We start from the raw sequence: 57,671 nt of genomic DNA on the forward strand, positions 1-57,671 counted from the left end.
GGCTGGTGCTGGGCTCGCCTGCGCGTGGGCCTCGCTGCCGGAGGCCGGCGCTGTGCCCGTCCGCGCGTGGGCCTCGCTGCCGGAGCCTGGCGCCGTGCCCGCCCGCGCATGGGCCTCGCTGCCGGAGGCTCCCGCAGTGCCCGCACGCCCACCGGACCCACCGCCGGAGGTCCACGCACCGCCCCGGCCCCCGCCCCCACGCGCTTCGCCCTCCACCGTCGGAGGCACCCCACCGGAGCCCACCGCCCACTCGGCCTCCCTCAACCGGCGCCATCCCTGCGGAGCTCTTACGCTCGGCACATGTCAGAGGTGTACGCAGCCCGCCGGGCGCGGCTACGGGAACGTTGCAACGCGGGCGGCAGCGCGGCGGCGCTGGTGTCCCGGCCCGCCAACGTGCGCTATCTCGCGGGCACCGCCCCGCGAGACGCCGTCCTGCTACTGGGCAGAACCGAGGACCTGCTGGTGTGCGTCGGTCCGCCGGGCGACCGCCACGCGCAGGGGCGCCCCGACGAGGCGCTGCGCGTCCAGACGCTGCCCGGATCCGGCGGCGACCCGGCCGTCGCGGCCGCCGGCCTGGTCGTGACCCAGGGCGCAGACTCCCTCGCCGTCGAGGAACACCACCTCACCGTGGCCCGCCACCGAGCCATCCGCTCCGTCGCGCCCCGGCTGCGCCTCGCGGACCTCGGCGGCGCGGTCGAGCAGTTCAGGGTCGTCAAGGACGAGGAGGAGATCTCCTGCCTGCGCATCGGCGCGGAGATCGCCGACCAGGCCCTCGGTGAACTGCTGGAGTCCATCCTGGTCGGCCGTACCGAGCGGCACCTCGCCCTGGAACTGGAGCGACGGCTCGTCGACCACGGCGCCGACGGCCCCGCCTTCCCGACCTCCGTCGCCACCGGCCCGAACGCCGGCCGGCGCTGCCACCGGCCCACCGACCGGCGCGTCGAGGAGGGCGACTTCCTCTCCGTCTGCCTGGGGGCCACCTACCGCGGGTACCGCTGTGAGATCGGCCGTACGTTCGTCATCGGCACCTCTCCCGCCGACTGGCAGATCGAGCTGTACGACCTCGTCTTCGCCGCCCAGCGTGCCGGCCGCGAGAGCCTCGCACCAGGCGCCGCCTGCCGCGATGTGGACCGCGCCGCACGCCAGGTGCTGGGCTCCGCGGGGTACACCGAAGGCCTCCCGGCCCTCACCGGTCACGGCGTGGGGCTCGAAATCGACGAGGACCCTCAGTTGTCCCCGGCGGCCATGGGTAAACTGGACGCTTGCGTGCCGGTCACCGTCGAACCGGGGGTCCACCTCCCGGGCCGGGGCGGTGTCCGGATCGATGACACGCTCGTCGTACGCCCCGAGGCGGACGGCGGACCCGAGCTACTCACCATCACGACCAAGGAGCTGCTCGCGCTCTAGCTCCGCGCTGTGCGCTCGCCCCGGGGTCGTCCCACGTCAGTCCAGGAGATTCCGCAACCGTGGCTTCCACGAACGACCTCAAGAACGGCATGGTGCTCAAGCTCGAAGGCGGCCAGCTCTGGTCCGTCGTCGAGTTCCAGCACGTCAAGCCCGGCAAGGGCCCGGCCTTCGTGCGCACCAAGCTCAAGAACGTGCTCTCCGGCAAGGTCGTCGACAAGACCTTCAACGCCGGCGTCAAGGTCGAAACGGCCACCGTCGACAAGCGCGACATGCAGTTCTCGTACATGGACGGCGACTACTTCGTCTTCATGGACCTGGAGACCTACGACCAGCTGCACATCGACCGCAAGGTCGTCGGTGACGCCGCCAACTTCCTCATCGAGGGCTTCGAGGCCACCGTCGCCCAGCACGAGGGCGAGGTGCTCTTCGTCGAGCTCCCGGCCGCCGTCGAGCTGACCATCCAGGAGACCGAGCCGGGCGTCCAGGGCGACCGCTCCACCGGCGGCACCAAGCCCGCCACGCTGGAGACCGGCCACCAGATCCAGGTCCCGCTCTTCATCACCACCGGTGAGAAGATCAAGGTCGACACCCGTACGAGCGACTACCTCGGCCGGGTGAACAGCTAACCGTGGCAGCCCGCAACACGGCCCGCAAGCGCGCCTTCCAGATCCTCTTCGAGGGCGACCAGCGCGGCGCCGACGTCCTGACGGTGCTCGCGGACTGGATCCGGCTCTCCCGGAGCGACACCCGGCAGCCGCCGGTGAGCGAGTACACGATGGAGCTGGTCGAGGGCTACGCGAAGCACGCGAAGCGCATCGACGAGCTGATCGCCCAGTACTCGGTCGGCTGGACGCTGGACCGGATGCCGGTCGTCGACCGCAACATCCTGCGTCTCGGCGCCTACGAGCTGGTCTGGGTCGACGAGACCCCGGACGCCGTCGTGCTGGACGAGATGGTGCAGCTGGCGAAGGAGTTCTCCACGGACGAGTCGCCCGCGTTCGTCAACGGCCTGCTGGGCCGTCTGAAGGAGCTGAAGCCCTCGCTGCGCCGCGACGAGGCGTGAGAGGCGACGGAGCAGGCGTCAGAGGCGACGGACGAGGCCTGAGAGGCCCCCGAGGCCTCACAGGCCTCACATGCACGCCTAGGCAGGAAACGCCGAGCAGGAAACACCGGAGGGCCCGCAGCGAGACTGCTGCGGGCCCTCGGTCATTCCCGTACCTCAGAGGCCCGTGCGGCCCGCAGAACGCCGCCGGGGTGGCCGGAACCGTGAAGTTCCGGCCACCCCGGCGGTACGTTTCTGCTCGGTCCGCTGGACCGGCGCGTGGCGCTCAGCTCTCCTCGTGGGTCGCGACCGCCCGGCGCGCGTCCGCGTCCAGCACACCCCAGCTGATCAGCTGCTCGGTGAGGACCGAGGGCGACTGGTCGTAGATGACGGCGAGTGTGCGCAGGTCGTCCTGGCGGATCGAGAGCACCTTGCCGTTGTAGTCACCGCGCTGCGACTGGATGGTGGCCGCGTACCGCTGCAGGGGACCCGCCTTCTCGGCCGGCACGGTGGCCAGCCGCTCCAGGTCCAGCACCAGCTTCGGCGGCGGTTCGGCGGCGCCGCCCGGGGTCGTGCCCGGAAGCAGCTCCTGCACGGGAACGCCGTAGAAATCCGCCAGCTCGGCAAGGCGCTGCACGGTCACGGCACGGTCGCCGCGCTCGTACGAACCAACCACGACCGCCTTCCAGCGTCCCTGGGACTTCTCCTCGACACCGTGGAGGGAAAGGCCCTGCTGGGTGCGGATCGCCCGGAGCTTGGCCCCGAGCTGTTTGGCGTATTCGCTGGACATATGGCTCCCCGGACACTGTGTCGACGCGACTGGTGTTGGTTCCATGCCGCGCGGCTGGTAACTCACTGTGAGGTTACGCAGAGTTACTCTGCCGCGTCAAGCCGAATGGTCCGCCCCGACTCTTCCGTGGTATCGGCGATCCATTGCGCCAAGCGGGTGACAACCGGGGTGGCAGAGGAGTGACAGGGGGGTGAGCAGGGGCGTCGACGGGGCCTGCTACGGTTGATGGCGCAATTCCGACGTCCTTTAAGGTCCGTCCCGTGAGGCGGAGAAGGAGGTCCGTTTCGTATGGACACGCAGTCCGATGCGAGGCCCGTGCTCGAAGGGCCCGACATCGCACGGGTACTGACCCGTATCGCCCACGAGATCGTCGAGCGCGCCAAGGGCGCCGACGACGTGGTGCTCCTCGGCATTCCCACCAGAGGCGTCTTCCTCGCCCGCCGGCTCGCCGCCAAGCTGGAGCAGATCACCGAGCGCGCGGTCCCGTGCGGCTCGCTCGACATCACCATGTACCGCGACGACCTGCGCATGCACCCGCCGCGTGCGCTGGCCCGCACCGAGATCCCCGGTGACGGCGTCGACGGCCGGCTGGTCGTCCTCGTCGACGACGTGCTCTTCTCCGGCCGCACCATCCGCGCCGCCCTCGACGCCCTGAACGACATCGGGCGCCCGCGCGCGGTCCAGCTCGCGGTCCTCGTCGACCGCGGCCACCGCGAACTGCCCATCCGCGCCGACTACGTCGGCAAGAACCTCCCCACGTCGCTGAGGGAGACGGTCAAGGTCCAGCTCGCCGAGGAGGACGGTCGCGACACCGTGCTGCTCGGTGCGAAGCGGTCCGCTCCAGGCGTGCAGCACTAGCACGCGCGCGTACGTCACTGCCGTACGTCTGCTCACGTGCGCCCCCGCATGCCCGAATTCTTTTGAATGAACTTCCTTACGGAGCCTGTCAGATGCAGCGCCATCTCATCTCGGCCGCCGACCTCACCCGCGACGACGCAGTCCTGATCCTCGACACCGCCGAGGAGATGGCCCGGGTCGCCGACCGGCCGATCAAGAAGCTGCCGACCCTGCGCGGCCGCACGATCGTCAACCTCTTCTTCGAGGACTCCACCCGCACCCGGATCTCCTTCGAGGCCGCCGAGAAGCGCCTGTCGGCGGATGTCATCAACTTCTCCGCCAAGGGGTCGAGCGTCTCCAAGGGCGAGTCCCTGAAGGACACCGCCCAGACCCTGGAGGCCATGGGCGTCGACGCCGTCGTGATACGGCACGGCGCTTCCGGAGCCCCGTACCGGCTGGCCAACTCCGGCTGGATCGACGCCGCCGTCATCAACGCCGGTGACGGCACCCACCAGCACCCCACCCAGGCCCTCCTGGACGCCTTCACCATGCGCCGCCGGCTCGTCGGCCGGGACGCCGGCATCGGCCACGACCTCGCGGGCAGGCGCATCACGATCGTCGGTGACGTCCTGCACAGCCGGGTCGCCCGCTCCAACGTCGATCTGCTGCACACCCTCGGCGCCGAGGTCACCCTCGTCGCCCCGCCGACCCTGCTGCCGGTCGGCGTCGGGACCTGGCCCTGCGAGGTCTCCTACGACCTCGACAGCACCCTGACCAAGTCCGACGCGGTGATGATGCTGCGCGTCCAGCGCGAGCGCATGAACGCCGCCTTCTTCCCGACCGAGCGCGAGTACTCGCGGCGCTACGGCCTCGACGGCGACCGCATGGCACGCATGCCGGAGCACGCCATCGTGATGCACCCCGGCCCCATGGTCCGCGGTATGGAGATCACCGCCGAGGTCGCCGACTCCGACCGCTGCACCGTCGTCGAGCAGGTCGCCAACGGCGTCTCCATCCGGATGGCCGTGCTGTACCTGCTGCTCGGCGGCAACGAACCCGCCGTCACCAACACCCGTACCGAGGAGAAGTAAGAGATGAGCAAGATCCTGATCCGTGGTGCGAAGGTGCTCGGCGGCGCGCCGCAGGACGTGCTGATCGACGGCGGGACGATCGCAGAGGTGGGCAGCGGGCTGTCCGCCGAGGGCGCCGAGGTCGTCGAGGCCGGCGGCAAGGTGCTGCTGCCGGGCCTGGTCGACCTGCACACCCACCTGCGCGAGCCCGGCCGCGAGGACTCCGAGACCGTCCTCACCGGCACGCGCGCGGCGGCCTCCGGCGGCTACACGGCCGTGTTCGCCATGGCCAACACCTTCCCGGTGGCCGACACCGCCGGTGTCGTCGAGCAGGTCTGGCGGCTGGGCAAGGAGCACGGCTACTGCGACGTACGGCCCGTCGGCGCCGTCACCGTCGGCCTGGAGGGCAGCAAGCTCGCCGAGCTGGGCGCCATGCACGAGTCGGCCGCCGGGGTCACCGTCTTCTCCGACGACGGCAAGTGCGTCCACGACGCCGTGATCATGCGCCGCGCCCTGGAGTACGTGAAGGCCTTCGGCGGCGTCATCGCCCAGCACGCGCAGGAGCCGCGGCTGACCGAGGGCGCCCAGATGAACGAGGGCATCGTCTCCGCCGAGCTGGGGCTCGGAGGCTGGCCCGCGGTGGCCGAAGAATCGATCATCGCCCGGGATGTCCTGCTCGCCGACCACGTCGGCTCCCGCGTCCACATCTGCCACCTGTCGACCGCCGGCTCCGTCGAGATCGTCCGCTGGGCCAAGTCCCGCGGCATCCAGGTCACCGCCGAGGTCACCCCGCACCACCTCCTCCTCACCGACGAGCTGGTACGGACCTACAACCCGGTCTACAAGGTGAACCCGCCGCTGCGCACCGAGCGGGACGTGCTGGCACTGCGCGAGGCGCTCGCCGACGGCACGATCGACATCGTCGCCACCGACCACGCCCCGCACCCGCACGAGGACAAGGACTGCGAGTGGGCCGCGGCCGCCATGGGCATGGTGGGCCTGGAGACCGCGTTGTCGGTGGTCCAGGAGACCATGGTCGACACGGGCCTGCTGGACTGGGCCGGCGTCGCCGACCGCATGTCCTTCAAGCCCGCGCAGATCGGACAGGCCACGGGCCACGGCTGTCCCGTCTCGGCAGGTGAGCCCGCCAACCTCACCCTCGTCGACACGGCATACCGTGGGCCCGTGGAACCCGCGGGCTTCGCCTCGCGCAGCCGCAACACCCCCTACGAGGGGCGTGAGCTGCCGGGCCGTGTCACGCACACGTGGCTGCGGGGCAAGGCCACGCTCGTCGACGGGAAGCTCACGTGACACCTGTACTCCTGCTCGCCGCCGAGAAGGAATCGGCGCAAGTGACCGACTGGGCCGCCCGCATCGGCTGGGTCGTCGGCCTCGCCCTCTTCGTCGCGCTCGTCTACTGGCTGATGCGCGAGGGCTGGAAGTGGCGCGGCACCCTCCAGGGCGACCTGCCCGAGCTGCCGGCCGCGCCGGACGACCCGGGCCCGGCGCACCTCACGACGAGCGGCCGCTACCACGGCTCCACCACCGCCGGGCAGTGGCTCGACCGCATCGTGGCGCACGGCCTGGGCACCCGCAGCCGCGCCGAGCTCACCCTGACGGACGCGGGCCTGGACGTCGTACGCCCGGGTGCGACCGACTTCTTCGTCCCGGCCGCGCAGCTCCGCGAGGCCCGCCTCGACAAGGGCATCGCCGGCAAGGTCCTCACCGAGGGCGGGCTGCTCGTCGTGACCTGGGCGCACGGCGACCGGCTGATCGACTCCGGCTTCCGCTCCGACCACGCGGCCGAGCACCACGCGTGGGTCGAGGCGATCAACTCCATGACCACAACCACGACCAGGGAAGGCGCCGAACGATGACGACCTCCACCAGGGGAGCTGCCAAGACTCCCGCCGTACTCGTCCTGGAGGACGGCCGGATCTTCCGCGGCCGTGCCTACGGGGCCGTGGGGGTGACCTTCGGCGAGGCCGTGTTCTCCACCGGCATGACCGGCTACCAGGAGACCCTCACGGACCCCTCGTACCACCGCCAGGTGGTCGTGATGACGGCCCCGCACGTCGGCAACACGGGCGTGAACGACGAGGACCCCGAGTCGAGGAAGATCTGGGTCGCGGGCTATGTCGTGCGGGACCCCGCGCGCGTGCCCTCCAACTGGCGTGCCCGGCGCTCGCTGGACGAGGAGCTGGCCGCGCAGGGCGTCGTCGGCATCAGCGGCATCGACACCCGCGCCCTGACCCGGCACCTGCGCGAGCGCGGTGCCATGCGCGTCGGCATCTTCTCCGGCGAGGCGCTGCCCGACGAGGGCACCATGCTCGCCGAGGTCCGCCAGGCCCCCGAGATGAAGGGCGCCGACCTCTCCGCCGAGGTCGCCACCACCGAGCCGTACGTCGTCCCGGCGATCGGCGAGAAGAAGTTCACCGTCGCCGCGGTCGACCTCGGCATCAAGGGCATGACCCCGCACCGCATGGCCGAGCGCGGCATCGAGGTGCACGTGCTCCCGGCGACGGCGACCGTCGAGGACGTCTACGCCGTCAACCCCGACGGCGTGTTCTTCTCCAACGGCCCCGGCGACCCGGCCACCGCCGACCACCCCGTCTCCGTCATGCGGGGCGTCCTGGAGCGCGGCACGCCGCTGTTCGGTATCTGCTTCGGCAACCAGATCCTGGGCCGCGCGCTCGGCTTCGGCACCTACAAGCTGAAGTACGGCCACCGAGGCATCAACCAGCCGGTGCAGGACCGTACGACCGGCAAGGTCGAGGTCACCGCGCACAACCACGGCTTCGCCGTCGACGCCCCGCTCGACCAGGCCACCGACACCCCCTACGGCCGGGTCGAGGTCTCCCACGTCTGCCTCAACGACAACGTGGTGGAAGGCCTCCAGCTCCTCGACAAGCCGGCCTTCAGCGTCCAGTACCACCCCGAAGCGGCAGCCGGACCGCACGACGCCGCCTACCTGTTCGACCGCTTCGTCAACCTGATGGAGGGCCAGCGTGCCTAAGCGCACCGATATCCAGTCCGTCCTGGTCATCGGCTCCGGCCCGATCGTCATCGGCCAGGCCGCCGAGTTCGACTACTCCGGCACGCAGGCGTGCCGGGTCCTGAAGGCCGAAGGCCTGCGGGTGATCCTCGTCAACTCCAACCCGGCGACGATCATGACCGACCCGGAGATCGCCGACGCCACCTACGTCGAGCCGATCACCCCGGAGTTCGTCGAGAAGATCATCGCCAAGGAGCGGCCGGACGCCCTGCTTCCCACCCTGGGCGGCCAGACGGCCCTCAACACGGCCATCTCCCTGCACGAGAACGGGGTCCTCGACAAGTACGGCGTCGAGCTGATCGGCGCCAACGTCGAGGCCATCCACAAGGGCGAGGACCGCGACCAGTTCAAGGAGGTCGTGGAGGAGGTCCGCAAGAAGATCGGCCACGGCGAGTCCGCCCGGTCCTACATCTGCCACTCCATGGACGACGTCCTCAAGGGCGTCGAGGAACTCGGCGGCTACCCGGTGGTCGTCCGCCCGTCCTTCACCATGGGCGGCGCCGGCTCCGGCTTCGCCCACGACGAGGAGGAGCTGCGCCGCATCGCCGGCCAGGGCCTCACGCTCTCGCCGACCACCGAGGTGCTCCTGGAGGAGTCCATCCTCGGCTGGAAGGAGTACGAGCTGGAGCTGATGCGCGACAAGCACGACAACGTCGTGGTCGTCTGCTCCATCGAGAACTTCGACCCCATGGGCGTGCACACGGGTGACTCGATCACGGTCGCCCCGGCCATGACCCTCACCGACCGCGAGTACCAGATCCTGCGTGACATCGGCATCGCCGTGATCCGCGAGGTCGGCGTCGACACCGGTGGCTGCAACATCCAGTTCGCGGTCAACCCGGCCGACGGCCGCGTGATCGTCATCGAGATGAACCCGCGCGTGTCGCGGTCCTCGGCCCTCGCCTCCAAGGCGACCGGCTTCCCGATCGCGAAGATCGCCGCCAAGCTGGCCGTCGGCTACACCCTCGACGAGATCCCGAACGACATCACGCAGGAGACCCCGGCCTCCTTCGAGCCGACCCTCGACTATGTCGTGGTCAAGGCGCCGCGGTTCGCGTTCGAGAAGTTCCCGTCCGCCGACAACACGCTCACCACCACCATGAAGTCGGTCGGTGAGGCGATGGCGATCGGCCGTAACTTCACCGAGGCGTTCCAGAAGGCGCTGCGCTCGCTGGAGAAGAAGGGCAGCCAGTTCACGTTCGTGGGAGAGCCCGGCGACAAGGAGGAGCTGCTGCGGGAGGCCGTCCGTCCCACCGACGGCCGGATCAACTCCGTCATGCAGGCCATCCGCGCGGGCGCCACGCCGGAGGAAGTCTTCGAGGCGACCAAGATCGACCCGTGGTTCGTCGACCAGCTGTTCCTGATCAAGGAGATCGCGGACGAGCTGGCCGACGCGCCGGAGCTCACCGCGGACCTGCTGGCCGAGGCGAAGCGGCACGGTTTCTCCGACCAGCAGATCGGCGAGATCCGGGGCCTGCGCGAGGACGTGGTGCGCGAGGTCCGGCATGCGCTGGGCGTGCGCCCGGTGTACAAGACGGTCGACACCTGCGCCGCCGAGTTCGCCGCCAAGACGCCGTACTTCTACTCCTCCTACGACGAGGAGACCGAGGTCGCCCCGCGCGAGAAGCCGGCCGTCATCATCCTGGGCTCCGGTCCCAACCGGATCGGGCAGGGCATCGAGTTCGACTACTCCTGCGTGCACGCCTCCTTCGCCCTGAGCGACGCCGGGTACGAGACGGTGATGGTCAACTGCAACCCGGAGACGGTCTCCACCGACTACGACACCTCCGACCGGCTGTACTTCGAGCCGCTGACGCTGGAGGACGTGCTGGAGATCGTCCACGCGGAGCGGCAGGCGGGCCCGATCGCGGGCGTGGTCGTGCAGCTCGGTGGCCAGACCCCGCTGGGCCTGGCGCAGGCGCTGAAGGACAACGGCGTGCCCATCGTCGGTACGCCCCCGGAGGCGATCCACGCCGCCGAGGACCGGGGCGCCTTCGGCCGGGTGCTGAAGGAAGCCGGTCTCCCGGCCCCGAAGCACGGCACCGCCACGACCTTCGCCGAGGCCAAGGCCATCGCCGACGAGATCGGCTACCCGGTCCTCGTCCGGCCGTCGTACGTCCTCGGCGGGCGCGGTATGGAGATCGTGTACGACGAGGCCCGGCTGGAGGCGTACATCGCCGAGTCGACCGAGATCAGCCCCTCCCGGCCGGTGCTGGTCGACCGGTTCCTCGACGACGCCATCGAGATCGACGTCGACGCGCTGTACGACGGTGAGGAGCTGTACCTCGGCGGCGTCATGGAGCACATCGAGGAGGCCGGCATCCACTCCGGCGACTCGGCGTGCGCCCTGCCGCCGATCACGCTGGGCGGCTTCGACATCAAGCGGCTGCGGGCCTCCACGGAGGGCATCGCCGCCGGTGTCGGCGTGCGCGGCCTGATCAACATCCAGTTCGCGCTGGCCGGGGACATCCTGTACGTCCTGGAGGCCAACCCGCGCGCCTCCCGGACCGTCCCCTTCACCTCCAAGGCCACCGCGGTGCCGCTCGCCAAGGCCGCCGCCCGGATCTCGCTGGGCGCGACCATCGCCGAACTCCGCGCGGAGGGGCTGCTCCCGGCGAACGGCGACGGCGGCGAGCTGCCGCTGGACGCGCCGATCTCCGTCAAGGAGGCCGTGATGCCGTGGTCGCGCTTCCGCGACATCCACGGCCGGGGCGTCGACACCGTCCTCGGCCCGGAGATGCGCTCCACCGGCGAGGTCATGGGCATCGACTCCGTCTTCGGCACGGCGTACGCCAAGTCCCAGGCGGGTGCCTACGGTCCCCTGCCCACCAAGGGACGGGCGTTCATCTCGGTCGCCAACCGCGACAAGCGTTCGATGATCTTCCCGGCGCGCGAGCTGGTCGCGCACGGCTTCGAGCTGCTGGCCACGTCCGGCACGGCCGAGGTGCTCAAGCGCAACGGCATCAACGCCACCGTCGTGCGCAAGCAGTCCGAGGGCACCGGTCCGAACGGCGAGAAGACCATCGTCCAGCTCATCCACGACGGCGAGGTCGACCTCATCGTCAACACCCCGTACGGCACCGGCGGCCGCCTCGACGGCTACGACATCCGTACGGCGGCCGTGGCCCGGTCCGTGCCGTGCCTGACGACCGTCCAGGCGCTCGCCGCGGCCGTCCAGGGCATCGACGCCCTCAACCACGGCGACGTCGGAGTCCGGTCGCTCCAGGAACACGCCGAGTTCCTGACCGCGGCCCGCGACTGACAGCCCCGAGGGGGACACCGGAAACGGTGTCCCCCTCTTCATGAGGACACACAGCAGACATGTACAAGCTCTTCTTCCGTCTGGTTTTCCAACGGATGGACCCGGAACAGGCCCACCACCTGGCCTTCCGCTGGATCCGCCTCGCCGCCCGCATCCCCGTCCTGCGCACCTTCCTCGCCGCCGCGCTCGCGCCCCGCTACAAGGAACTGCGCACCGAGGCGTTCGGGCTGCGCATGCACGGCCCGTTCGGGCTCGCCGCCGGTTTCGACAAGAACGCCGTCGGCATCGACGGCATGGCGATGCTCGGCTTCGACCACGTCGAGATCGGCACGGTGACCGGGGAGGCGCAGCCGGGCAACCCCAGGAAGCGGCTGTTCCGGCTCGTCGCCGACCGGGCGCTGATCAACCGCATGGGCTTCAACAACGAGGGTTCGCTGGCCGTCGCCGCCCGTCTGGCGTCCCGTACGCCCGCCTTCAGGACCGTCGTCGGCGTCAACATCGGCAAGACCAAGGTCGTTCCGGAGGCCGAGGCCGTCGGCGACTACGTGAAGTCGGCCGAGCGGCTGGCGCCGTACGCCGACTACCTGGTCGTGAACGTCTCCTCGCCGAACACGCCGGGGCTGCGCAACCTGCAGGCCACCGAGGCACTGCGGCCGCTGCTGAGGGCCGTCCGCGAGGCCGCCGACCGTTCGGTCCCCGGCCGGCGTGTCCCCCTGCTGGTGAAGATCGCTCCGGATCTCGCCGACGAGGACATCGACGCCGTCGCCGACCTGGCCGTCGAGCTGGGCCTGGACGGGATCATCGCCACCAACACCACCATCGCGCGCGAGGGGCTCGGTTTGAAAACCCAACCCGCCGTGGTCAAGGAGGTCGGCGGCCTCTCCGGGGCGCCCCTGAAAGCACGCTCCCTGGAGGTCCTGCGCCGCCTCTACGCGCGCGTGGGCGACCGGATCACCCTCGTGGGCGTCGGCGGCATCGAGACCGCCGAGGACGCCTGGCAGCGCATCCTGGCCGGCGCCACGCTGGTCCAGGGCTACAGCGCGTTCGTCTACGAGGGGCCCTTCTGGAGCCGCGCCGTCCACAAGGGGCTCGCCGCACGCCTGCGCACCAGTCCCTACGCCACGCTCGCCGACGCGGTCGGCGCCGACGCAAGGAAGAACGTATGACGGCCCCTGAGCCCTTCGGCGCCCGCCTGCGCCGCGTGATGGACGAGCGCGGCCCGCTGTGCGTCGGCATCGACCCGCACGCCTCCCTGCTCGCCGAGTGGGGCCTGGACGACGATGTGGCGGGCCTGGAGCGGTTCAGCCGCACGGTCGTCGAGGCGGTGGCCGACCGGGTCGCCGTGCTCAAGCCGCAGAGCGCGTTCTTCGAGCGCTTCGGCTCCCGCGGCGTCGCCGTCCTGGAGACGTCGGTGCGCGAGGCGCGGGAGGCGGGCGCGCTGGTGGTGATGGACGCCAAGCGCGGCGACATCGGCTCGACCATGGCCGCGTACGCCGAGTCCTTCCTGCGGGCCGGCGCCCCGCTGTTCTCGGACGCGCTGACCGTCTCGCCGTACCTCGGCTACGGCTCGCTGAAACCGGCCGTCGAGCTGGCGCGGGAGAGCGGCGCGGGGCTGTTCGTGCTGGCGCTGACCTCCAACCCGGAGGGCGGCGAGGTCCAGCACGCGGTGCGGGCCGACGGGCGGACCGTCGGTGCGACGATGCTCGCCCACCTGGCGGCCGAGAACGCGGGGGAGGAGCCCCTGGGCTCCTTCGGCGCGGTGGTCGGTGCCACACTCGGCGACCTGTCGTCGTACGACCTCGACATCAACGGCCCGCTCCTGGCGCCCGGCATCGGCGCCCAGGGGGCCACCCCGGCCGACCTTCCCGGGGTCTTCGGGGCGGCGGTGCGCAACGTCGTGCCGAACGTCAGCAGGGGGGTGCTGCGGCACGGTCCCGACGTCGTCGCGCTGCGGGCGGCCGCCGACCGTTTCGCGGAGGAGATCCGGGTCGCGGTGGCAGGCGTCTGAGGCGCTCGTGTCGTCGGTGGAAGTCCTCCGATGAGTGGCCGGAGGCCCACTTGAGTCTGGATACATCCTCAAATCCGGGGCAAGATGTCCTAAATGCCCGTCCTGGCAAAGGCTGACCAGGACTTTTCCGCTGTTCTCGCTGACTCTGGCGGACTTGCCCGCTAGTCTCCGACGAGAGTGAACGGGCAAGCGTGTTGCTCGTAGCTCCCCAGGTGTGGGGCGACTAGGTTCCTCACCGGTCCGTATCCGATCAGTTCGACATCCGAGGTGACGTAGGCGTGGCTCTTCCGCCCCTTACCCCTGAACAGCGCGCAGCCGCGCTCGAAAAGGCCGCCGCGGCTCGCCGGGAGCGGGCCGAGGTCAAGAATCGACTCAAGCACTCCGGCGCCTCCCTCCACGAGGTCATCAAGCAGGGCCAGGAGAACGACGTCATCGGCAAGATGAAGGTCTCCGCCCTTCTTGAGTCCCTGCCGGGCGTGGGCAAGGTCCGCGCCAAGCAGATCATGGAGCGACTCGGTATCTCCGAGAGCCGTCGCGTGCGCGGCCTCGGTTCCAACCAGATCGCCTCCCTGGAGCGCGAGTTCGGGAGCACCGGCTCCTGAGTCCCGGGCACTCCGGGATTGCTGGAATAATCGCTGCATGAGTGAACGTCCGCGGCTGACCGTGCTCTCCGGCCCCTCCGGGGTCGGCAAGAGCACGGTCGTCGCCCATATGCGCAAGGAACACCCCGAGGTCTGGCTCTCGGTGTCGGCGACGACGCGCAAGCCCCGCCCCGGTGAGCAGCACGGAGTCCACTACTTCTTCGTCACCGACGAGGAGATGGACAAGCTGATCGCCAACGGCGAACTGCTGGAGTGGGCCGAGTTCGCCGGCAACCGCTACGGCACGCCGCGTGCGGCCGTGACGGACCGCCTGGAGCGGGGTGAGCCGGTCCTGCTGGAGATCGACCTCCAGGGCGCGCGGCAGGTCCGCGAGTCCATGCCGGAGGCCCAGCTGGTGTTCCTGGCTCCTCCCTCCTGGGAGGAGCTGGTGCGCAGACTCACCGGACGCGGCACCGAGCCGCCCGAGGTGATCGAACGCCGTCTTGAGGCGGCCAAGATCGAGCTGGCGGCCGAGCCGGAGTTCGATGTGACCTTGGTCAACACCTCCGTCGAGGACGTGGCGCGCGAGCTGCTAGCCTTGATGGACGTCGTGTGATCGACCCTGACCATCCAGGCTTGATCAACTGAATCTTTCCCATCCATCGGAAGGTAGAGCGTGTCCTCTTCCATCTCCGCGCCCGAGGGCATCATCAACCCGCCGATCGACGAGCTCCTCGAGGCCACCGACTCGAAGTACAGCCTCGTGATCTACGCGGCCAAGCGTGCCCGCCAGATCAACGCGTACTACTCGCAGCTCGGCGAGGGTCTCCTTGAGTACGTCGGTCCCCTCGTCGACACCCACGTCCACGAGAAGCCGCTCTCGATCGCCCTGCGCGAGATCAACGCGGGGCTGCTGACCTCCGAGGCCGTCGAGGGTCCGGGTCAGTAGTATTTTCAGCCTGCAGCTGACTTTTCCACAGGCCCGACAGCGCGACTGTCGGGCCTGTGGTGTGTCATGGAGTGCGTAGGTAGCCGAGGTCCGGGGAGAGACGGTGGACAAGCCGAAGGTCGTTCTGGGGGTCAGCGGCGGCATCGCCGCGTACAAGGCGTGTGAGCTGCTGCGCAGACTGACGGAATCGGGACACGACGTCCGCGTCGTCCCCACCGCCTCCGCGCTGCACTTCGTCGGCGCCGCCACCTGGTCCGCGCTCTCCGGCAACCCGGTCTCGACCGAGGTCTGGGACAACGTCCACGAGGTCCCGCACGTCCGCATCGGACAGCATGCCGACCTGGTCGTCGTCGCCCCGGCCACGGCGGACACGCTCGCCAGGGCGGCCCACGGCCTCGCCGACGACCTCCTCACCAACACCCTGCTCACCGCCCGCTGCCCGGTCGTCTTCGCCCCCGCCATGCACACCGAGATGTGGGAGCACCCCGCCACCCAGGAGAACGTGGCGACGCTGCGCCGCCGGGGCGCCCTCGTCATCGAACCCGCCGTCGGCCGCCTCACGGGCGTCGACACGGGCAAGGGCCGGCTGCCCGATCCGGCGGAGATCTTCGAGGTCTGCCGCCGCGTACTCGCACGGGGCGTGACCGAGCCGGACCTGAAGGGGCGGCATGTCGTCGTCAGCGCCGGCGGCACCCGCGAGCCCCTCGACCCGGTCCGCTTCCTCGGCAACCGTTCCTCGGGCAAGCAGGGCTACGCCCTCGCCCGCACCGCCGCCGCGCGGGGCGCCCGCGTCACGCTGATCGCGGCGAACACGGCCCTGCCGGACCCGGCGGGTGTGGACGTCGTTCCGGTGGAGACGGCCGTGCAGTTGCGTGAGGCGGTGCTGAAGGCGGCCGCCGACGCCGACGCGGTGGTCATGGCCGCGGCGGTCGCGGACTTCCGCCCGGCGGCCTACGCGGCCGGGAAGATAAAGAAGCGGGACAACCAGGACCCCGAGCCCGTCGCCCTGGTGCGGAATCCGGACATCCTCGCGGAGATCTCGGCCGACCGCGTCCGCCCCGGCCAGGTGATCGTCGGCTTCGCCGCCGAGACGGACGACGTGCTGGCCAACGGCCGTGCCAAGCTGAAGCGCAAGGGGTGCGACTTCCTCGTGGTCAACGAGGTGGGGGAGCGAAAGACGTTCGGTTCCGAGGAGAACGAGGCCCTGGTGCTGGGCGCCGACGGCAGCGAGATCCCGGTCCCGCACGGCCCGAAGGAGGCCCTGGCCGAAACTGTCTGGGACCTGGTGGCGGGACGGCTCGGCTGAGGTCTCATTCCTTTCACGGAACGCTCCTGTCCCGCACATTCAGGCGTGGCGCCCCTGGCCAATGCTGCTCGACATTGGGCAGAATGCCTGTGCCGCAGGTCACAGCGCTTCCGAGAGGCGAGACGGGTGGGGCCGTGACCAAGGTCGACCGATAAACTGTTCTCGGACGACGCCGGGTGCAGCTCCCCGTGTCGTCCACCAATGATCAGCCAGCAGCCGCTGCAACCCCAGGGAGCGTTGTGTCCCGTCGTCTGTTCACCTCGGAGTCCGTGACCGAAGGTCACCCCGACAAGATCGCTGACCAGATCAGTGACACCATTCTCGACGCGCTGCTCCGCGAGGACCCGAGCTCCCGCGTCGCCGTCGAAACGCTGATCACGACCGGCCTCGTGCATGTGGCCGGTGAGGTCACCACCAAGACCTACGCGGACATCGCGACGCTGGTCCGCAGCAAGATCCTGGAGATCGGTTACGACTCCTCCAAGAAGGGCTTCGACGGCGCCTCCTGCGGCGTGTCGGTGTCGATCGGCTCGCAGTCCCCGGACATCGCGCAGGGCGTCGACACGGCGTACGAGTCCCGCGTCGAGGGCGACGACGACGAACTGGACAAGCAGGGTGCCGGCGACCAGGGCCTGATGTTCGGCTACGCGACGGACGAGACGCCGACGCTGATGCCGCTGCCGATCTTCCTGGCCCACCGTCTGTCGAAGCGCCTGTCGGACGTGCGCAAGAACGGCACGATCCCCTACCTGCGCCCCGACGGCAAGACGCAGGTCACCATCGAGTACGACGGCGACAAGGCGGTCCGCCTGGACACGGTCGTCGTCTCCTCCCAGCACGCGAGCGACATCGACCTGGACTCGCTTCTGGCCCCCGACATCCGCGAGTTCGTCGTGGAGGCGGAGCTGAAGGCGCTTCTGGACGAAGGCATCAAGCTCGACACCGAGGGCTACCGCCTGCTGGTCAACCCGACCGGCCGCTTCGAGATCGGCGGCCCGATGGGCGACGCCGGCCTGACCGGCCGCAAGATCATCATCGACACTTACGGCGGCATGGCCCGCCACGGTGGTGGCGCCTTCTCCGGCAAGGACCCGTCCAAGGTGGACCGCTCGGCGGCGTACGCGATGCGCTGGGTCGCCAAGAACGTCGTCGCCGCGGGTCTCGCCTCCCGCTGCGAGGTCCAGGTCGCCTACGCCATCGGCAAGGCCGAGCCGGTCGGTCTCTTCGTGGAGACCTTCGGCACCGCCAAGATCGACACCGAGAAGATCGAGAAGGCGATCGACGAGGTCTTCGACCTCCGTCCGGCCGCCATCATCCGCGACCTCGACCTGCTCCGTCCGATCTACTCCCAGACCGCGGCGTACGGCCACTTCGGCCGCGAGCTTCCCGAGTTCACCTGGGAGCGTACGGACCGCGTGGACGCGCTGCGGCAGGCCGCGGGGCTGTAAGCCGTACGTGACCGCGCGAGGCCCGGCACCCTTCGGGGGCGCCGGGTCTCGGTGAGTCCGGCGCCCCCTGGAAAACGGCTCGCGGGCCGTACGACGGGGTCCGTACGCTGGTGATCTCCCGGTGCGCAGGCCGCGGATACTTCAGTGGAGCGCGCCTCGTGCGTGCGGTGAATCTGGGATCGCGTAACCGCTGCCGCCTCGATCTCGGGAGAGCAGCGCCGGGGCGTCCGGTGCGAAGGCGACGGATACTTCGGGGCCTGCGAAGCCCCCGCGGGTTCGAATCCCGCCGCCGGCCGGGTACGACCGGCCGGTGTGGCCGAGTGGTCCAAGGCAGAGTCGAGCCGTCGCCGGCAGGGAACTCGGACGCCGTCGGTTGTCAGTGGCGTTTGGTAAGAATGCAAGCGTGAGCAGCGAGAACGAACAGACGGGCGGCGGCGCGGAGGGTGCGCCGCCCGAGCAGCTCGCGTTCATCCGGGAGAGCGTGCGGAAGGCGAAGACGCCGCGGGCCAAGCCACGGACCTGGCGGGGCGCCGCCCTCGCCAAGGAACGGCCCGTCGCACGGGTGCTCGTCGACAAGGGCGTGCTCCACCTCGACCGGTATTTCGACTACGCCGTCCCCGAGGAGCTGGACGCCGACGCACAGCCGGGCGTGCGGGTGCGGGTGCGGTTCGGGGCCGGACGTCATCGCGTGCGGGAAGGGCGGCGCGAGGGCGGGGGACTGATCGACGGGTTCCTCGTCGAGCGGCTCGCCGAGTCCGACTACTCCGGGCCCCTGGCCGCGCTGGCCCAGGTCGTCTCGCCGGAGCGGGTGCTGAGCGAGGAACTGCTGGGACTGGCCCGAGCCGTCGCCGACCGGTACGCGGGCAGCCTCGCCGATGTGCTGCAACTCGCCGTGCCGCCGCGCAACGCGCGGGCCGAGCAGCGGCCGTCCCCCGCGCCACTGCCGCCGCCGGCGGTTCCCGAGGCGGGGAGCTGGGGGCGGTACGAGCGGGGTGCCGCGTTCATCGAGTCGCTCGCTTCGGGGGGTGCGCCGCGGGCCGTGTGGAACGCCCTGCCCGGGCCCGAGTGGAGTGAGGAACTGGCGCGGGCCGTGGCGGCGACGCTGGCCTCCGGGCGCGGTGCGCTCGTCGTGCTGCCCGACGGGCGGGCGGCCGCGCGGGTCGACGCCGCCCTGACCTCCCTGCTGGGCGAGGGGCGGCATGCGGTGCTCACCGCCGACGCCGGGCCCGAGAGGCGGTACGCGCAGTGGCTGGCGGTGCGGCGGGGGTCCGTACGGGCCGTCATCGGGACGCGGGCCGTGATGTTCGCCCCCGTCCAGGATCTGGGGCTGGTCGCCCTCTGGGACGACGGCGACGACAGTCACAGCGAGCAGCATGCGCCCCAACCGCATGCGCGCGAGGTGCTGCTGCTGCGGGCGGCCCAGGACAAGTGCGGCTTCCTGCTGGGGGGTTGGAGCTGCACCGTGGAGGCGGCGCAGCTGGTGGAGAGCGGCTGGGCCCGGCCGCTCGTCGCCGCGCGTGAGCGGGTGCGGGCCGCCGCGCCTCTCGTACGGACCGTCGGCGACGGGGAACTGGCACGGGACGAGGCCGCCCGTGCCGCCCGGCTGCCGACCCTCGCCTGGCAGGTCGTCAGGGACGGGCTGCGGCACGGGCCGGTGCTCGTGCAGGTGCCCCGGCGGGGGTACGTGCCGCGGATGGCGTGCGCCGACTGCCGGGCGCCCGCGCGGTGTCGGCACTGCTCAGGGCCCCTGGAGGCGCAGGAGTCCCAGGCCGCGTTGCGGTGCGCGTGGTGCGGGCGTGAGGAAGGTGGCCGGCACTGCCCGGAGTGCGGATCGTTCCGGTTGCGGGCGCAGGTCGTGGGGGCGCGGCGGACGGCCGAGGAGCTGGGGCGCGCGTTCCCCGCCGTCCCGGTGCGGACCTCGGGGCGTGAGCATGTGCTCGACACGGTGCCGGGGGCGCCCGCGCTGGTGGTGAGCACACCGGGGGCCGAGCCTGTCGCCGAGGGCGGCTATGCGGCGGCGTTGCTGCTGGACGGCTGGGCCATGCTCGGGCGGCCCGATCTGCGCGCCGGTGAGGACGCGTTGCGGCGCTGGATCGCGGCCTGCGCGCTGGTACGGCCGCAGAGCGCGGGGGGCACGGTCGTCGTGGTCGCCGAGCCGACCCTGCGGCCCGTGCAGGCGCTCGTGCGGTGGGACCCCGTCGGCCATGCCGTGCGGGAACTCACCGAGCGCGCCGAGCTGGGGTTTCCGCCGGTGTCGCGGATGGCGGCCGTGTCGGGGCCGGCGGAGTCGGTGGCCGACTTCCTCCGTACGGTCGACCTGCCGCGGGACGCCGAGGTGCTGGGGCCCGTGCCGTTGCCCGTCACGGTCGCGGGGCGCCCGAGACGCCCGGGGGCGCCGCCACCCGGGGAACACTGGGAGCGGGCGCTGCTCCGGGTCCCGCCGGGCGGCGGGGCCGCACTGGCCGCCGCGCTGAAGGCCGCGCAGGCGGCGCGGATGGCGCGGGGGAGTGGCGAGGTGGTGCGGGTGCGGATCGATCCGCCGGACATCGGGTGAGGCTGTGTGCCGCGGTGAGCGGGGCGGCGGGGCGTGTGTCTGTGCGCCGGGTTGCGGGCCGAGCCGGCTGTTGCGCCGAAGGGCCGCGCAGGCGGTGCGGATCGCCCCGCGTTCATCGAGTGAGACAGCCCGTCGCGGTGAGCGGGGCGGGGTGTGCGGGTGTCCGCCCTCCCGGGTGCGTGCCGGGAGGGCAGGGCGGGACGAGGTCAGCCGTTGCGAGGGCTGGGGAAGGCCGTCGGCCTGACCTCCTCGCGCAGGGCCGGGCTGCCCGCTGTCGGCTGGGTCGGCATGGAGCGTGCCGCGGGAACCGTCGGTACCGTGGGGATGCCGGTGCCCACGTTGACCGTGCGGCTGCTGCCCGTGGGCTCCGCGCTGCGCTCGGCCTCGGTGGCTGCCTGGGCGGCGGCGCGGCGGGCGCCGTAACGGCGGTGCACCGCCTGCTTGGTGACTCCCAGTGCGGAGCCCACCGCGTCCCACGAGAAGCCGAGTGAGCGGTCGAAGTCCACGGCCGCCGTGACCAGGGTCTCGACACTGTCCCGCAGCTCCTGGGCGAGACGGACCGTCGGGGCGGGAGCGCGTCCGTAGACGACGAAGCCCGTGGAGGGGCCGGAGCGGCGCGGGCGGTAGACGTTGCCCAACTGGGCGGTGAGCGTGCGCAGTGCGTCCACCTGCCGGCGGACCCGCTCGATGTCCCGCACCAGCAAGTGCAGGCTGGCCCGAGCCTGGGCGTCGTGGGTTGCGTGGTCGGCCATGAACAAGCCTCTCGAACCGGCGTGAAAGGAATGGGCCGCGTGTGCGGCCCGTTGTGGTCAACTCTGTCTTGACCAACGCCGATTGGCTCCGTGGGTCACGCATCGGGGGCGTGAGGATATTTTCGTACGCCCCTGGGTGGGGTTCGCGCCTGGGCCCGCCCTCGGCCCCGGGCCGGCTCTCCGCCCGTGGGCCATGGGATCCTGCGGGCCTCGCCCCCATAGACTTGTGCGTTGCCCGCACAACCCCGCCCGAGAGGCCCGTGCCCACCCATGAAGCTCGTCTTCGCCGGTACCCCCGAGGTCGCCGTTCCCGCTCTGGACGCTCTGATCGCCTCCGGGCGGCACGAGGTGGCCGCCGTCGTCACGCGGCCGGACGCGCCGGCCGGGCGCGGGCGCAGGCTGGTCGCGTCTCCCGTGGCGGAGCGGGCCGAGGAGGCCGGGATCGAGGTGCTGAAGCCCGTCAAGCCGAGGGACCCGGAGTTCTTGGAGCGGCTCAGGGCGATCGCCCCCGACTGCTGCCCCGTCGTCGCCTACGGCGCCCTGCTGCCCAGGGTGGCCCTCGACATCCCCGCCCACGGCTGGGTGAACCTGCACTTCTCGCTGCTGCCGGCCTGGCGCGGGGCCGCGCCCGTGCAGCACTCCATCCTGGCGGGCGACGAGATCACGGGCGCCTCGACCTTCCTCATCGAGGAAGGGCTCGACTCCGGTCCCGTCTACGGCACCGTCACCGAGACCATCCGGCCCACCGACACCAGCGGCGACCTGCTGACCCGGCTCGCGTTCGCCGGCGCCGGGCTGCTCGCCGCGACCATGGACGGCATCGAGGACGGCACCCTGAAGGCCGTACCGCAGCCGAGCGAGGGCGTCACCGTCGCCCCGAAGATCACCGTCGAGGACGCCCGGGTCGACTGGGCCGCCCCGGCTCTGCGCGTCGACCGGGTCGTGCGCGGGTGCACACCGGCGCCCGGCGCCTGGACCACGTTCCGCGGCGAACGGCTCAAGCTCATCCAGGTCAAGCCCGTCCCCGAGCGCACCGACCTGGCGCCGGGACAGCTGTCCGTCGGCAAGAACAGCGTCCACGTCGGCACCGGTTCGTACGCCGTCGAGCTGCTGTGGGTGCAGGCCCAGGGCAAGAAGCCGATGCGGGCGGCGGACTGGGCGCGCGGGGTGCGTATCGCCGCCGCGGAGACCCTCGGGGCCTGACCACGGTGCCTGAGCGGGCGACGTAGGCTGGGAGGCGCACTTCACGCGCACTTCACCACACCCGGAGCACCTTTTTCGTGAGCGACACCTCCCGTCGGCCCCGCAAACCCGGCAAGCCCTACCGTCGGCCCAAGAAGGACCCCGTCCGCATCCTCGCCTTCGACGCGCTGCGGGCGGTGGACGAGCGGGACGCGTACGCCAACCTCGTGCTGCCCCCGCTGCTGCGCAAGGCGCGGGAGAAGGAGGGACCCGAGAAGTTCGACGCCCGGGACGCGGCGCTCGCGACGGAGCTGGTGTACGGGACGCTGCGGCGGCAGGGGACGTACGACGCGATCATCGCGTCCTGCGTGGACCGGCCGCTGCGCGAGGTCGACCCGCCCGTCCTGGACGTACTGAGCCTCGGGGCGCACCAGCTGCTCGGGACGCGGATCCCGTCCCACGCCGCCGTGTCCGCCACCGTCGAGCTGGCGCGTGTCGTGCTCGGCGACGGACGGGCCAAGTTCGTCAACGCCGTGCTGCGGAAGGTCGCGCAGGACGATCTGGACGGATGGCTGGAGCGGGTCGCGCCGCCCTACGACGACGATCCCGAGGACCATCTCGCCGTCGTGCACTCGCATCCGCGCTGGGTCGTCTCCGCCCTGTGGGACTCGCTCGGCGGCGGACGTGCCGGGATCGAGGAACTGCTGCGGGCCGACAACGAGCGGCCCGAGGTGACGCTGGTCGCGCGTCCCGGGCGGGCCACGACCGAGGAACTCCTCGGCGAGGAGGCCGCCGTGCCGGGACGCTGGTCGCCGTATGCCGTGCGGTTGACCGAGGGGGGCGAGCCGGGTGCCATCGGGGCCGTACGGGAGGGCCGTGCGGGTGTGCAGGACGAGGGCAGTCAGCTCGTCGCCCTCGCTCTCGCCAACGCGCCGCTGGACGGGCCCGACCGGCGGTGGCTGGACGGGTGCGCGGGGCCCGGCGGCAAGGCCGCGCTGCTCGGGGCGCTCGCCGCGCAGCGGGGGGCCGCGCTGGTCGCCGCCGAGAAGCAGCCGCACCGGGCCGGGCTCGTGGCCAGGGCGCTGGACGGCAACCCCGGGCCGTATCAGGTGATCACCGCCGACGGGACGCGCCCGGCATGGCGTCCCGGCAGCTTCGACCGGGTCCTGGTGGACGTGCCCTGCACCGGGCTCGGGGCCCTGCGCCGCCGCCCCGAGGCGCGCTGGCGGCGCCGCCCCGACGACCTGGACTCCTTCGCCCCGCTGCAGCGCGGCCTGCTGGCCAGCGCCCTGAAGTCCGTACGGGTCGGCGGAGTCGTGGGCTACGCGACCTGCTCGCCGCACCTCGCCGAGACCCGGGCCGTGGTGGCCGACGTCATCAAGCAGCACCCCGAGGCCGACCTCATCGACGTACGGCCGCTGCTGCCCGGTGTGCCGGATCTGGGGGAGGGGCCGGACGTGCAGCTGTGGCCGCATCTGCACGGCACGGACGCGATGTATCTGGCGCTCCTTCGCAGGACCGCCTGAGCGAGGTGCCGCGAGTACGGCGCAGATCGATAGGACCAAGCGACGGCATGTGCCAGCAATTCCGCGCAGCAGAAACATCTATTCCGGGACTGTGCCCATACCAGGAGTCTGTCCAAGTAAATCGAGGAACGCTCCAGCGGTACGATCCGCGGCGACGCGCTGGCCCTGTTCGCCCGCACCACCGGCCGCAGGGCGCCGCGGACGGCCGTCCTGGCCTCGGTGGTCTTCGGCTTCGTCGCGTCGCGATGATCACGTTCGTGCCGTGTTACATGCTCGCCGACACCGCGGACGGCGGCGGCCGCGACCAGGTGGTCCTGTCCACCCTGGTGGCCGCGGGCGTCGCCCTGCCGCCGTCACCCCCTCCCGAGGGCCTCTGACGGTTGAACCGCCGCCCGGCCGCCGGGCTCGCTGGTGACCCGGGGACGGTCGTGATCGACTGGGGCCGACAGACCGTGAACCCGAGGAGGTGCCGTGACGACGGCGTCCACCAACGGCCCGGGACCCGCCGGCGCACCGCACGCCGCGGGTCGCGGTGGCTGGGGCATCAGTCGACGTTCACCGCCCGCCACAGCTGGCTGTCGGCGTTCGTGTCCGTCGTCTGTACGAGCTGCGTGCCCGCCGTCGAGTTGGACACCGTGAGCAGCTTGCCGCTGTTCACATTCTTGATCTTGTAGTAGCCGTTTCCGTCGGCGACCAGCGTCCAGTGCTGGCTCGCACCGTTGTCGTCGGCCCGCTGGACGATGGTCGCGCCGTCCGCCCCCGATCCGTCGGTGACGTCCAGCAGCAGACCGCTGTTCTGGTTGACGATTTCGTAGCTGCCGTCACCCACCGCGACCCACCGCCAGCGCTGGTTCTGTGCCCCGGTGTCGTTCCACTGGATGACGTTCGCCCCGGCGGAGGTCGATCCGCCCGAGACGTCGATCGCCTTGCCGCTGTTCTTGTTGAGCACCTTGTAGAACGCGTTCTTCGCGGGGAAGGCGATGGAAGCGAACGCGTCCAGTGCGCAGACCGTGCTGGAGGCCGACGCGTTCTTCGTGCCGGTGCACACGACCTTGATCGTGTGGGGTCCCGCGGCGAGGTCCGTCTTCTCGAACAGCACCACCTGCTTCGTCACGGTCGGGGCGTACGCGTCGATGCCCGCCTGTGCCAGGGTGCCGTCGATGTAGACGTCGACCTTGCCCATGTTCGGCTGCTTCATGCCGATATACCGAATGGCCGACCCGGTGAACGAGTACTGGGCGTAGTCGCCCGCCCTGCTGGTGAACCTCTCGGACCCCTTGAAGTCCTGCGAGTCGTTCCAGTTCGACCAGCCTGAGGAGTAGGTGACGAGGGAGTCCTTGTCGTCGACGTAGGCCCAGCGCTGCCGTACGAGCGACTTCGACGCGGGCGAGGCGTTCCCCTGGGCGTCCACGACGTAGAGGCGGTAGTCGCCGACCGTCGGCGGGACCGTGATGGTCGTCGCGGTGCCGGCTGCCTTCGTCATGGTGGGGCCGACGGCGAACGTCGTCGTACCGGAGGGAGCCAGCCAGAGAGTCCTGGTCGCGTCACCGATGCTGCGGACGGGGAGGGACGACACGCCCTTGCCGGTGAACGTGCTCGCGGGCAGGGCGTAGTCCTGGAGCGCGACCCGGTTCTGCGGGACGATGTCCTTGTAGGCGTCCTGCGGGCCGGAGCCCACGGCGACGGCGTACGCCGGTGACGGCCACACGTTGTCCGCATACGCGCGCACGTCCTGGATGGTGCTGCCCGGGACGCTCTTGCTGAAGATCTTGTTGACGGTGCCGTAGGTGTCGGTGATGTTCAGGTCGTGCTGGCGGCCCCACGTGCCGGAGTGGATGGTGGACGTGAGGTCCTTGTCCACGTCGAACACGTTGTCGTGATAGGTGATGTAGGCGGAGCCCTCGTCGGGGTGCAGACCGTACTTGTGGCCGGCCGGAACGCCCTGGACGTAGTTGTCGCTGATCTCGGTTCCCGGCTGACTACCCAGGGTGTAGATGGGGGCGGAGTCGCCGAGGACCTGCATCGTGTCGACGATCTGGTTGTAGCGGATGGTGTTGTTCTTCGCCGTGGTGGTCGGCACTCCCGGGCGGATCGAGTTCGTCGAACCGTCGAAGTTCCACCAACCCCAGCCGAGGGTGATGCCCGCCCACGGGGACTTCTCGATCCGGTTGTGCTCAACGGACAGGGAGTCCACGAAGTACGCCGACACGGGGCTGGAGCCCTGGAACAACACCGCGCTGTCGTACAGGTAGTTGTTCGTGATCGAGATGTTCTTGCAGACCCCCTCGACGTTCACCGGGTACTTCTCGTTGTTGGTCGAGGTGTGGTCCCCGATGTACACGTGCTGGGGGTGCCCCACGGTGATCGCGGAGCCGGCTATGTCATTCGTGACGTTGCCGGTCAGCTCCGAGTCCTGCACGTCGTTGACCATGTTGATTCCGTCGGCGCCCGTGTGCTGCACCGTGTTGCGCCGCAGGACGATACCGTCGGCGTTCTCGATCTGGATGATGCCCGGCGGCAGGTCGACGTTGCGGTAGGTGTAGGCGTGGAAGTTCTTCCTCGCGTACACGTTCGAGCTGGCGTTGCCCTGCGTTCCCTGCCGGAAGACGGAGCCCGCGACATTGACCAGGCCCCAGTCGGAGTGCTCGACCGTGAGCCCGGAGAACGTGATGTTCCGCGCGTGGTCGGTGGTCGACGTGCCGGCGATCTTGAGGAGGGTGGACACGTTGTTCGGCGCGACGACCTTCGCCGTGGTCATGTCCTCGGAGCTGGACTTGTAGTAGTACAGCGCGTGATTCGTCTTGTCGAAGTAGAACTCGCCCGGCTGGTCAAGGAACTCGTACGCGTTCATGAACGTATGACTGCCGCCGGCTTTGAACGGGCCGTACGGCGGTGCCTGGGCGATGGCCGCACCCGGCTGCTGGAACAGGGCCACGCGGTTGGCACCGTCCGAGCTCGTGGTGATCTGCCGGACGCCCACGATGGCCGTGGTCCAGGTCGTGGCCGACCTGATCTCGACGTCGTCCTGGTTGGCGGCGACGGCAGGCAGGTCGGAGAGGCTGTACTTGGATCCGTCGCACTGCGACCCCGACTCCCAGGCCCAGGGAGCCTGGCCGGCCGTGACGGTGTAGGTCCCGTAGCATCCGGCCGAGTTGATCGTCTTCGAGGCCATCTCGGCGCGCTTGCCGTTGACGTAGAGCGCGCGGAGCTTGTCGTCGCGGTCCAGCGACGCCTTCCAGATGTTCCCGCTGTGCTGTGTCCAGCCGGTCACCGGGACCCCACCGTTCAGCACCGGCTTCTCGCCGGGGTAGGCGGCGTAGACGACACGGTGGCCGTTCGTCCCGGAGTCGGCCGACGTGAAGTCGATGGTGCTGCTCACGGGGTAGTTGCCGCCGCGCAGATAGACGTTGATGTCGCCGGTCATGTCGTCATTGACGGTGCGTACGACGTCCCGCGCGTGCCGCAGGGTCTTGAACGGCGCGGAGATGGTCCCGGCGTTGGCGTCGTTGCCGTCGGGGGCGACGTAGTACGTCGCCTGGGTCGCGGCCGAGGCCGGGGTCGACAGCGTGAGGGAGATCAGCGGCGTCGCGGAGAGGGCCATCGCCAGCACGGCCGACAGCATGCGGACGGTGGAGGGGAAGGGCTTCATCGTCTGCCCCTCCTGCTGGATCGGTCGGTCGGGAAAGCGTTCATGCGGCGGCTCCGGCGGTGTTGTCGGTGCGATTTCGCGGGCGGGGAGACATTTCAGTGGCGGCAGGGGTACGTGCTTCCCTCACGACGGACGCGGCGTGGCCCGGGTAATCGGTCGGGTCGGTCGAGGGGCGACTGGACGTGGGGCGCGCGTGCCCCTCAGCGGCATCAGGGGACACCACCGGCGGTGGTGGGGACGTCCTGCCTGATCAGCCCCCGGTCGCGGAGGTCGTCCCAGAGCGCCCGGGGTACGGCGCTCCGCTGGAGTGCCACGTTCTGCGTCACCTGTGCGCGGTCGCGCATGCCCAGCGTGACGTTGACGGTGCTGGGATGGGTGGTCGGGAAGGCGATGGCGGCGGCGGGAAGGCTGGTGCCGTGCTCCTCGCAGACCTCCGCGATCGCCCGTGCGCGGGCGACCAGCTCCCGGGGAGCGTCCTGGTAGTCGTACTTCATGTCTTCGGCGGGCCGTGGACGCGAGAGCAGCCCGGAGTTGAAGACACCGACCGCGACGACGCTCTTGCCCGCTTCCCGCGCTGCGGGCAGCACGTCGTCCAGCGCCGACTGGTCGAGGAGGGTGTAGCGCCCGGCGAGCATGACGACGTCGGCGGCCGTCTCCCGCAGGAAACGGGCGAGCATGGCCGACTGGTTCATGCCGGCGCCGATGGCCCCCACGACCCCTTGGTCGCGCAGCTCCGCCAGAGCGGGCAGGGCCTCGTCGGCGGCCTGCCGCCAGTGGTCGTCGGGGTCGTGCACGTAGACGATGTCGAGCCGGTCGAGGCGGGTACGGCGCAGGGAGTCCTCGATCGAGCGGAGCACGCCGTCCCGGCTGAAGTCCCACTGCCGGCGCAGGTCGTCCCGGACGACGAAGCCCTCACTGTCGACGCCCTGGGGACGCTCGTTGGGGACGAGGAGCCGGCCCACCTTGGAGGAGACGACGTACTCGTCCCGAGGACGCTGCCGCAGGGCCGCCCCGAGGCGCTGTTCGGAGAGCCCGAGGCCGTAGTGCGGCGCGGTGTCGAAGTACCGGATGCCCGCGTCCCAGGCCGCGTCCACGGCGGCCGACGCGTCGGCCGCCGAGGTGGTGCGGTACAGGTTGCCGATCACGGACGCGCCGAACCCGAGGGCGGTGAGTTCGACGGACGTGCGGGCGACGCTCCGGCGTCGCATGACGTCCCCCTCGTGGACGTGGACCGGCGCGGAGCCGAGGCCGGCGCTCATCGGCCGAGCCATCCGCCGTCTACGGGCAGGGTGGTGCCGTGGATGTAGGCGGCGGCGTCGGAGGCGAGGAAGACGGTGGCGCCCGCGAGGTCGTCGGGGTCGCCCCAGCGTCCGGCGGGGATGCGGTCGAGGATGGCGTTGTTGCGGGCGGGGTCCTCGCGCAGGGCCCGGGTGTTGTCGGTGGCGATGTAGCCGGGGGCGATGGCGTTGACGTTGACGCCGTGTGGTGCCCATGCGTTGGCGAGGCCTTTGGTGAGTCCGGTGATGCCGTGTTCGGCGGCGGTGTGGCCGGGGACGGTGATGCCGCCCTGGTGGCTGAGCAGGGAGGCGGTGAAGATGCCCTTGCCGTGGCCGCGGGCCACCATGGTGGTGCCGACGGCGCGGGTGAGGGTGAACTGGGCGTTGAGGTTGACCTGGAGCACCAACTCCCAGTCGGCGTCGCTGTGCCGGGCGGCCGGGGCACGGCGGATGGTGCCCGCGTTGTTGACGAGGAGGTCCACGGGGCGTTCGCGTCCGGCGAGGTCGGCGCCGAGGGCGCGGACGGCGTCGGGGTCGGCGAAGTCGGCGCGGATGGCTTCGAAGGTGCGGCCCACGTCGCTGCCGGACTCCTCCAGGGAGGCGCTCACTCCGATGATGTCGGCTCCGGCGGCGGCGAGGGCGCGGGCCATGGCCCGGCCGATACCGCGGCGGGCCCCGGTGACGACGGCGAGTTTCCCGGTGAGGTCGAAGGGGGTCATGCGGTGTCTCCGTGGGCGTGGTCGCTGTCGTCGTGGCCGGTGGTGTTGTCGGTGCAGTCGAGGAGGATCTTCATCACGTCGCCGCCGCCCTCCAGCGCCTCGAACGCGGCGGGTGCCTGGGTGAGGGAACCGACCTTGCTGATCAGCCGGTCGGCGGGGATGGTGCCGTCGGCGACCAGGGCGACGGCCTTCTCGACGTCGGAGCGGTCGTACAGGCGGGCGCCGACGAGGGTGAGCTCGCGCCAGAAGAAGCGGTGCAGGTTCACCTCGCGGGGCCGGGGGTGGATGGCGACCAGGCACAGCCGCCCCCGCACCCTGAGGCACGGTCACCGCGTCCCCGACCTGCCAGCCTTCCACTTCGGGGCCGACCCCGACGATCCGGCCGGACATCTCGTGCCCGAGGACGGCGGGCGCGGCCACCCGGGCGTCCATGTCGCCGTGGAAGATGTGCAGGTCGGTGCCGCAGATACCGACGTAGGCGGGGGCCAGCTCCACCTCGCCGGGGCCCGGCTCCACGCTCGGTGCGGGAGCGGTGTCCAGGGTGCGGGCGGCCGTGTAGTGGACGGCGAGTGTCATCGTGTTCTCCAAAGTCCTCTCGGCACGAGCGCCGTACGTCAGCCGCGGGCGGAGAGGCGGTAGAAGGCGGTCGCGGTGCCGGCGAGGAGCGCGTGGATCTCGCTCTCCGCGCAGTCGGTGAGCAGTTCGTCCACGGTGGCGGCCCAGCGGTTCCAGCCGCCCGCGAGGTTGGCGACCGGCCAGTCGGAGCCGAACATCAGCCGGTCCGGGCCGAAGGACGTGAGCAGGACGTCCCAGACCGGGCGGATGTCGGAGGTGGTCCAACTGTCGTGGTCGGCCTCGGTGATGAGTCCCGACAGCTTGCAGACCACGTGCTCGTGCGCGGCCAGCCGGCGCACCTGCTCTCGCCACTTGGCGAGTTCGCGCCCGGCGATGTCCGGCTTGCCCGCGTGGTTCAGCACCTGGGGCAGGTCGGGGAAGCGTTCGGCCAGCCGGATCGCCTGGTCGAACTGGTGGCTTCGGACCAGGACGTCGTAGGAGAGCCCGCGGTCCCTGGCCGCCGCCAACCCTCGTTCGACATCGGGGCGTTGCAGCCAGGCCGGGTCCGTCTCGCCCTGGACGAGGTGGCGCAGGGAACGCAGATGGGTGCCGCCCGGTCCGGCGAGCAGTCGGTCGAGCGTCTCGCCGATCGCAGGCGATGTGAGGTCCGCCCAGCCGACCACCGCCTCGATCAGCGGCTCCCGCTCCGCGAGGGCGAGCAGGTCCTCCGTCTCGGGCACCTCCGGCACGCACTGCACGGCCACCGTGCCGTTCAGGTGACGGCCCGCGACGGGGCGGGTCGCGGTGGAGCGCAGGTCGTCGGGGGTGAAGGTGCGGCGGATCGACGTCAGGTCGGGGTCGTCGAGCCAGGGCTGCGGACGCTGGTCGAGGTCCCACAGATGGTGGTGCGCGTCGATGAGAACGGGGGCGGGGGCGGAGGTCATGGCGGGTTCCAAGTCGGGTCGGTCCGGCGCGGTCCGCGTCAGACGGTGGCGTCCTCGCCGGGCGGGCCGAGGTGCCAGATCTCGGTCAGTTCCGTCCACTGGCGGGAGTCGCCCCGGTCGGGCCAGGGCTCCTGGCAGGGGTCGGTGAGCTTCCACCACTCCCGGGTCTCGGCGTCGGCTTCCAGGACGGCCATGTCGGCCTCGAAGTCGTCGCCGTGGTACTCGAGGAAGGCGAACAGCACGTCGCCGTGGAGGAAGATGCTGTAGTTGCGGATGTGCGCCCGGTGCAGGGCGGCTTCCACGCCGGGCCAGACCGCCGCGTGGAGTCGCAGGTACTCCTCCCGGTGCTCGGGGCGGAGCCTGATGGTCTGCGCGATGCGCTTCATGCGCGTTCTCCTTCCGTGCCCTGGGAGGGAGGGCCCGCCGGGGTGTCGAACGGGGTGCGGTAGCTGGGGGTGCGGGAGCGCAGCTGGAGGCGCAGGGTGAGCCGGATACGGGTGGACGCGGGCAGCCGTACGGTCAGGAAGGCGCCGGCGCAGTCCTGCTCCGCCTCGGTGACGACCGGCTCGGTGTGGCCGTAGTCGTACATGTCGCCGATCCAGCCGTCGTCCCGGCAGGTCGTGTACCGGACGGCCGTGATGGTGTGCTCGGCGAAGGCGCCGGCCTGGACGATCACCGTGCGCTCGGTCTCGGGGGAGAGGTTCACCAGTTCGACGGTGGTCGCCTCCGGGTCGATGGAGGTGACCAGCGCGGCGACCTCCGGCGGCAGACCGGCGCGGCGGGCCTCGGCGTCGTGGTAGCGCAGCCGGGCCTGCTGCAGGCCGCCGTTGTAGAGCACCTGGGGGCCGCCCCAGGTCAGCTGGACGAGGGCTTCGGTGACGACGGGGTTGGACTGCTGCCAGACGTGGATGTCGGCCTCGGGCACGTCCAGGTCGCGGTAGCGGTCGATGCGCCGCAGGCGGTGGCGGACCTGGGCCTGGGCGGTGGCGAGGATGCGCTCGGGGTAGCCGGGGTCGTCGCCGGCGAGGAACGCGAACCACGCCTTCTCGTGCCCGGACTCCTCCTTGGCCCGGAACGGCCGCACGGTACGCCAGTCGATGCCGTCGGCCTCGCGCAGCCGCTCCAGCCGGGTGCGGTCTGCGTCGGAGGCCGTGTGGTGCCACAGGGCCACCGGCACGGGCGGGGTGAGCGGGTTGTAGTCGAACCAGCCCGAGTCGTTGTGCCGGAACGGAAGGTGCGGTGTCGGGGTGTGGATGTCGGGGCCGAGTTCGACCACCCACTTCGAGGGGAGGCTGGAGTCCGCCTCGGTGTGGGGCATCACCTTGGCGTGACCGATGAGGGTGTCGAGCGAGGTCGCGACCATGGAGAGGTAGTCGTCGTCCCCGGTGACCGTCGCCGCCGCGAGCGCCGCCACACAGGCCGCGTGACCCACACTGTGCCAGCCGTGCGGCCAGGACCAGCCGTAGTGGCCGCCGTACCAGCGGCCCTCCAGCAGGCTGCCCACGACACCGTCCGGCCCCGCGTTGTCCGGGACGAGGCCACCGTTGGCACGGGTGCGCTCGCGCCACGCGCCCACGTACTCGACGATCCAGTCGCGGTAGCGGTCCTCGCCCGACAGGATCCACGCGTTGAGGACCAGCCCAGCCGCGGCCAGGTTGACCGCGGTGTCGCCGACACCCATCCGGTCCCGCATCTGCGCGCCGAGCCGCGGATCCGCGGAGAGCGGGTACGGGCCGCCCTCCGCCTCGGGGATCCACTCCAGCGGGAAGCCGTACGTCTCCGCTTCCTTCGGCAGCCAGGGGTACACGTCGCCGTCGAACAGGCCCGTGCGGTCGGGGTCGCTGCCGTTGTGCGGGCGGGTGATGACACGGTGCTCGGGGTCGTAGTTGCCCTTGGCCGGGTCGACGTACAGCTCGGCGAAACGCAGGGCGCGCTCGGACCAGCGGCCGGGGGCGGCCATGCACAGGAAGTAGAGCAGCAGCAGGCTCTCGCCCTGGTGGAACCAGTCGTAGCCGCGCTCGAACTCGTCGTGCAGCATGCCGAGTTCGGTGAGCTGCCGGGTCACGCCCTCCCAGTGCTTCTCGCCGGCGGGCAGCAGATCGTCCGCGCCGCCGAGGAGGTACAGCTGGGGCCAGTTGAAGAACACCTCGTAGAAGTCGTCCGCACCGTCGCGGGTGGTCAGCCGGCCGGTGTAGTTCAGCCGTCCGTCGGGGCCGGTGAAGTCGCGGGCGAAGCGCCGCCAGGCGTGGTCGAGCAGGTCGAACAGCGCACGCTGCGACACGGCCCAGCCGGGCGGTTCGAGCACCGGCACCCCCGCCTCGATCTCGGGTGGCGTGGCCGGCTGCCCGGAGACCGGGGTGTCCCCACCCGAGGTGGGGCCGGAAGAAGTGAAGGGCATGGGACGGAGCTCCGTTCGGGGGTGGCGGGGTGCGCCCGCCGGGGACGACGGTCGGGCGGACGACGCCCGATCGGGCATCAGGGTCGGGAGCGCAGGCCGGGGCCTACTCCTTGGTGGCGCCGGCGAGCATCCCGCTGACCAGGAAACGCTGGGCGAAGAGGAAGACGATCAGTACTGGTGTGATGGCCACGAGCGTCGCCAGGGCCAGCTGCGGCCGCTCGATCGCGAGGGTGCCGACGGCCGGATTGAAGGACGGCACATTGCTGAGCAGGGTCCCGACCCCCACCTGGATGGGCATCTGATCGTTCTCGGGGAGCATCACGTACGGCAGGAAGTAGTTGGTCCAGTTGGCGACGAAGCTGAAGAAGCCGACGAGCGCGACGACCGGGGTCGCCAGCGGCAGCGCGATGTGCCGGAAGACGCCGAACTCCGAGCAGCCGTCGATCCGTGCCGCGGCAAGGAGATCCTTGGGCACGGCGGTGGTGAAGTAGATGTACGTCAGGTACACGCCGAATGGGTAGAACGCGTACGGCAGGATGATCGACCACATCGTGCCGATCAGCTGCACCGCGTTGATCTCCAGGAACAGCGGCACCACCAGCGTGGCGGTCGGCATGAGCATCACGACCAGGGTCGAGACGAGCAGGGTGTGCCGTCCGCGGAACTCGGTCATGGCCAGGGCGTATCCCGCCGGGATGGCCACGCAGAGCGTGATGACCAGCGAGATCAGGGCGTACAACGTCGAGTTGCCGAGCCACTGCAGGACGGCGTTGTCCTGGAAAGCGGTGAGGGCGTCCCAGTTGGCCCTGAGGGTGTGCCAGGAGCCGAAGGAGAGCGGGCTGCCGTGGACGAGTTGCTGATCGGTCTTGGTCGCCGCGAGGACGAGCCACAGCACCGGCAGCACGAAGAACACCAGGAAGACGAGCAGGACGGAGCCGGTCAGCAGACGGGGCACGAGGCGGCGCGGGGAACTAGTCGGCATCGAAGAACCCCGATCGTGCGACGAAGAGGGCGGCTGCCGACACGCTGACGACCAGGAGTTCCACCGAGACGGCGGCGGCGCCGTTGATGTTGTTCAGCTGGAAGGCGAAGTCGTACGTCAGCTGGTTCAGCGAATAGTCGCGGCCTGCCGTGCCCACGCTCGCGAGGGAGAGCAGCTGCGGTTCGACGAAGAGCTGGGCGCCGCCCGCGAAGGCCAGGATCACCATGTACACGATCCACTTGCGCAGCATCGGGATCTGGATGTGCCAGGCGGTCTGCCAGGCGCCCGCGCCATCGATACGAGCGGCCTCCATCACGTCCGTGGGGATGTTGTTGAGTGCCCCGTACATGACGACGATCCAGCCGCCGGCGCCGGTCCAGAACGCGATGATCGTGAACAGGACCGGCAGATGGCCCGGCGCGATCACCTCACCGAATGTGTCGAACCCCAGCATGCCGAGCAGTGAACTGACCGGGCTCACGGTCGGGTCGAGCATGAACAGCCACACCAGCACGCTCGCGGCGCCGGCGAGCGCTCCGGGGATGTAGAAGAGGAAGCGCAGGGACTTGCTGAGGGCGCCCGAGGCGAGGCGGTGCAGCAGCAGCGCCAGGACCACCACGAACACCACGAGGGAGACCAGCCAGAACAGCAGGTACAGCGCGACATGGCCCACGGCGTCCATGAAGCGGAAGTCCTGGGCCGTGGTGACGAAGTTGGAGAAGCCGGTGAACGACCCTCCCGCGTCGGTGAACGCGAAGTAGATCGCGTATCCGGTCGGCAGGATGCCGAAGGCGACAAGCAGGAGCACATAGCCGGAGACGAAGGCGATGCCGGCCCGGCTCTGCCGGCCGGTGCCGCGAGAGGGCCGGCCGGCGGATCCGGAGGAGAAGTGGCCGAGGGCGGTCACTGGGAGACCTTGTATCCGTTGGCCTGGGCGTGCTTGACGATCGCGTCCTGCCAGGCCGGCAGCATCGAGACGATGGACTTGCCCTCGGTCAGGCCGGGCTTGACGGTGGCGGCCCAGATCGCCTCCTGGCTGAACTTGCCCGAGCCCCAGCCGGGCCAGACCTGGGAGGAGGCGTCCTTGAGCACGGTCAGGTCACTGGCGAAGTAGCCCGAAGCGTCCTGTCCCTTGAGCCACGCCTCGGCCGCCGGCGCGTAGGCCGGGAAGCCCGGTGCCTTCTCGCCCTGATAGGCGTTGTCGGTGGTGACCCACTTCAGGAAGTCGGTCGCGGCCTCGAGGTGGGCGGAGTGCTGGGACACCAGCCAGGTACCGCCGCCGACGTTGCCGGTGGCGGGTGCGGTCTCGCCCTCCCACTGAGGGATGGGCGCCGCCGCGATCTGCCCGGCCGGGGTCTTGAGGGTGTCCTTGAACACCGCTCCGCCGAACCAGGCCGGGCCCGGCATGAGCAGGATCCTGTCCGCGTTGTTCTTGGCGAAGTCGGTGCTGAAGACCCCGCTGATGGACATGGACTTGTTCTTGATCAGTACGTCCATGAGCTCGGCCATCTTCGTGCAGGCCTCGCTGGTGGTGTTCACCGACACGGCCTTCGGGCCTGTGATGTCATTGGCGCCACACTTGCTCGCCCACAGATAGATCTCGGGGGTGAAGGAGTCACCCGCGTCGCCCACGAGATAGCCCGGATGCTCCTCGGCCACCTTCTCGCCGAGCTTCTGGTACTCCTCCCACGTCTTCGGCACCGCGTAGCCGAACTTCTTCAACAGCGGCGCGTTGTACCACAGCACCACCTGGGAGAGATCGTTGCGCAGACAGTAGACGGTGCCGTCGACCGTGCAGACATCGTTGGCCCCGCTCGCGAACTTCCCCAGCAAGTCCGAGGGGATCAGACCCTTGTTGAGCGGCGCGGCGAAGCCCGCGTCCACCGCCCAGGTCACCTCGTTGTTCTGCGAACTGAAGACGACGTCCGGCCAGCCCTTCTTGGTCCGGTTGAACAACTGCACCTTGGTCTGCAGGTAGTTCGAGCCGTTGGCGTTGCCGTCGTAGCTGACGATGTCCATCTCCACGTCCGGATGCTGCTCCTTGTACAGCTTCGCGGCCTCCAAGCGGGTCGCATCCACCCAGACGGTCAACGTGCCCTCCTTCTGCGGCACTTGGGCGAAGCCGTCCTTCGTGGTCGTACCGGCGGTGCCGCCGCCACAGGCCGTCACGGTCAGCAGCACCGTGACCGCGCACCCGGCCAGCGATGCCGCTCGCTTCCTGCCGAGGGCTCTCTTCGGGCTGGACGAGGACTGGTCGACGGTCATGAGTGACTCCACTGGGTGTGCGGGTGCCCTGAGCAGATGGGGCAGGCGGCGCGAGCGGGTGGGCGAGTGGCGCGAGCCGGGACGACGCTGGGTCAGCCCGGAAGGGCGACGGAGAGGGAAGAGGCGGCTGTGCTGCGATCGGCGTGGAAGAAATTAGCCGCCTTATCAAGTGGTACGTCAAGGGTGCGTGCAACGTTCCCTCGCTTGATTTCCTGCGGCGAGCGAGCAGTTGCGCCAGCTATGCCCGATAAGGTCTCTTTAGGCACTCGGATGGCCATGGTCCTCACCGTGGATCTTGGTGAGAATGAGTACGACTTATATCTCCTGTGCGCTACGATGATGTCGGCTCCACCGTGATCAGTCGCGCGAGCTGAAGTCACCCGGAAGGCGGCGCAGATGGATGACACGCCAGCGAGCGAAGTGGCCCTGCCGGTCCAGGCATCTCCTGCCGCGCCTGCGGGGGTGGGCGGCTCGGACGGGCGGCGTGACTACCGTCCCGGGTACGAGATCGTGGCGGAGCGGATCCTCGCGTACATCGCCGAGGAGCGACTGGCGCCGGGTGACCGGCTGCCCACGGAGATCGACCTCGCCCAGACGCTGGACACCAGCAGGGCGGTGGTGCGGGAAGCCGTCAAGATCCTTTCGGCGCTGGGTCGGGTACGGGCGCACAAGGGGCGGGGTCTGTTCGTCGCGGACGACGAAGGCATGCTCATCACCAGCCGGTGGGGAGGCTTCTTCCGCCCCGTCGACATCGATCACGTACTGATGCTGTTCGAGTTCCGCAGGGTCCAGGAGATGGCCGCCAGTAGTCTGGCGGCCACCCGCGCCACCCCCTCGGAGCTGCGCACCATCGAAGTCGCCATGGAGCAGTGCCGGCACGGGTTCGTCCACGGCCGGATCGACGTGTTCAACCAGGCGGACGAGGACTTCCATGCGGCCGTGTCGGCGGCCTCGCACAACACGTTCCTCGTCAGCGCCGTGCGGGACGCGCGACGCCTGCAGCGCCAGTCCAGCGCCATCGGTATCCACGACTCGTTCGGGGAGAACACCGAGGCGGCCATCGAGGAGCACGAGGCGATCTACCGGGCCATCCGTGACGGCCGCCCCGAGGAAGCGGCGCAGGCCGCCGCGGCACACCTCGACCGAACCCTGGAGGACTACCGGCGCGAGATCCAGCGCCGTCTGTTCGGCTGACGCCTCCCGTCGGCGCGCCGTGCGCGGCCTGTCCCGGCCGCCGCACGTCTCGGAAAGACGCGGACGATCCGTTGACTTCTGTGCGGCAGGGACTCTAACTTCGGCGTCGATCGGTTCGACAAGCCGCAAGCTGTTCGATATATCGACCAATCGTCGTTCCGCCTCGGTCGTCGCGTGTCCCAAAGGACCGTTGCCCGGGCGTCCGGGGGTCTGCCTTCGTCATGCCGCCACCCCCGCACAGCGCGGGTGAGGGGCGTCCCCCGCTGGGACGCGGCGCGCACGACGCGAAGGCCGTGTCCCTTCCATGTTCTCCCTCCCGCGTTCTCCCCGCGGTGTCCACCCACCGCTCCCGCACGTGATGACCTCCAGCCAAGGACTGCATCGTGGACCTCACCAGAAGACAACTCGGCCGGCTCGCCGCGGTCGGTACCGGCGCCCTCCTCCTCCCGGGCCTGCTCCCGTCGAGCACGGCGGCGGCAGACTCGTTTCCGGCCACAAAGTGGGGTGACCAGGGCGACGGCACGTACGCCAACCCGATCGTCCCGGCCGACCTGAGTGACTGGGACTGCATCCGGGTCGGCTCCGACTACTACGGCATCACCAGCACGTTCGGGTACTCGCCCGGCATGGCCGTCCTGCACTCGAAGGACCTGGTCAACTGGCGCACGCTCGGCGGCTCGGTCGACGACGTCACCCGTATCGGACCGGAGCTGAACTGGGACCGGATGAACCGCTACGGCCGCGGTGTGTGGGCCGGGGCCATCCGCTACCACGCGGGGCGGTACTGGGTGTATTTCAACACCCCGGACGAGGGCTTCTTCATGACGTCGGCCCCGTCGCCGACCGGGCCCTGGGAGCCGTTGCACTCGATGTGGCGGACCTCCGGCTGGAACGACGTGTGCCCGTTCTGGGACGACGACGGCCAGGGCTACCTGGTCACCACGCACTACTCGGACAGCTACAAGATCCACCTGTACAAGCTGTCCGAGGACGGCAAGTCGCTGATCGGCCCGGCCCCGGTGATCCACCAGTCGAACCGCAGCGAGGCCAGCAAGCTGTACAAGATCGACGGTGTCTACTACCACCTGTTCAGCGAGGTGAAGCCCGAGGGCCGGGTCCTCATGATGAACCGCGGCTCCAGCCTCTACGGCCCCTTCGAGACCCGGCAGCTGCTGCACGTCAACACCTCGGTCGACCGCGAGCCCAACCAGGGCGGGCTGGTGCAGACCCCGGGCGGCGACTGGTACTTCGTGACCCACCACGGCCACGGCGGCTGGGAGGGGCGCGTGCTGTCCCTGCTGCCGGTGACCTGGGTGGACGGCTGGCCGATCATCGGCACGGTCGGCTCGGACGGCATCGGCAATATGGCGTGGACGGGCCAGTTGCCCGACACCGGCACCCCCGGCCTCCCCGTCGACGCGCTGCCCGCCGTCGTGACCAGCGACTCGTTCACCGACACCCGCCTCAAGCCCCAGTGGGAGTGGTACTACCAACCCCGCGCGGACTACTGGTCGTTGACCGAACGCCCCGGCTACCTGCGGCTGAAGGCGTTCGCGCCGCTGGCCGGGGACAACCTGATGAAGGTGGGCAACACCCTCACCCAACGAGTGCTGCGCACCGCGGGCGGCGCCACGGTGACCGTCCGCCTCGAACTCGCCGGCCTCGCCGACGGCCAGCACGCCGGGCTGTGCCACTACGCCGCCACCTACGCCGGACTGGGTGTCCGACGCAGTGGGACCACCACCACGATCGAGCACAACGCCGGCTCCACCCTGACCAGCGGCGCGGCCATCACGCAGAACGCCGTGTGGCTGCGCACCACGTGGGACGTGAACGGGGTCAGCCGCTTCTCCTACAGCCTCGACGGGAGCACGTACACCCAGGTCGGTGGCACCTACCAGCTCACCTGGGGCGGCTACCGCGGCGACCGGATCGGCCTCTACACCTACAACCCGGGCGGCACCGGTTACATCGACGTGGACTCGGTGCAGTACACCATCGCACCCACCCGGGTCTACACGTGCGTCAGCGTGCGCAGCGGCAAGGTGGCCGAAGTCTCCGGTGGGTCCGGCGCGGACGGCGCCGCCGTGATCCAGTGGACCGACAACGGCGCGACGAACCAGCAGTGGGCCTTCCAGTCCACGGCCGACGGCTACCACACCATCACCTGCGTCCGCAGCGGCAAGGTGCTCGACGTGGCCGGATCCTCCACGGCGGACGGCGCGCGGGTCGTACAGGCGACCCCCGACGGCAGGGCCAGCCAGCAGTGGCAGCTGCGCCCGCTGTCCGGAGGTGTGTTCCAGGTGGTCAACCGCAACAGCGGCAAGGTGCTCGACGTCAGCTCCGGCAGCACGGCCGACGGCGCCGCGCTGATCCAGTACGCCGACAGGGGCAGCACCAACCAGCAGTGGACGTTCCGCCGGGTCACCGGCTAGACGCACATCGATCCCGCCTGCCGACTGATACGAGCCGGCGCGGCCACGGCCCGGCCCGGCGGCTCCTTCGCCGTGGGGCCGGGCCGTCACGCAGGGACACGGTGTCCGGTGGTCCCGAGGGCACCGTCCCCGCGACGTCTGATCGGGGGCCCGTCTCTATTGCCGCCGGCATGCAGTTGGCAGTTGCACATCGCGTGTCTCCACCTGGAGTTGCCGGCCCACGGGGGTGTTCCTGGGAGCGTCCGCCATCGTCGACCTGCCTGTTCAGGTGCGTCCGGGTGACGCTGAGTCCCATGACGGAGGACCGTCAAGACCACCTGCCTTTCCTCGGTGGTGCCCGCTTTTGTGTTATCGCCCGCTCCGTATCACGTCTCCCTACGTAGGCGCTGTTCCCACAAGAGCCCAAGGAACGACACAGTGACACTTCAGATCAGCCGACGCACCATGCTCAAGGCCGCGGGAGCGGCAACCGGCGCGGTCGGTATCGGTATCGGCACGGGCGTGGCCGCCTCCCCGGCGACGGCGGCGCGCACATCCTTCGCGCACCCCGGGATGCTCCACACCCGGGCCGATCTCGAGCGCATGGCCGCCAAGGTGAAGGCGGGCGCCGCCCCCTACAAGGCGGGTTTCGCCAGGCTCACCGCCAACCGTCACTCGCAGAGCACATGGCGGCCCAACCCGCTGGCGACCGCGATCCGGGGAGGGAGCGGCGTCCAGAACTACTGGGTTCTCTACAACGACATCCACGCCGCCTACCAGAACGCGCTGCGCTGGAAGATCACCGGCGACACCGCACACGCCGACACCGCACGGGACATCTGCAACGCCTGGTCGGGGACGCTGAAGGGCATCGGCGGAGGCTCCGAAGTCGTGCTCATGGCGGGCATCCAGGGGTACCAGTTCGCCAACGTCGGCGAGCTCATGCGCGGCTACCCCGGCTTCGACCTGGCCCGTTTCCAGGACATGATGGTCAGCCAACTTCTATCCGACGAACCGCGACTTCATATACCGCAAGACCAATTGCATCGGCCACTACTGGGCGAACTGGGACCTGTGCTCGATGGCCTCGATCATGGCCATCGGGATCCTCTGCGACGACCGGGCCAAGTTCAACGAGACGGTCGACTACTTCTACTACGGCGCAGGCAACGGCGCGCTGGACAAGGCGATCCCCCACGTCTACGAGAACGACCTGGCCCAGTGGCAGGAGAGCGGGCGCGACCAGGGCCACAGCCTGTTGGGCATCGGCCTGATGGGCACCATCTGCGAGATGGCCTGGAACCAGGGCGTGGACCTCTACGGCGCGGAGGACTCCAAGTTCCGCAAGGCGTGCGAGTACGTCGCCCGGTACAACCTCGGCTACGAGGTGCCCTACACCACCTACACCTGGACAAACGGCGTGCACTGCTTGAACACGGAGCAGACCGTCATCTCCGAAGGCGGCCGTGGCGGTGGGCGCCCGGTCTGGGCGCGGGTCTACAACCACTACGCCAACAGGCGCGGCATGGCCATGCCGAATACCCGCGAGATGGTGGCCCGCAGCGGGCCCGAGGGAGGCGGCGGCGACTACGGCCCGAACAGCGGCGGATTCGACGAACTCGGCTTCGGCACACTGGCGTACACCCGGGACAAGGCCACCGCGGCCGAGGCGGCAGCCTCACCGTCTCCGTCGAAGCCGGCGGCCGCCAGGTCCGGTACCTCCGGAACGTCCGGTTCATCCAAGTCCTCGGCCGGGCAGTCCTCCGGAGACGTCAGCGCCCAGGGCGGAAAGAGCGACAAGGACCTGGCCGCCACCGGTGCCTCGGACCTCGCTCTGTGGACGGCCGCGACCGGCGTCACCACGGTAGCCGGCGGCCTCCTGCTGCTCCGCCGCCGCGGCCAGGCCCGCCGCGACGCGGAGTGACACGCGGTGACACAAAAAATCCGGTGACTGACCACAGTCGGGCTCCCCGCACGCGCTGTGCGCTACCGCACGCGGTTCGGGTTGGGCTCCTCTCGCCCAGCCGGAGACGGACACCTTCACCAAAGAGCCGAGCAGGGCGCGGCGGGACTCGGGCAGCTCGGCGACGCGCCAGGCGGCCGCGCCCAGCAGCAGCGCGGTGCGCGGGTCGGTGGTGCGCAGCGCGTCTGCCACGTCGGCGACCTGACGGGCCGCTTCCTGGGTGCGCCGGCGCGCGTTGTCGGCATAGGCCCTGCCAGACGGCGAGGGCCGTCAGCAGCGCCACCGCCAGGACGGCGGACAGCGACACGGTCAGGCCAGTGACATCACCGCGCTGTGGCATGCGAAGACCGCCCGGTCCAGCGGCTCAACCAGCTGTCGTACTACCCGCAACTGGTCGACCGCATCCGTGAACTCGCAGGCCAAGGCGTCGGCGCCAGCGGATCGCCGACGCATCGAAGCCGAGGGCCACCGGCCGGCCAAGGGCGGCAAGCGGATCACCTCGAACACCAGCCGCAACCTCATGCGCCAACTCGGCTGCCCCGCTGACCGAGTCCACCGCCACCGCCCCGCACCTGACGGAGAGCCGGCGTAGCCGCCATCGGCCCAGACGAGACTGATCGTGGAGAACCGTTCGCGCAGCAGCGCCGGCAGTCGGTGAGCGCCGTCGCGGTCCTGCATGCCAGCGGCGGTGACAGTCACTCAGCCCAGCGCAATTGCGGTCCACGACACCGGCGGCAGCTCTATGCTGAGCAGCCCGTCGGACAGGATCGCGCTCGGGTTCGCGTGCGGGGTCACGCGGTTCTGCTCGGTGAGTGTGTTCTTCGCATACGGATCCGGGTCGGCGAGTGTGACCGCCTCCAGAATCCGCGAGGAGCCAAGGCTGCGCACATCGACCGTGACCTGAGTGGTCTGCGAAAGCCCGCGGTTGACGAGGAAGACCGCGGCCCGGTCCTCGTCGACGGTCGCGACGGCGTCGACGACAGACGCCTCGCCATGGCGTGCCGTCGTGTAGGTCGGCGCCTCGACAACGGGCCGGATCACCTCACCGGCGGCAAGCCGGCTGGTGATCGAGAACGGGTAGAAGGTCGTCTGCCGCCAGGCAGGGCCGCCGGGCTCGGTCATGATCGGCGCGATCACGTTGACGAGTTGCGCGAGCGAGGCCGAGGTGACGCGGTCACTGTGCTTGAGCAGCGTCATCAGCAGGTTGCCGACGACGACGGCGTCCGCCACCGAGTAGACGTCCTCCAGCTGCCGGGGGGCGTGCCGCCACTCGTCGTTGACCTCGTCGGACTCGTGGAACTCCTTCTGATACCAGACGTTCCACTCGTCGAACGAGATGTTGATCTTCTTCTTGGAGCGTTTCTTGTAGCCCACGTGGTCGGCGGTCGCGACGACGGTGTCGATGAAGTAGTCCATGTCGGTCGCCGAGGCGAGGAAGGAGCCGAGGTCGCCGTCGAGCTCCTGGTAGTAGGCGTGGCAGGAGACGTGGTCGACGTGGTCGTAGGTGTGCTCGAGCACCGTGCGCTCCCAGTCGCCGAAGGTCGGCATCCAGGAGCCGGAGGAGCCGCAGACCACGAGTTCGAGGTCCTTGTCGGCCATCTTCATCGCGCCGGCGGTACGGGCGGCGAGCTTGCCGTAGTCGTCGGCTGACAGGAAGCCGGTCTGCCACGGCCCGTCCATCTCGTTGCCGAGGCACCACATGCGCACGTTGTGCGGCTCCGGCGTGCCGTTGGCGATCCGCAGGTCCGACAGCGCCGTACCGGCGGGGTGGTTGGCGTACTCGAGCAGGTCCAGGGCGGGCTGGATGCCCCGCGTACCGAGGTTCACCGCGAGCATCAGCTCGGAGTCGGTGAGCTTGAGCCAGCGGGCGAACTCGTCCAGGCCGACCTGGTTCGACTCCAGCGAGTGCCAGGCGAGGTCGCGGCGCACCGGGCGCTTGTCGCGCGGGCCGATCGAGTCCTCCCAGCGGAAGCCGGAGACGAAGTTGCCGCCCGGGTAGCGGATGGTCGTGCTGCCGAGCTCCCTGACGAGCGCGACGACGTCCATACGGAACCCTTCTTCGTTCGCGCTCGGGTGTTCCGGCTCGTAGATCCCGGTGTACACGCAGCGGCCGAGGTGTTCGACGAACGAGCCGAAGGTGCGGCGCCGGACGGGAGCGATGACGGCCCGCCTGTCGAGTTCGATGTGGGCGCGGGGCAATGCAGTGGTCCTTTGCGTTTCGGGATGGAGGTGGGGCGGCGAACGCGCTACTTGACGGCGCCTGCGGTCAGGCCCCTGCGCCAGAACCGCTGGAGGCTGACGAAGGCGACGAGCAGAGGGATCAGAGACAGGAACGCACCGGTGATCGGCAGCAGCAGCGGCACTCCGCTGGCGAACTCCGAGCGCCACTGCACCAGGCCCACCGTGACGGGCTGCAGTGAGGGGGTGTTGAGCATGAGCGAGGGCAGCAGGTAGTTGTTCCAGATGGCGACGAACTGGAACAGGAAGACGGTCACCAGTGCCGGGGACATCAGCGGCAGGGCGATCCGGAAGAAGGTGCGCTGTTCGCCTGCTCCGTCGAGCCGTGCGGCCTCAAGGAGTTCGTCCGGGACGGACGCCGCGGCGAAGATCCGGCACAGGTAGACGCCGAACGGGCTGACACAGCTGGGCAGCAGCACCGACCAGTAGGAGTTGGTGATGTCCAGCTTGGCCATGAGCAGGAACAACGGCAGGGCGAACATCGGTGCCGGGATGAGAACCGAGGCGAGGATGACGTTGAACACGCTTTCGCGGCCGCGGAAGCTGAACTTGGACAGCGCGTAGCCGGCCATCGCGGACAGCAGGGTGCCGACGGCGGCGCCGACGAGGCTGTACAGCGCGCTGTTGGCGAGCCAGGTGGAGAAGATGCCGCCCTCGAAGCTGAACACGTCTCTGATGTTGGTGACCAGGTCGAAGTGGGAGAACCACAGCGGCGTACCGGTGTAGAGGTAGCCCGATTCCTTGGTCGAGGAGACGAACAGCCACCACAGCGGGATCAGCGTGTACAGGGCCATCAGGCCCAGCACGCCGTTGACGACGACCTTGCTCGCGATGTCGCTGCCGCGGCGGGGCGGTCGGGTCGGTCGGCCGGCCGGAATCACGCTCATGCCATCGCTCCCTTGCGCTGGTTGTACTTGAGGAATCCGAACGAGAGCACGAGGGTGATCAGCGCGAGCACGACGGACTCGGCGGCGGCCAGGTTCTGGCCGCCCACGTCCATGCCCAGGGTTGTGTTCATGATCGGGGAGAACTTCGGGTCGACGCCCGGGATGCGCGCGCTGACCAGCACTGCCGGCTCGGTGTACAGCTGCGCTGTCCCGATGATGGAGAAGACCGTGGTCAGCACCAGCGCGGGGCGCACCAGAGGGATCTTCACCGCCCACGCCAGGCGCCATCCGGTGCAGCCGTCGAGCGCGGCGGCCTCTGTCACCTCGGCGGGGATCGTCTGCAGCGCGGAGTAGATGATCAGCATGTTGTAGCCGGTCCAGCCCCACGTGAGCATGTTCCCGATCGAGGCCGGAACCCACGACGGCGACAGGAAGTCGACGTGGATCCCGATGTGGGACAGCGGTCCGGTGAACGGCGAGAGGTCTTTCACCAGGAGGAAGGACCACATCACCGCGGCGATCGCACCTGGCAGCGCGTAGGGCAGGAAGAACGTGAGCCGGTAGGTCTTCCGCAGCCGGGCCGAGCGGGAGTCCAGTAGGAGCGCGAGCAGGAGGGCGAGGCCGAGCATGACCGGGACCTGGACGCAGCCAAGGAGCACGACCCGGACGATCGACGCGATGAAGTCGTGGTCGCTGAAGGCGTCGGCGTAGTTGGACAGTCCCGCGAACTCCGTGGTCTGCGCACCGCCGAACAGCCCGGCGCGGCGGACGGTGAAGAAGCTCTGGTAGATCGCGTAACAGATCGGCGCGACCATCATGGTCAGGAAGAGCACCGCGAACGGTGCCAGGAACCCCGACGCGGTCAACGCGGCACGGCGGCCGGTGCGCCGAGGCCGACCGGCGGGGGAGACACGGGGGGTGGCCGCGGGCACCGGCCGCGGCGGTGACGCCGTCCGGGTGCTGCTGGGACTGCTCATGGAAACCTCGCTGGGCGGTTCGTCGACAGGGGAGCGGGCCCCCGCGGCGCCGGGTACGGGCGGCCGCGGGAACCCTTCGGGGCGGCTGGAGTCCCGCCTCAGCCGTTGGTCACCGACAGGCCGAGCTTCTTGATCGCGGCGACCGTCGAGGCCTGGACCTTGGTGACCGCGTCCGGCAGGGTGCCCTTACCGATGGCACCGGTGAAGTCCGACTCGACCTGCTGGAAGGTCGGGCCGTTGGTCCAGGTGCTGGGCACCTGCGCGGCGGAGGCCTTGTACACGTCACCGACCTTCTGGCCGCCGAAGTACGGGTCGCCCCCTGTGAGTGACGGGTCTTCCTGTCCGGCCTTCGACGCCGGGTACAGCCCGCTTTCGATGCCCGTCTTCACGGCCTGCGGGTCACTGGACAGAAAATCGGCGAACTGCACTGCTTCGCGGGGCGTCTTGCACCCGGTCATCACCGAGGTGGCCGAGCCGCCGCTGCTGGCGCTCTTGCCGTCGCCGGCCTTCCAGGTCGGCATCGGGGCGACCCTCCACTTGCCGGCCAGGTCCTTCAGGTCCGACTTCAGACCGCCGGCGGCCCAGGCCGCGTTGACGAACGTCAGCACCTTGCCGGCTTCGGAGGCCTTGTTGAACTGCGGGTCCCAGGCGTTGCCGGTCTTCGCCACCAGACCCTTGTCCTTGAGGTCCTGCCAGTAGGAGGCGACCTTGCGGGTGCCGGGGTTGTCGATGCTGACGGTCCAGCTGTCTCCCTTGGTCGAGTACCAGGACTTGCCGGTCTGCAGGGTGAAGGCCGCCATACCGTTGGCGTCGCCGAGCATGGTGCCGAACTTCACACCGGGGTCGGCGGCGGTGACCTTCTCGGCGTCGGCCTTGTACTCGGCCCAGGTGGCCGGCGGCTTGCTGATGCCGTACTTGGCGAACAGGTCCTTGCGGTAGAAGAGGACCATCGGGCCGACGTCCACCGGAACCCCGTAGATCTTGCCGCCGACGCTGGAGGCGGAGACGGCCGACGGGACGTACTTGTCCATGCTGTCGCTCGCGTACTGCGTGATGTCCATGACCGAGTTCTTCACGAGCATCGACGGGATGGTCTGGTACTCGATCTGGGCCAGACACGGGCCCTTGCCGGCGGTGAGCGCGTTGCTGATCTGGGTGTAGCCGCCCTTGGGGCCCGACGGGATCTTCTTGAAGGTGACCTTGATGTCCGGGTGGGAGGCGTTCCACTGGTCGACGATCTTCTCGTAGCCGGCCCAGCCCCAGAACTCCATGTTCACCGGCCCGCTGTGGCCCGATTCCCCGGCGGAGTCGTTCTTGTCACTGCTGCACGCGCCGACGCCGAACGCGATGACCGTCGCGGTGGCGAGCGCCAGGAGTCTGCGGGTGCGTATGGTGGTGCTGTCCATGTGAGGGAAACCCTTCGTGACGGGGACTGACTTGCTGGACTGTCGGTGGGCGGGCGGCCAGGCCCGCCTACCGGCCGGTGCTGAACTCCACGCCGAACACCGTCGGGACCGCGGCAAGGACGTCCGATGCCGACGGGCCCGGGCCGCAGGCCGCGCTGCCGAGGCCGTGGTGCGCGTGGTCGAGGTACAGATGGAGCCTGCCGTCGCCGACCAGGTCGTGCTGGTGGGCCGCGGCAGCCAGGGCTGCGGTGCTCCAAGGACGCACGGTCAGGTCGATGACCGGGTCGCCCGTGATGCGCAGGGTGCCGTCCGCGGTAGTGATCCGGGTGCGGCGGACTTGGTGGCGGTTGCCGTTCTCCTGCGGGCGGACATAGGGGGTCTGCATCGCCGAGACAGTCGACCGGTGGCGGCCGACGCGAGCGGCGGTACGGGAGTCGCGGTACGCCTCGCCGGGGCCGAGGCCGAACCACTCGACCTCGGCGTCGGTGCCGGGCAGCGACATCGCGATCCCCAGCCGGGGCAGCGGCACCGACCATGCGCCGTCAGGGGTGACGGCGCATTCCAGCCGGAGCCGGGTCTGGCCCGCTTCCGGTCCGTCGCAGGCCGTCCAGCGGTAGACCACGCCGAGCGCGGAGGAGGATCCGGCGGCGGCGAGCCGGGCGGTGACCGTGAGCCCTTGTGCGTCGGGCTCGACGCTCAGGACCTCATGGCGCATCCGGTTCAGTCCGGCGGCGAGCCAGGAGGTGATCTGCGGCTCGCCGAAGGCGTTGAGCAGGTCGTTGTCGATCGGGGCACGCCAGATGTCCAGCCTGGGCCCGTCGAGCTCCAGGTCGCCGAGCCGGATCAGCACCCCGCTGCGGGCGTCGAACCGCGCGGGACCCAGTGCGATGTACCCGTCGTGGGCGATCGCCGGCGCCGACGTGAAGGGGACCGGCGAGGCGGCGGGAGCCACGACCAGCCCCTGCGCCCAGGCGATCTCGTGGCCGGCCCGGGCCCAGGTCTCGTCGGCGGCGAGCACCGCGGTCACGGTCAGCCACACCTCGTGGCCGGAGTCGTTCTTGCGCGCCGCATCGAGCGCGGCGGTGACGTCGGCGGGCCATTCGACGGTTGTCGTCGCGCCCGGAGCGGTCGCGGGCACGGAGAGGCCGCCGGAGCCCACCGGCTCGCCGCCGTCCTCGACGGTCCACTGGAAGTCCAGGTAGCCGGTGTCGCGGACGTGGTGCAGGTTGTGCACGGCGATCCGCCGCGCCGCCGGGGCGACGTGGATCCGGACCGGTTCGATGACCTTCTTGTACTCGACCAGGCCCGGCGACGGCGTGCGGTAGGGGAAGAGCAGCCCGTCGGCGACGAAATTGCCGTCGTGGACCTCCTCGCCGAAGTCGCCGCCGTAGGCGTAGTACGAGTGGGGGTCCTGCTGCCCCGTGAGCCGGGCGATCCCGTGGTCGATCCACTCCCAGATGAATCCACCGGCCAGGCGCGGATGTGCCTCGATGACCTGCTGGTACTCGGACAGCCCGCCGGGTCCGGTGCCCATGGCGTGCCCGTACTCGCACAGCACGAACGGCAGGGCGCGGCGGTGGGCGTCGTCGGCCGGATCAGCCGTCGGCGCCTCCTGGCCGCGTCCCACGGCGGCCAGCTCGTCCACCCCGATGTACATGCGGGAGTACAGGTCGACGTACGCGCAGCTCTCGTGGTCGCCCTCGTAGTGGATCAGGCGGCTGCCGTCGCGCTGCCGGATCCACGCGGCTGCGGCGGCCAGGTTGGCTCCGGTGCCGGACTCGTTCCCCAGCGACCAGACGATGACCGAGGGGTGGTTCTTGTCGCGTTCCACCAGCCGCGCGGTCCGGTCCAGGTACGCCTCGCGCCACGCGGGGTCGTCGCTGGGATTGCGCCGCCAGCCGCCCGGCTCGAAGCCGTGCGTCTCGAGGTCGCCCTCGCAGAACACCCACAGGCCGTGCTCGTCGCACAGGTCCAGGAAACGGTGGTCGGGCGGGTAGTGGCTGGTGCGCACCGCGTTGATGTTGTGCTGCTTCATGAGCAGCACGTCGGTCACCATGGTGTCCTCGGTCAGGGTACGTCCCGTCAGAGGGTGCCATTCGTGGCGGTTGACGCCCCGTAGCGAGAGCGGCCGGCCGTTGGCGGTCAGCACGCCGTCCACGACGGCCACCGTGCGGAAGCCGATGCGCAGCGGAATCCGCTCCCCGGCTTCGGAAACCAGTTCCCCCGAGTACAGGCGCGGCCGCTCGTCCGACCAGGGCTCGATGCGGTCGATCACGTGCGGGCCGGCCGGATCGGCGGCGGATATGCCGAGCTCGGGCACCGACAGGGACACGCGGGTCGGGGCGTCGACGTCGACGGACAGGGTGCCCCGGCCCGTCATGTGGTCGTAGGCGGCGTGGACGAAGAAGTCCTCGACACCGCGGGCTGCCACGGACACCGACCGGAAGATCCCGGACAGCCACCACATGTCCTGGTCTTCCAGGTAGCTGCCGGACGACCACTGGTGCACGCGGACCGCGAGCACGTTCCGGCCGGGCCGCAGAACGGCGGAGACGTCGAACTCGGTCGTCAGCCGGCTGCCCTTGCCGTCGCCGAGCCGGATCCCGTTGAGCCACACCGCGAACGCGGAGTCGACGCCCTCGAACCGGAGCACGGAGGCCGCTGCCGGGAACCCGTCCGGAACGTCGAACTCGCGGCGGTACTCGCCGGTCGGGTTCTGCCGGGGCACCCGCGGCGGGTCGACCGGGAACGGGTAGAGGATGTTGGTATAGGCCGGGGCACCATAGCGCGGCTCACCGGGCAGGCCGGTCATCTGCCAGCAGGACGGCACGGCGAGCAGGTCCCAGGAGGTGTCGTCGAAGTCCGGCGCGGCGAAGTCCCCGGTGAGGTCGTCCAGCCCCGACGCCAGTCGGAATCTCCAGTCGCCGTCGAGCGCGATCGTGGGCAGGTCGGAAGCGAACGCGGCGCGCGGCCGCAGTCGTCCGGTGCCCGGCGACCGGTCTTCGACGTAGGCGTGTGGGTCGAGGTCTTTCATCAGTGGACGTGCCTTCTGTCGCAACTCGTAGCGGTGGCGGGAAGCCGGCCAGGCGGGAGCGTGCCGACGACTCATGGGGTGAGGTGCAGGTCGAGCGGTGCAAGGTGCTATCCGGTCGCCCGGGGCGGGGCGCTGCTGTCCCGGATGGTCAGGGTCGGGCGCAGCAGCGTGAGAACGTTGGTCGGCGGCCGGCCGGAGTCGACGGCGCGCAGCAGCAGCTCGACGGCCTGCTGGGCCATCTCCCGCTTCGGGACGGTGACCGTGGTCAGGGCTGGTTGGATCTGTCCGACCTGGGCGATGTCGTCGAAGCCGACGACGCTGACGTCGCTGGGGACCCGCCGCCCGGACCGGACCACCGCCTCGACGGCACCGAGGGCCAGGACGTCGTGGGTGGCGAAGATCGCCGTCAGTTCCGGATCCGCCTTAAGTGCCGCACGGCCCGCGTCGAACCCGCCGACGGCGTCGTCCCTGGTGCAGGCGAACACCTTGCGGTCGTCGATGGCCAGCCCGTGGTCGGCGAACGCCCGGCGCAACCCGGCCACGCGCGGCTCGTGCGCGGGGAGATCGGCGATCACCGCGACGTTCCGGTGGCCGAGATCCCTCAGGTAGCGCCCGGCCAGGAACCCGGCGTGCTCGTAGTCGATGGACACCACCGGCAGCATGGTCGGCGGGTCCCCCTCCCAGGCGAACAGCGCGACCGGGAAGGCGGCCTCGACGAGCATCGGCAGCTGCTGTGCGACGCCGTTGTCGCAGGCGACCAGCAGTGCGTCCACCGAGCGCGCGGCGAGGTTCTCCAGATGGGCCCGCGTGTAGTCGGGATCGTCGCGCGTCGTGGCGAGCAGCAGGTTGTATCCGCGGCCGACCAGGAGGTTCTCCACCTCCTCGACCACCTCCGAATAGAACGGGTTGGCCACCGACGGCACGAACAGCCCCACCGTCGACGTGCTGCCGGTGCGCAGCGAGCGCGCCACCAGGTTCGGCTTGTAGCCGAGTTCGGCGATCGCCTTGTTCACCTTCGCCAGGGTCTCCGGCCGCACCTTCTTGCCGGACACCACGTTGGAGACGGTCTGCTTGGTGACTCCCGCCCGAGCTGCCACCTCCGCCATTGTCACCACGTACGCCCCCGAAACATTTATCGATCCACGAAAGTGGCGTCAGCGTAGGGCGACTGCCGCAACAGGGCAAGGCTTCGTGCGGCGGCCGTGATTCAGCCGTTACGGAGCACGGTGAAGGCGCCGCAGGCAGGTCACGGCTGTTTCCGCGACTTTGAAGTGCACGGAGCATTGACGGTCCCGGAAATACGGCAGTAACGTCCCCGCCACGCCCGGTCCCGTGGATCGGTCAACGCAGTGGAGTCACCCTCGCCCACCGCGCGAATCAACACTCGACCTCACCGCGCCACCCCGCTCGGTGCGTCGGGGTGGTCCCCTCGGCCCCGATGGCCCCGACGGCCCCGACGGCCCCGACGGCCCCGACGGCCCCGACGGCCGCGGTCCGGCCGCGGCATCGCGAATGCTCCGCGCCGTCTCCAGCAGACGGCGAGTGCCTGAACAGACCTGCAACGGTCTCGTCCTGAGGAGAGAAAGGCATGATCAGACCGGCCGGCGACGCCGCCGACCCGAACACCGCCCCAGCGCGACGCAGCTCGCGCGTGAAGCGCTTCATCGCGGCCGCTGCCGGCGCCACCATCGCGGTGGCAAGCCTCATGCTCACCGGCGCCGTCCCCGCACACGCCGCCACCACCGTCCACACGTACGCACCGACGGGAGTGGGAGGCGGTACGACGACGTCCCCGGACGTGGCGTCCACCAAGTACCAGGTGCAAGTCGCCGGCACGCCCGTCCAGACTGTCCAGTACAACGCGAACCGCAACAACTTCGACATCGCGCGCTTCGCGTCGGACTCCCGGACACCGACGATCACGGTCACGCTGCCCAGCACCACGATCGACACGGTGAACATCTACCCGGCGCGCTACTACCCGTCCAGCAGCGTCTCGGTGAGCGCGGACAAGCACACCCTGACGTTCCAGATGTCAGCCGCGGCCGGGTTGAACCAAGCGATCGTGATGGTCAACGGCGACTCGACCAACGCCACGGGACAGCCCTACCTGGCGGTCATCAACGACCCTCTGGAAGACCCGGCGCGGCGCCCGAACACCACGAGCGCACCGGACGGCTCCGGCGTCAACCTGCAGACCGGTGTCCTCAACTTCCAGCAGTTCGCCGCGAAGTACCTCGCGGCGCACCCGAACAGCACGGCTCAGAAGGCTCCCGCCGCGACGACGAGCTCCATGGCCGGCAAGACCGTCAACGGCACCGCCATCCCCGCCGGTCAGAAAACCTCGGCCGGGACCCTGGTGAGCGCGAGCAGCACCAATGTGCGGTACCCGAATGTGCGGGTGATGGCCGCGGGCGACGTCACGTACGCCCTGCAGGCCGCCATCGACACCATCAAGGCCAACCCCACGGCGCTCAACACGCTCTACTTCCCGAACGGCACGTACGTGTGGTCCGGTCTCTTGGTCAACGGTGTGGACGGCAGCAAGCTCAAGGGCGGCAAGCTGAAGATCTACACCGACGAAGGGGCCCTGCTGAAGAACCGCATCCAGGCGTACATGGAGGCGTTCGAGCCGGCGGTCGGGATCATCAACTCGAGCAACATCGAGATCGACGGCCGCGGCATGTTCGACAACAACGGCGTGGCGAACTACCGCGCTGACTCGCACGACGCCTACCGCAGCCAGCACCAGGGCGGCGTCATGGTCATGCACTCGTCGGACATCACGTTCAACGACACCTATGTGCGCGACGCGAAGCAGTGGAACTACGAGACCCACAGCGCCAACAGGGTGACGTTCAACAACATCAAGGCCCTCACCCCGTACGGCCAGCCGTGGATCGACGGGACGGACTTCGCGAGCGGCCAGGACATCACCGCCAACGGCGTCTTCACCCTCGGCAACGACGACGCGTTCGCCTCCGGCCACTACAACCCCAGCGACGGATTCACCCCGCTGGCCCCCGGCGTGTGGAACAACTTCCAGCTCGGCACCTCCACCCCCGACATCCAGGGCTATGTCAACGCGGTAGGCGCCCACGACACCGTCGCCGACGACCTCGGGTTCGACAACTACCACTGGGACAACGCGGACTCGAAGAACATCTCGGTCAGCAACACGCTGAACTGGTCCGTCGGTGCCGGCAACTCGATCCGCATCGGATGGAATTCGTACGGATACAAGCTCAACAACTACACGTTCGACAACTTCAACTCCGTGTCGGCGCCGGCCGGCGGCATCTTCACGCAGAACAGCCCCAAGCCGTACCCGCGCATCTCGAGCATCGTGATCAAGAACAGCTCGTTCGACACCTCCCGGTACACGTCGGGACCGATCAGGCTCAACGGCGGCAACGGATCCACCCAGACCATCACCGCCGACGAGCAGGCGACCTACGGGCTCGCCCCCAACCCCGACGGGTCGGGCGCCACGTACACCTACACCAAGACCCCGATCAGCACCTTCCAGCTCGACAACGTGTGGTTCTCGCAGCAGAAGACGAACAGCAGCCCGTTGAACGGCGCCACGAACGTGACGCTGAACAACCTCCGCGTCGCCGACCAGCTCGTCAGATACACCAGCCAGTTCCCGCTGACGACGAGCGGGATCGGCACGCTGACCACCACCTACACGGACGCGAACGGCCAGACCCAGAACGTCAGGGCCGGCGCCCTCACCAACGGCGACACCTGGGTGGGTGCGTGGTGGGGCGACCAGACCAAGAACAACTCCTCGGACCTGACCCTCATCACTCGCAACACCGGGGTCGGCCTGATGGGCGAGCAGTACACCACAGGATCCGGAGACGGAAAGCTCTCCTACATCCAGTTCCCCCTCAACAGCCTCACCAAGGCACCGAGCCAGGCGACACTCCATCTCACCTACGTCGGCCACCGCTATTCGTCGGTCCCGTCGACCGACACCGACCAACTCCTCGTGCAACCCGTCAGCGACACCACGTGCACCGGCGGCGGCACGTCCTGTCCGATCAACACGATGACCTGGCAGAACCGGCCGAGCTTCACCGCCACGAGCTCCTCCGTCGCGAAGTCGGCCACCTTCACCCTCGGTTCGACCATCATCCCCGAGGGCGGTGGGACCCACCAGGGCAACGCCATCGACGGCCGCGACATCACCGTCGACATCACCTCCTTCGTCCAGAAGGCCTATGCGGCCGGTCAGCCCACGCTCCTGCTCGCCGTCTGCAACGCGGGGGGCACCAACCACGAGCTGCGCTTCGTCAGCTCCGAAGGCGCCACCGGCTCCGGGAAGCTCACCAACGGGACCGCCGAGATGGCGCCCGCGCTGACCGTGACCCCGTAGACACTCGAGGCCGGTCCGCCCCCGCGGGGCGGGCCGGCCTCAGCCGTCCGGTTCTGCCGTCGACGGCTGATGCAGCCACCGCATGTCTGGCAAAGCGCTGTTGTTTACCACCACACCCCCACCGGTGGCACCTCTGTGCCCAGTTGTACTCACCGTCCGACAACGGAGTCGACCCATGCCACTGCCCGACCTGCCCCTCAACCGACGGCGTTTGCTCACCACGGCCGCCCTCGCCGCCGGCGCCGCGGCCCTGCCCGGCTTCGTCTTCGCCTCCCAGGCCTCCGCGGCCGTACCGCCCCAGGTCACCCTGCCCGACCGCGGCATCTGGGACAACGCCACCGCCTCCGCCTGGACCGACGGGTTCCTGAGCGGAAACGGCGAGTACGGGACCGTCTACTACGGGGCGCCGACGCTCGAGAAGATGATCTTCAATCATCACCGGTTCGTGCTGCCCAACGGCAGCCGGAGCGTCATGCCCCCCGTGATCTCGCCGTATCTCGAGACCGCCCGGGACCAGGCGCTGGCCGGCAACTACTCCGGTGCCTCCTCCACCTTCGCCCACGGCTGGAGCCTGCGCTGGACCCAGACCTTCCACCCCGGCTACGAACTCCAGCTCAGCACCCCGGGCATGACCACCGTCAACGACTTCGCCCGCATCACCGACTTCCGCACCGGCGAGATCACCCACACCTGGACCGACCAGTACGGCACCTGGAAGCGCCACGTCTTCGTCTCCCGCGCCGACCAGGTCATCGTCCACGAACTGCTGCCCGCCACCGGCCGCACCGTGGACACCACCATCAGCGTCAACACCGCTCTTACGGGCGTGCCGACCAGCGTGTCCTTCTCCACCACCGCCACCGTCACCGGCGGCGACGGTTATCTGAACCTGCGCGGCACCTACCCCTCCGGCGGTGCCTACGGCTACGAAGGCGTCACCCGCGTCGTGGTCTCCGGCAGCGGCTCCTCCGTCACCGCCGGCGGGCAGACCCTGGTGGTCGCCAAGGCCACCAAGGTGCTGCTGCTGACCAAGCTCGGCCGGTACGAGACCTCCACCGGCTGGAACAGCCAGCCCCTGCAGACCGCCCTCGCCGCGCTGACGGCCGACTACGCCACCCTCCTGGGCCGCCACGCCCCGAAGCACCAGGCCATGTACGACCGCTCCAGCATCGACCTCAACGTCTCCGCCGCCGACCGCCGGCTGGCCACCAGCGAGCTCATAGCCCGCCAGAACAGCAACGCGTCCGCCATCGACCTCGCGCTGCTGGAGCGGATGTACGACTCCGGCCGCTATCTCTTCATCAGTTCCAGTGGCGTCCTGCCACCCCGCCTGACCGGCATCTGGACCGGCACCTGGAACGGCTCCTGGGCCGACGACTTCACCACCGACGCCAACATCAACCTGCAGGTCGCCGGCGGCAACATCCTCGACCTCACCGATGCCATGCAGGGCTACTTCGACCTCATCCTCGGCCAGCTCGCCGACTGGCGCGACAACGCCACCAACCTCTACGGCGCCCGCGGCTTCCTCGCCCCGTCCCGGACCGACGGCGAGTACGGGCACATGCTGCACTTCAACAGCGGCAGCTTCCCCGGCGAGGCCTGGACCGGCGGCGCCGACTGGCTGCTCTACCCCCTTCTGGAGTACTACCAGGTCACCGGCGACAGTGCCTTCCTGAAGAACAAGCTCGGTCCGGCCCTGATGGAACTGGCCCTGTTCTACGAGGACTTCCTCACCCGCACCGACTCCAGCGGCAAGGCGGTCTTCGTCCCCTCCTTCTCCATGGAGAACTCCCCGACCAGCACCGGCCAGGCGTTTTCCATCAACGCCACCGGCGACATCATGGCCGGCCGGCACGCGCTCCAGGCCGCGATCGACGCGGCCAACACCCTCGGCCTGGAGCAGGGCAGCGGCCAGGGCGTGCAACGCTGGACCGCCCTGCTCGCCAAGCTGCCCGACTACACCGTCAACAGCGACGGGGCGCTCGCCGAGTGGTCCTGGCCGGGCCTGACCGACCGCTACAACCACCGGCACGTCCAGCACCTGTACGGTGCCTGGCCGCTGCACGAGATCAACCCCGAGGACAAGCCCGACCTGGTCCAGTACGCCCGCACGGCCCTGGACAAGCGAGGCGACCAGAACTATTCCGCCCACGGCAGCCTCCACCGGGCGCTGGCCCGCGCCCGCCTGAAGGACGGCCCCGGCGTCTACAGCAACCTGCTGAAGATCTACGGCAGGAACATGGTGTGGCGGTCCCTGATGACCTCCCACAACCCCAACCTGGACATCTACAACTGCGACGCCGCCAACACCATCCCCGCCGTCCTCGGCGAAGCACTCGTCTACACCCGCCCCGGTGTCCTTGAGATCCTCCCCGCCCTCCCCGACCAGCTCACCAAGGGCACCATCAACGGTGTTCGCGGCCGCAACCGCATCACCATCCAGTCGCTGTCCTGGGACACGGCGGCCCGCACGGCCACCGTCAAGCTCACCTCCGACATCGACCAGAACGTCACCTTCATCTGCCGGCGCGGCATCACATCCATCAGCACCGGCGCGACGGTCACCACGTCGTCGCCGCTGGGCAACCACGCCCGCATCGTGTCGCTGACCGC

Annotated in this window: 43 protein-coding genes and 2 pseudogenes (1 of these 45 running past the window's edge); 25 read left to right on the top strand and 20 right to left on the bottom strand. The window is 69.9% G+C overall.

The window, feature by feature from the left end; genetic code table 11:
- Nucleotides 1–300 precede the first annotated feature (300 nt).
- The 3 genes from NW895_RS14310 to nusB are packed head-to-tail and all read left to right on the top strand — an operon-like array spanning nucleotide 301 to nucleotide 2,470.
- Nucleotides 301–1,407: an aminopeptidase P family protein gene (locus tag NW895_RS14310; protein ID WP_289935872.1), complete on the top strand. Its 1,107-nt coding sequence runs from the start codon at nucleotides 301–303 to the stop codon at nucleotides 1,405–1,407.
- A gap of 59 nt (nucleotides 1,408–1,466) precedes the next feature.
- A complete protein-coding gene (gene efp, locus NW895_RS14315) occupies nucleotides 1,467–2,033 on the top strand; it encodes an elongation factor P (RefSeq protein ID WP_289935873.1) in 567 nt (188 codons plus the stop codon).
- Between the two features lie 2 nt (nucleotides 2,034–2,035).
- Nucleotides 2,036–2,470: a transcription antitermination factor NusB gene (gene nusB / locus NW895_RS14320; RefSeq protein WP_289935874.1), complete on the top strand. Its 435-nt coding sequence runs from the start codon at nucleotides 2,036–2,038 to the stop codon at nucleotides 2,468–2,470.
- 265 nt (nucleotides 2,471–2,735) lie between these two features.
- On the opposite strand, the gene bldD is transcribed toward nusB, so the two are convergent.
- Complete coding sequence (gene bldD / locus NW895_RS14325; RefSeq protein WP_086170636.1) at nucleotides 2,736–3,239, bottom strand: transcriptional regulator BldD; 504 nt, start codon at nucleotides 3,237–3,239, stop codon at nucleotides 2,736–2,738.
- Nucleotides 3,240–3,527: 288 nt separating this feature from the next.
- Between bldD and pyrR the strand changes: the two genes are divergently transcribed.
- From pyrR to NW895_RS14395, 14 genes are all read left to right on the top strand, one after another.
- On the top strand, nucleotides 3,528–4,097 hold the full coding sequence (pyrR, locus tag NW895_RS14330; protein ID WP_289935877.1) for a bifunctional pyr operon transcriptional regulator/uracil phosphoribosyltransferase PyrR: 570 nt from the start codon (nucleotides 3,528–3,530) through the stop codon (nucleotides 4,095–4,097).
- A gap of 92 nt (nucleotides 4,098–4,189) precedes the next feature.
- Nucleotides 4,190–5,167: an aspartate carbamoyltransferase catalytic subunit gene (locus NW895_RS14335; RefSeq protein ID WP_289935878.1), complete on the top strand. Its 978-nt coding sequence runs from the start codon at nucleotides 4,190–4,192 to the stop codon at nucleotides 5,165–5,167.
- A gap of 3 nt (nucleotides 5,168–5,170) precedes the next feature.
- Complete coding sequence (locus NW895_RS14340) at nucleotides 5,171–6,457, top strand: dihydroorotase (protein WP_289935879.1); 1,287 nt, start codon at nucleotides 5,171–5,173, stop codon at nucleotides 6,455–6,457.
- Entirely contained in the window at nucleotides 6,454–7,023 is a 570-nt protein-coding gene (locus NW895_RS14345) for a hypothetical protein (protein ID WP_289935880.1), read from the top strand. Before NW895_RS14340 ends, NW895_RS14345 begins: the two co-directional genes overlap by 4 nt.
- Entirely contained in the window at nucleotides 7,020–8,162 is a 1,143-nt protein-coding gene (gene carA / locus NW895_RS14350; protein WP_289935881.1) for a glutamine-hydrolyzing carbamoyl-phosphate synthase small subunit, read from the top strand. The genes NW895_RS14345 and carA overlap by 4 nt, the downstream gene beginning before the upstream one ends.
- A complete protein-coding gene (carB, locus tag NW895_RS14355; RefSeq protein ID WP_289935882.1) occupies nucleotides 8,155–11,463 on the top strand; it encodes a carbamoyl-phosphate synthase large subunit in 3,309 nt (1,102 codons plus the stop codon). Before carA ends, carB begins: the two co-directional genes overlap by 8 nt.
- Before the next feature lie 59 nt (nucleotides 11,464–11,522).
- Entirely contained in the window at nucleotides 11,523–12,629 is a 1,107-nt protein-coding gene (locus tag NW895_RS14360) for a quinone-dependent dihydroorotate dehydrogenase (RefSeq protein WP_289935883.1), read from the top strand.
- A complete protein-coding gene (pyrF, locus tag NW895_RS14365) occupies nucleotides 12,626–13,471 on the top strand; it encodes an orotidine-5'-phosphate decarboxylase (protein ID WP_289935884.1) in 846 nt (281 codons plus the stop codon). The genes NW895_RS14360 and pyrF overlap by 4 nt, the downstream gene beginning before the upstream one ends.
- Nucleotides 13,472–13,749: 278 nt before the next feature.
- Entirely contained in the window at nucleotides 13,750–14,073 is a 324-nt protein-coding gene (locus NW895_RS14370; RefSeq protein WP_003977346.1) for an integration host factor, read from the top strand.
- Nucleotides 14,074–14,110: 37 nt separating this feature from the next.
- On the top strand, nucleotides 14,111–14,668 hold the full coding sequence (gene gmk, locus NW895_RS14375; RefSeq protein ID WP_289935885.1) for a guanylate kinase: 558 nt from the start codon (nucleotides 14,111–14,113) through the stop codon (nucleotides 14,666–14,668).
- A gap of 60 nt (nucleotides 14,669–14,728) precedes the next feature.
- The gene (rpoZ, locus tag NW895_RS14380) at nucleotides 14,729–15,001 is read left to right on the top strand and encodes a DNA-directed RNA polymerase subunit omega (protein WP_004933985.1); all 273 of its coding nucleotides are present in this window, start codon (nucleotides 14,729–14,731) and stop codon (nucleotides 14,999–15,001) included.
- 103 nt (nucleotides 15,002–15,104) lie between these two features.
- Nucleotides 15,105–16,307 carry a bifunctional phosphopantothenoylcysteine decarboxylase/phosphopantothenate--cysteine ligase CoaBC gene (coaBC, locus tag NW895_RS14385; protein ID WP_289935886.1) on the top strand — a complete coding sequence of 401 codons (1,203 nt, stop codon included), beginning with the start codon at nucleotides 15,105–15,107 and terminating at the stop codon, nucleotides 16,305–16,307.
- Nucleotides 16,308–16,546: 239 nt separating this feature from the next.
- Nucleotides 16,547–17,755, top strand: a complete 1,209-nt coding sequence (metK, locus tag NW895_RS14390; RefSeq protein WP_289935887.1) for a methionine adenosyltransferase — start codon at nucleotides 16,547–16,549, stop codon at nucleotides 17,753–17,755.
- Between the two features lie 403 nt (nucleotides 17,756–18,158).
- Nucleotides 18,159–20,309, top strand: a complete 2,151-nt coding sequence (locus NW895_RS14395) for a primosomal protein N' (RefSeq protein WP_289935888.1) — start codon at nucleotides 18,159–18,161, stop codon at nucleotides 20,307–20,309.
- A gap of 206 nt (nucleotides 20,310–20,515) precedes the next feature.
- Here the strand turns inward: NW895_RS14395 and NW895_RS14400 are convergent, their stop codons facing one another.
- Nucleotides 20,516–21,061, bottom strand: a complete 546-nt coding sequence (locus NW895_RS14400) for a hypothetical protein (protein ID WP_289935889.1) — start codon at nucleotides 21,059–21,061, stop codon at nucleotides 20,516–20,518.
- 270 nt (nucleotides 21,062–21,331) lie between these two features.
- Here NW895_RS14400 and fmt point away from each other — a divergent pair, with 270 nt between their 5' ends.
- From fmt to NW895_RS14415, 3 genes and pseudogenes are all read left to right on the top strand, one after another.
- Nucleotides 21,332–22,264, top strand: a complete 933-nt coding sequence (gene fmt, locus NW895_RS14405; protein ID WP_289935890.1) for a methionyl-tRNA formyltransferase — start codon at nucleotides 21,332–21,334, stop codon at nucleotides 22,262–22,264.
- A gap of 77 nt (nucleotides 22,265–22,341) precedes the next feature.
- Nucleotides 22,342–23,769, top strand: a complete 1,428-nt coding sequence (locus NW895_RS14410; protein ID WP_289935891.1) for a transcription antitermination factor NusB — start codon at nucleotides 22,342–22,344, stop codon at nucleotides 23,767–23,769.
- 147 nt (nucleotides 23,770–23,916) lie between these two features.
- Nucleotides 23,917–24,146 (top strand): annotated as a pseudogene (locus NW895_RS14415) (hypothetical protein); the annotation flags it as partial.
- Nucleotides 24,147–24,313: 167 nt separating this feature from the next.
- Here the strand turns inward: NW895_RS14415 and NW895_RS14420 are convergent.
- From NW895_RS14420 to NW895_RS14465, 10 genes and pseudogenes are all read right to left on the bottom strand, one after another.
- Complete coding sequence (locus NW895_RS14420; RefSeq protein ID WP_289935892.1) at nucleotides 24,314–27,418, bottom strand: RICIN domain-containing protein; 3,105 nt, start codon at nucleotides 27,416–27,418, stop codon at nucleotides 24,314–24,316.
- Nucleotides 27,419–27,627: 209 nt separating this feature from the next.
- Nucleotides 27,628–28,626, bottom strand: coding sequence for an aldo/keto reductase (locus NW895_RS14425; RefSeq protein WP_289936020.1), 999 nt, complete (start codon nucleotides 28,624–28,626; stop codon nucleotides 27,628–27,630).
- Nucleotides 28,627–28,673: 47 nt separating this feature from the next.
- Nucleotides 28,674–29,414 (bottom strand): SDR family oxidoreductase, encoded by a 741-nt coding sequence (locus NW895_RS14430; RefSeq protein WP_289935893.1) that lies wholly within the window; start codon nucleotides 29,412–29,414, stop codon nucleotides 28,674–28,676.
- A pseudogene (locus tag NW895_RS14435) lies at nucleotides 29,411–29,990 on the bottom strand (alcohol dehydrogenase catalytic domain-containing protein). The gene NW895_RS14430 and the pseudogene NW895_RS14435 overlap by 4 nt, the downstream one beginning before the upstream one ends.
- Before the next feature lie 38 nt (nucleotides 29,991–30,028).
- On the bottom strand, nucleotides 30,029–30,913 hold the full coding sequence (locus NW895_RS14440; RefSeq protein ID WP_289935894.1) for an amidohydrolase family protein: 885 nt from the start codon (nucleotides 30,911–30,913) through the stop codon (nucleotides 30,029–30,031).
- A gap of 38 nt (nucleotides 30,914–30,951) precedes the next feature.
- Complete coding sequence (locus NW895_RS14445) at nucleotides 30,952–31,299, bottom strand: L-rhamnose mutarotase (RefSeq protein WP_289935895.1); 348 nt, start codon at nucleotides 31,297–31,299, stop codon at nucleotides 30,952–30,954.
- Entirely contained in the window at nucleotides 31,296–33,311 is a 2,016-nt protein-coding gene (locus tag NW895_RS14450) for a hypothetical protein (RefSeq protein WP_289935896.1), read from the bottom strand. Before NW895_RS14450 ends, NW895_RS14445 begins: the two co-directional genes overlap by 4 nt.
- A 103-nt stretch (nucleotides 33,312–33,414) precedes the next feature.
- Nucleotides 33,415–34,293: a carbohydrate ABC transporter permease gene (locus tag NW895_RS14455; RefSeq protein ID WP_289935897.1), complete on the bottom strand. Its 879-nt coding sequence runs from the start codon at nucleotides 34,291–34,293 to the stop codon at nucleotides 33,415–33,417.
- Nucleotides 34,283–35,200 carry a sugar ABC transporter permease gene (locus NW895_RS14460; protein ID WP_289935898.1) on the bottom strand — a complete coding sequence of 306 codons (918 nt, stop codon included), beginning with the start codon at nucleotides 35,198–35,200 and terminating at the stop codon, nucleotides 34,283–34,285. The genes NW895_RS14455 and NW895_RS14460 overlap by 11 nt, the downstream gene beginning before the upstream one ends.
- A complete protein-coding gene (locus tag NW895_RS14465) occupies nucleotides 35,197–36,558 on the bottom strand; it encodes an extracellular solute-binding protein (RefSeq protein WP_289935899.1) in 1,362 nt (453 codons plus the stop codon). The genes NW895_RS14460 and NW895_RS14465 overlap by 4 nt, the downstream gene beginning before the upstream one ends.
- Nucleotides 36,559–36,954: 396 nt before the next feature.
- Here NW895_RS14465 and NW895_RS14470 point away from each other — a divergent pair, with 396 nt between their 5' ends.
- Both NW895_RS14470 and NW895_RS14475 read left to right on the top strand, forming a co-directional pair.
- Nucleotides 36,955–37,752 carry an FCD domain-containing protein gene (locus NW895_RS14470; RefSeq protein WP_289935901.1) on the top strand — a complete coding sequence of 266 codons (798 nt, stop codon included), beginning with the start codon at nucleotides 36,955–36,957 and terminating at the stop codon, nucleotides 37,750–37,752.
- A 383-nt stretch (nucleotides 37,753–38,135) separates the two neighbouring features.
- Nucleotides 38,136–40,187, top strand: coding sequence for a family 43 glycosylhydrolase (locus tag NW895_RS14475; protein ID WP_289935902.1), 2,052 nt, complete (start codon nucleotides 38,136–38,138; stop codon nucleotides 40,185–40,187).
- A gap of 752 nt (nucleotides 40,188–40,939) precedes the next feature.
- On the opposite strand, the gene NW895_RS41180 is transcribed toward NW895_RS14475, so the two are convergent.
- Nucleotides 40,940–41,065 (bottom strand): hypothetical protein, encoded by a 126-nt coding sequence (locus NW895_RS41180; RefSeq protein ID WP_354670089.1) that lies wholly within the window; start codon nucleotides 41,063–41,065, stop codon nucleotides 40,940–40,942.
- 194 nt (nucleotides 41,066–41,259) lie between these two features.
- Between NW895_RS41180 and NW895_RS41185 the strand changes: the two genes are divergently transcribed.
- Entirely contained in the window at nucleotides 41,260–42,090 is an 831-nt protein-coding gene (locus tag NW895_RS41185) for an alginate lyase family protein (RefSeq protein WP_354670090.1), read from the top strand.
- A 348-nt stretch (nucleotides 42,091–42,438) separates the two neighbouring features.
- Here the strand turns inward: NW895_RS41185 and NW895_RS14490 are convergent, their stop codons facing one another.
- From NW895_RS14490 to NW895_RS14520, 7 genes are all read right to left on the bottom strand, one after another.
- Nucleotides 42,439–42,828, bottom strand: coding sequence for a hypothetical protein (locus NW895_RS14490; RefSeq protein ID WP_289936026.1), 390 nt, complete (start codon nucleotides 42,826–42,828; stop codon nucleotides 42,439–42,441).
- Nucleotides 42,829–44,328 carry an alpha-N-arabinofuranosidase gene (locus tag NW895_RS14495; RefSeq protein ID WP_289935903.1) on the bottom strand — a complete coding sequence of 500 codons (1,500 nt, stop codon included), beginning with the start codon at nucleotides 44,326–44,328 and terminating at the stop codon, nucleotides 42,829–42,831.
- Between the two features lie 47 nt (nucleotides 44,329–44,375).
- A complete protein-coding gene (locus NW895_RS14500) occupies nucleotides 44,376–45,254 on the bottom strand; it encodes a carbohydrate ABC transporter permease (protein ID WP_289935905.1) in 879 nt (292 codons plus the stop codon).
- Complete coding sequence (locus NW895_RS14505; protein WP_289935906.1) at nucleotides 45,251–46,231, bottom strand: sugar ABC transporter permease; 981 nt, start codon at nucleotides 46,229–46,231, stop codon at nucleotides 45,251–45,253. The genes NW895_RS14500 and NW895_RS14505 overlap by 4 nt, the downstream gene beginning before the upstream one ends.
- Before the next feature lie 98 nt (nucleotides 46,232–46,329).
- Nucleotides 46,330–47,637 (bottom strand): sugar ABC transporter substrate-binding protein, encoded by a 1,308-nt coding sequence (locus NW895_RS14510; RefSeq protein ID WP_289935908.1) that lies wholly within the window; start codon nucleotides 47,635–47,637, stop codon nucleotides 46,330–46,332.
- 67 nt (nucleotides 47,638–47,704) lie between these two features.
- On the bottom strand, nucleotides 47,705–50,671 hold the full coding sequence (locus NW895_RS14515) for a glycoside hydrolase family 2 TIM barrel-domain containing protein (protein WP_289935909.1): 2,967 nt from the start codon (nucleotides 50,669–50,671) through the stop codon (nucleotides 47,705–47,707).
- 107 nt (nucleotides 50,672–50,778) lie between these two features.
- Nucleotides 50,779–51,777 carry a LacI family DNA-binding transcriptional regulator gene (locus tag NW895_RS14520; protein ID WP_289935910.1) on the bottom strand — a complete coding sequence of 333 codons (999 nt, stop codon included), beginning with the start codon at nucleotides 51,775–51,777 and terminating at the stop codon, nucleotides 50,779–50,781.
- A 482-nt stretch (nucleotides 51,778–52,259) separates the two neighbouring features.
- Here NW895_RS14520 and NW895_RS14525 point away from each other — a divergent pair, with 482 nt between their 5' ends.
- Nucleotides 52,260–55,055 (top strand): DNRLRE domain-containing protein, encoded by a 2,796-nt coding sequence (locus NW895_RS14525; RefSeq protein WP_289935911.1) that lies wholly within the window; start codon nucleotides 52,260–52,262, stop codon nucleotides 55,053–55,055.
- 175 nt (nucleotides 55,056–55,230) lie between these two features.
- A protein-coding gene (locus NW895_RS14530) for an RICIN domain-containing protein (protein WP_289935912.1) crosses the window boundary here: on the top strand, nucleotides 55,231–57,671 show its 5' portion. The gene runs 460 nt beyond the window's last position; 2,441 of the gene's 2,901 nt are visible here — the first part of the coding sequence; its start codon is at nucleotides 55,231–55,233; its stop codon lies off the right edge, out of view.

This window comes from Streptomyces sp. S.PNR 29 (assembly GCF_030386795.1).
GTDB lineage: Bacteria > Actinomycetota > Actinomycetes > Streptomycetales > Streptomycetaceae > Streptomyces.

What these genes read in the sequence shown, in the direction of transcription:
- NW895_RS14510 (WP_289935908.1), bottom strand. Translation starts at nt 47,637, where the DNA reads ATGGACAGCACCACCATACGCACCCGCAGACTCCTGGCGCTCGCCACC.
- NW895_RS14505 (WP_289935906.1), bottom strand. Translation starts at nt 46,231, where the DNA reads ATGAGCAGTCCCAGCAGCACCCGGACGGCGTCACCGCCGCGGCCGGTG.
- NW895_RS41180 (WP_354670089.1), bottom strand. Translation starts at nt 41,065, where the DNA reads ATGAGCACGACTTCGGAGCCTCCGCCGATGCCCTTCAGCGTCCCCGAC.
- NW895_RS14340 (WP_289935879.1), top strand. Translation starts at nt 5,171, where the DNA reads ATGAGCAAGATCCTGATCCGTGGTGCGAAGGTGCTCGGCGGCGCGCCG.
- NW895_RS14420 (WP_289935892.1), bottom strand. Translation starts at nt 27,418, where the DNA reads ATGAAGCCCTTCCCCTCCACCGTCCGCATGCTGTCGGCCGTGCTGGCG.
- NW895_RS14440 (WP_289935894.1), bottom strand. Translation starts at nt 30,913, where the DNA reads ATGACCTCCGCCCCCGCCCCCGTTCTCATCGACGCGCACCACCATCTG.
- NW895_RS14520 (WP_289935910.1), bottom strand. Translation starts at nt 51,777, where the DNA reads ATGGCGGAGGTGGCAGCTCGGGCGGGAGTCACCAAGCAGACCGTCTCC.
- NW895_RS14445 (WP_289935895.1), bottom strand. Translation starts at nt 31,299, where the DNA reads ATGAAGCGCATCGCGCAGACCATCAGGCTCCGCCCCGAGCACCGGGAG.
- NW895_RS14470 (WP_289935901.1), top strand. Translation starts at nt 36,955, where the DNA reads ATGGATGACACGCCAGCGAGCGAAGTGGCCCTGCCGGTCCAGGCATCT.
- carA (WP_289935881.1), top strand. Translation starts at nt 7,020, where the DNA reads ATGACGACCTCCACCAGGGGAGCTGCCAAGACTCCCGCCGTACTCGTC.
- fmt (WP_289935890.1), top strand. Translation starts at nt 21,332, where the DNA reads ATGAAGCTCGTCTTCGCCGGTACCCCCGAGGTCGCCGTTCCCGCTCTG.
- gmk (WP_289935885.1), top strand. Translation starts at nt 14,111, where the DNA reads ATGAGTGAACGTCCGCGGCTGACCGTGCTCTCCGGCCCCTCCGGGGTC.
- NW895_RS14455 (WP_289935897.1), bottom strand. Translation starts at nt 34,293, where the DNA reads ATGCCGACTAGTTCCCCGCGCCGCCTCGTGCCCCGTCTGCTGACCGGC.
- NW895_RS14335 (WP_289935878.1), top strand. Translation starts at nt 4,190, where the DNA reads ATGCAGCGCCATCTCATCTCGGCCGCCGACCTCACCCGCGACGACGCA.
- NW895_RS14515 (WP_289935909.1), bottom strand. Translation starts at nt 50,671, where the DNA reads ATGAAAGACCTCGACCCACACGCCTACGTCGAAGACCGGTCGCCGGGC.
- NW895_RS14310 (WP_289935872.1), top strand. Translation starts at nt 301, where the DNA reads ATGTCAGAGGTGTACGCAGCCCGCCGGGCGCGGCTACGGGAACGTTGC.
- NW895_RS14500 (WP_289935905.1), bottom strand. Translation starts at nt 45,254, where the DNA reads ATGAGCGTGATTCCGGCCGGCCGACCGACCCGACCGCCCCGCCGCGGC.
- NW895_RS14360 (WP_289935883.1), top strand. Translation starts at nt 11,523, where the DNA reads ATGTACAAGCTCTTCTTCCGTCTGGTTTTCCAACGGATGGACCCGGAA.
- pyrR (WP_289935877.1), top strand. Translation starts at nt 3,528, where the DNA reads ATGGACACGCAGTCCGATGCGAGGCCCGTGCTCGAAGGGCCCGACATC.
- pyrF (WP_289935884.1), top strand. Translation starts at nt 12,626, where the DNA reads ATGACGGCCCCTGAGCCCTTCGGCGCCCGCCTGCGCCGCGTGATGGAC.
- NW895_RS14450 (WP_289935896.1), bottom strand. Translation starts at nt 33,311, where the DNA reads ATGCCCTTCACTTCTTCCGGCCCCACCTCGGGTGGGGACACCCCGGTC.
- NW895_RS14425 (WP_289936020.1), bottom strand. Translation starts at nt 28,626, where the DNA reads ATGCGACGCCGGAGCGTCGCCCGCACGTCCGTCGAACTCACCGCCCTC.
- NW895_RS14525 (WP_289935911.1), top strand. Translation starts at nt 52,260, where the DNA reads ATGATCAGACCGGCCGGCGACGCCGCCGACCCGAACACCGCCCCAGCG.
- NW895_RS14465 (WP_289935899.1), bottom strand. Translation starts at nt 36,558, where the DNA reads ATGACCGTCGACCAGTCCTCGTCCAGCCCGAAGAGAGCCCTCGGCAGG.
- NW895_RS14430 (WP_289935893.1), bottom strand. Translation starts at nt 29,414, where the DNA reads ATGACCCCCTTCGACCTCACCGGGAAACTCGCCGTCGTCACCGGGGCC.
- NW895_RS14400 (WP_289935889.1), bottom strand. Translation starts at nt 21,061, where the DNA reads ATGGCCGACCACGCAACCCACGACGCCCAGGCTCGGGCCAGCCTGCAC.
- NW895_RS41185 (WP_354670090.1), top strand. Translation starts at nt 41,260, where the DNA reads ATGGCCATCGGGATCCTCTGCGACGACCGGGCCAAGTTCAACGAGACG.
- bldD (WP_086170636.1), bottom strand. Translation starts at nt 3,239, where the DNA reads ATGTCCAGCGAATACGCCAAACAGCTCGGGGCCAAGCTCCGGGCGATC.